General features: G+C 66.0%; 55 protein-coding genes (2 of these 55 cut by a window edge). 10 read left to right on the top strand and 45 right to left on the bottom strand.

What is annotated here, in order from left to right; translation table 11 throughout:
• From dapB to modA, 9 genes are all read right to left on the bottom strand, one after another.
• Window positions 1-758: the 5' portion of a 4-hydroxy-tetrahydrodipicolinate reductase gene (gene dapB / locus ABIB35_RS07985; protein WP_354180361.1), read on the bottom strand. Its footprint begins 10 nt before the window's first position; only the first 758 of its 768 coding nucleotides appear in the window; its start codon is at window positions 756-758; its stop codon lies beyond the left edge, outside the window.
• A gap of 46 nt (window positions 759-804) precedes the next feature.
• Window positions 805-1254 (bottom strand): molybdenum cofactor biosynthesis protein MoaE, encoded by a 450-nt coding sequence (locus ABIB35_RS07980; protein WP_354180359.1) that lies wholly within the window; start codon window positions 1252-1254, stop codon window positions 805-807.
• A complete protein-coding gene (locus ABIB35_RS07975) occupies window positions 1244-1747 on the bottom strand; it encodes a MogA/MoaB family molybdenum cofactor biosynthesis protein (RefSeq protein WP_502915754.1) in 504 nt (167 codons plus the stop codon). Before ABIB35_RS07975 ends, ABIB35_RS07980 begins: the two co-directional genes overlap by 11 nt.
• A gap of 2 nt (window positions 1748-1749) precedes the next feature.
• Complete coding sequence (gene moaC / locus ABIB35_RS07970) at window positions 1750-2238, bottom strand: cyclic pyranopterin monophosphate synthase MoaC (protein ID WP_354180355.1); 489 nt, start codon at window positions 2236-2238, stop codon at window positions 1750-1752.
• A 26-nt stretch (window positions 2239-2264) separates the two neighbouring features.
• Window positions 2265-3584 (bottom strand): molybdopterin molybdotransferase MoeA, encoded by a 1320-nt coding sequence (locus ABIB35_RS07965; RefSeq protein WP_354180353.1) that lies wholly within the window; start codon window positions 3582-3584, stop codon window positions 2265-2267.
• A gap of 30 nt (window positions 3585-3614) precedes the next feature.
• The gene (locus ABIB35_RS07960) at window positions 3615-4415 is read right to left on the bottom strand and encodes a tyrosine-protein phosphatase (protein WP_354180466.1); all 801 of its coding nucleotides are present in this window, start codon (window positions 4413-4415) and stop codon (window positions 3615-3617) included.
• A 64-nt stretch (window positions 4416-4479) separates the two neighbouring features.
• On the bottom strand, window positions 4480-6018 hold the full coding sequence (locus ABIB35_RS07955; protein WP_354180351.1) for a molybdopterin-dependent oxidoreductase: 1539 nt from the start codon (window positions 6016-6018) through the stop codon (window positions 4480-4482).
• A gap of 181 nt (window positions 6019-6199) precedes the next feature.
• Window positions 6200-7000 (bottom strand): molybdate ABC transporter permease subunit, encoded by an 801-nt coding sequence (locus tag ABIB35_RS07950; protein ID WP_354180349.1) that lies wholly within the window; start codon window positions 6998-7000, stop codon window positions 6200-6202.
• Window positions 7001-7100: 100 nt separating this feature from the next.
• The gene (gene modA / locus ABIB35_RS07945; RefSeq protein WP_354180347.1) at window positions 7101-7877 is read right to left on the bottom strand and encodes a molybdate ABC transporter substrate-binding protein; all 777 of its coding nucleotides are present in this window, start codon (window positions 7875-7877) and stop codon (window positions 7101-7103) included.
• Window positions 7878-7915: 38 nt separating this feature from the next.
• Here modA and moaA point away from each other — a divergent pair, with 38 nt between their 5' ends.
• Window positions 7916-9115, top strand: coding sequence for a GTP 3',8-cyclase MoaA (gene moaA / locus ABIB35_RS07940; RefSeq protein WP_354180345.1), 1200 nt, complete (start codon window positions 7916-7918; stop codon window positions 9113-9115).
• Window positions 9116-9415 carry a MoaD/ThiS family protein gene (locus tag ABIB35_RS07935; RefSeq protein WP_354180343.1) on the top strand — a complete coding sequence of 100 codons (300 nt, stop codon included), beginning with the start codon at window positions 9116-9118 and terminating at the stop codon, window positions 9413-9415.
• 152 nt (window positions 9416-9567) lie between these two features.
• Here the strand turns inward: ABIB35_RS07935 and ABIB35_RS07930 are convergent, their stop codons facing one another.
• The 8 genes from ABIB35_RS07930 to truB all read right to left on the bottom strand — a co-directional run bounded on the left by ABIB35_RS07930 (window position 9568) and on the right by truB (window position 17644).
• On the bottom strand, window positions 9568-10965 hold the full coding sequence (locus ABIB35_RS07930; protein WP_502915749.1) for a M16 family metallopeptidase: 1398 nt from the start codon (window positions 10963-10965) through the stop codon (window positions 9568-9570).
• Window positions 10966-13191: a polyribonucleotide nucleotidyltransferase gene (locus ABIB35_RS07925; RefSeq protein ID WP_354180342.1), complete on the bottom strand. Its 2226-nt coding sequence runs from the start codon at window positions 13189-13191 to the stop codon at window positions 10966-10968.
• A gap of 337 nt (window positions 13192-13528) precedes the next feature.
• On the bottom strand, window positions 13529-13798 hold the full coding sequence (gene rpsO, locus ABIB35_RS07920; protein ID WP_104055387.1) for a 30S ribosomal protein S15: 270 nt from the start codon (window positions 13796-13798) through the stop codon (window positions 13529-13531).
• Window positions 13799-13934: 136 nt separating this feature from the next.
• Window positions 13935-14924, bottom strand: a complete 990-nt coding sequence (locus ABIB35_RS07915; RefSeq protein WP_354180341.1) for a bifunctional riboflavin kinase/FAD synthetase — start codon at window positions 14922-14924, stop codon at window positions 13935-13937.
• 104 nt (window positions 14925-15028) lie between these two features.
• Window positions 15029-15769 carry a DUF4345 domain-containing protein gene (locus tag ABIB35_RS07910; RefSeq protein WP_354180340.1) on the bottom strand — a complete coding sequence of 247 codons (741 nt, stop codon included), beginning with the start codon at window positions 15767-15769 and terminating at the stop codon, window positions 15029-15031.
• Between the two features lie 103 nt (window positions 15770-15872).
• Window positions 15873-16331, bottom strand: coding sequence for a hypothetical protein (locus ABIB35_RS07905; protein ID WP_354180339.1), 459 nt, complete (start codon window positions 16329-16331; stop codon window positions 15873-15875).
• Window positions 16328-16702 carry a hypothetical protein gene (locus ABIB35_RS07900; protein WP_354180337.1) on the bottom strand — a complete coding sequence of 125 codons (375 nt, stop codon included), beginning with the start codon at window positions 16700-16702 and terminating at the stop codon, window positions 16328-16330. Before ABIB35_RS07900 ends, ABIB35_RS07905 begins: the two co-directional genes overlap by 4 nt.
• Window positions 16703-17644, bottom strand: coding sequence for a tRNA pseudouridine(55) synthase TruB (gene truB, locus ABIB35_RS07895; protein WP_354180335.1), 942 nt, complete (start codon window positions 17642-17644; stop codon window positions 16703-16705).
• Window positions 17645-17773: 129 nt separating this feature from the next.
• On the opposite strand from truB, the gene ABIB35_RS07890 reads away from it, so the two are divergent.
• From ABIB35_RS07890 to ABIB35_RS07880, 3 genes are all read left to right on the top strand, one after another.
• A complete protein-coding gene (locus tag ABIB35_RS07890) occupies window positions 17774-18949 on the top strand; it encodes a pyridoxal phosphate-dependent aminotransferase (RefSeq protein WP_354180334.1) in 1176 nt (391 codons plus the stop codon).
• Between the two features lie 623 nt (window positions 18950-19572).
• Window positions 19573-19758, top strand: a complete 186-nt coding sequence (locus ABIB35_RS07885; RefSeq protein ID WP_354180332.1) for a hypothetical protein — start codon at window positions 19573-19575, stop codon at window positions 19756-19758.
• A 184-nt stretch (window positions 19759-19942) separates the two neighbouring features.
• Window positions 19943-21232: a ScyD/ScyE family protein gene (locus ABIB35_RS07880; protein WP_354180330.1), complete on the top strand. Its 1290-nt coding sequence runs from the start codon at window positions 19943-19945 to the stop codon at window positions 21230-21232.
• 69 nt (window positions 21233-21301) lie between these two features.
• On the opposite strand, the gene rbfA is transcribed toward ABIB35_RS07880, so the two are convergent.
• From rbfA to rimP, 5 genes are all read right to left on the bottom strand, one after another.
• Window positions 21302-21781 carry a 30S ribosome-binding factor RbfA gene (gene rbfA / locus ABIB35_RS07875; RefSeq protein WP_354180329.1) on the bottom strand — a complete coding sequence of 160 codons (480 nt, stop codon included), beginning with the start codon at window positions 21779-21781 and terminating at the stop codon, window positions 21302-21304.
• Between the two features lie 200 nt (window positions 21782-21981).
• On the bottom strand, window positions 21982-24882 hold the full coding sequence (infB, locus tag ABIB35_RS07870) for a translation initiation factor IF-2 (protein ID WP_354180328.1): 2901 nt from the start codon (window positions 24880-24882) through the stop codon (window positions 21982-21984).
• A 132-nt stretch (window positions 24883-25014) separates the two neighbouring features.
• Window positions 25015-25395: a YlxR family protein gene (locus ABIB35_RS07865; RefSeq protein ID WP_354180326.1), complete on the bottom strand. Its 381-nt coding sequence runs from the start codon at window positions 25393-25395 to the stop codon at window positions 25015-25017.
• Window positions 25396-25445: 50 nt separating this feature from the next.
• Window positions 25446-26417 carry a transcription termination factor NusA gene (gene nusA, locus ABIB35_RS07860; RefSeq protein WP_354180324.1) on the bottom strand — a complete coding sequence of 324 codons (972 nt, stop codon included), beginning with the start codon at window positions 26415-26417 and terminating at the stop codon, window positions 25446-25448.
• The gene (gene rimP, locus ABIB35_RS07855) at window positions 26418-27047 is read right to left on the bottom strand and encodes a ribosome maturation factor RimP (protein ID WP_354180322.1); all 630 of its coding nucleotides are present in this window, start codon (window positions 27045-27047) and stop codon (window positions 26418-26420) included.
• An 88-nt stretch (window positions 27048-27135) separates the two neighbouring features.
• On the opposite strand from rimP, the gene ABIB35_RS07850 reads away from it, so the two are divergent.
• Both ABIB35_RS07850 and ABIB35_RS07845 read left to right on the top strand, forming a co-directional pair.
• Window positions 27136-28338: a DUF4439 domain-containing protein gene (locus tag ABIB35_RS07850; protein WP_354180320.1), complete on the top strand. Its 1203-nt coding sequence runs from the start codon at window positions 27136-27138 to the stop codon at window positions 28336-28338.
• 93 nt (window positions 28339-28431) lie between these two features.
• A complete protein-coding gene (locus ABIB35_RS07845) occupies window positions 28432-29376 on the top strand; it encodes an aminoglycoside phosphotransferase family protein (RefSeq protein ID WP_354180318.1) in 945 nt (314 codons plus the stop codon).
• Between the two features lie 27 nt (window positions 29377-29403).
• Here ABIB35_RS07845 and ABIB35_RS07840 read toward each other — a convergent pair whose 3' ends face one another.
• The 18 genes from ABIB35_RS07840 to ABIB35_RS07755 form a co-directional block, all read right to left on the bottom strand.
• On the bottom strand, window positions 29404-30201 hold the full coding sequence (locus ABIB35_RS07840; protein ID WP_354180316.1) for a sulfite exporter TauE/SafE family protein: 798 nt from the start codon (window positions 30199-30201) through the stop codon (window positions 29404-29406).
• Between the two features lie 9 nt (window positions 30202-30210).
• Window positions 30211-32010: a proline--tRNA ligase gene (locus tag ABIB35_RS07835; RefSeq protein WP_354180463.1), complete on the bottom strand. Its 1800-nt coding sequence runs from the start codon at window positions 32008-32010 to the stop codon at window positions 30211-30213.
• A 180-nt stretch (window positions 32011-32190) separates the two neighbouring features.
• Window positions 32191-32907 carry a hypothetical protein gene (locus ABIB35_RS07830; RefSeq protein WP_354180315.1) on the bottom strand — a complete coding sequence of 239 codons (717 nt, stop codon included), beginning with the start codon at window positions 32905-32907 and terminating at the stop codon, window positions 32191-32193.
• A gap of 144 nt (window positions 32908-33051) precedes the next feature.
• Window positions 33052-33960 carry a GNAT family N-acetyltransferase gene (locus ABIB35_RS07825; RefSeq protein WP_354180313.1) on the bottom strand — a complete coding sequence of 303 codons (909 nt, stop codon included), beginning with the start codon at window positions 33958-33960 and terminating at the stop codon, window positions 33052-33054.
• Window positions 33935-35101 (bottom strand): flavodoxin-dependent (E)-4-hydroxy-3-methylbut-2-enyl-diphosphate synthase, encoded by a 1167-nt coding sequence (gene ispG, locus ABIB35_RS07820; RefSeq protein WP_354180462.1) that lies wholly within the window; start codon window positions 35099-35101, stop codon window positions 33935-33937. Before ispG ends, ABIB35_RS07825 begins: the two co-directional genes overlap by 26 nt.
• Before the next feature lie 111 nt (window positions 35102-35212).
• Window positions 35213-35503, bottom strand: a complete 291-nt coding sequence (locus ABIB35_RS07815) for a YciI family protein (protein ID WP_354180311.1) — start codon at window positions 35501-35503, stop codon at window positions 35213-35215.
• A 25-nt stretch (window positions 35504-35528) separates the two neighbouring features.
• Window positions 35529-36029, bottom strand: a complete 501-nt coding sequence (locus tag ABIB35_RS07810) for a hypothetical protein (RefSeq protein ID WP_354180309.1) — start codon at window positions 36027-36029, stop codon at window positions 35529-35531.
• Complete coding sequence (locus ABIB35_RS07805) at window positions 36029-36688, bottom strand: MarR family transcriptional regulator (protein ID WP_354180308.1); 660 nt, start codon at window positions 36686-36688, stop codon at window positions 36029-36031. The genes ABIB35_RS07810 and ABIB35_RS07805 overlap by 1 nt, the downstream gene beginning before the upstream one ends.
• A gap of 73 nt (window positions 36689-36761) precedes the next feature.
• Window positions 36762-38108: a M50 family metallopeptidase gene (locus ABIB35_RS07800; protein WP_354180306.1), complete on the bottom strand. Its 1347-nt coding sequence runs from the start codon at window positions 38106-38108 to the stop codon at window positions 36762-36764.
• A 73-nt stretch (window positions 38109-38181) separates the two neighbouring features.
• Window positions 38182-39426: a 1-deoxy-D-xylulose-5-phosphate reductoisomerase gene (dxr, locus tag ABIB35_RS07795; RefSeq protein WP_354180305.1), complete on the bottom strand. Its 1245-nt coding sequence runs from the start codon at window positions 39424-39426 to the stop codon at window positions 38182-38184.
• 506 nt (window positions 39427-39932) lie between these two features.
• The gene (locus tag ABIB35_RS07790; protein WP_354180303.1) at window positions 39933-40607 is read right to left on the bottom strand and encodes an NAD(P)H-binding protein; all 675 of its coding nucleotides are present in this window, start codon (window positions 40605-40607) and stop codon (window positions 39933-39935) included.
• A gap of 151 nt (window positions 40608-40758) precedes the next feature.
• Window positions 40759-41556, bottom strand: a complete 798-nt coding sequence (locus ABIB35_RS07785) for an HpcH/HpaI aldolase/citrate lyase family protein (RefSeq protein ID WP_354180460.1) — start codon at window positions 41554-41556, stop codon at window positions 40759-40761.
• Window positions 41557-41672: 116 nt separating this feature from the next.
• The gene (locus ABIB35_RS07780) at window positions 41673-42158 is read right to left on the bottom strand and encodes a MaoC family dehydratase (protein ID WP_354180458.1); all 486 of its coding nucleotides are present in this window, start codon (window positions 42156-42158) and stop codon (window positions 41673-41675) included.
• A gap of 31 nt (window positions 42159-42189) precedes the next feature.
• On the bottom strand, window positions 42190-42831 hold the full coding sequence (locus tag ABIB35_RS07775; RefSeq protein WP_354180301.1) for a 3-oxoacid CoA-transferase subunit B: 642 nt from the start codon (window positions 42829-42831) through the stop codon (window positions 42190-42192).
• A 1-nt stretch (window position 42832) separates the two neighbouring features.
• Window positions 42833-43612, bottom strand: a complete 780-nt coding sequence (locus ABIB35_RS07770; RefSeq protein WP_354180299.1) for a CoA transferase subunit A — start codon at window positions 43610-43612, stop codon at window positions 42833-42835.
• Window positions 43613-43697: 85 nt separating this feature from the next.
• Window positions 43698-44873: an acyl-CoA dehydrogenase family protein gene (locus ABIB35_RS07765; protein WP_354180297.1), complete on the bottom strand. Its 1176-nt coding sequence runs from the start codon at window positions 44871-44873 to the stop codon at window positions 43698-43700.
• Complete coding sequence (locus ABIB35_RS07760) at window positions 44860-47085, bottom strand: acetyl/propionyl/methylcrotonyl-CoA carboxylase subunit alpha (protein ID WP_354180296.1); 2226 nt, start codon at window positions 47083-47085, stop codon at window positions 44860-44862. Before ABIB35_RS07760 ends, ABIB35_RS07765 begins: the two co-directional genes overlap by 14 nt.
• A gap of 7 nt (window positions 47086-47092) precedes the next feature.
• Window positions 47093-48697 (bottom strand): carboxyl transferase domain-containing protein, encoded by a 1605-nt coding sequence (locus tag ABIB35_RS07755; RefSeq protein WP_354180295.1) that lies wholly within the window; start codon window positions 48695-48697, stop codon window positions 47093-47095.
• A gap of 158 nt (window positions 48698-48855) precedes the next feature.
• Here ABIB35_RS07755 and ABIB35_RS07750 point away from each other — a divergent pair, with 158 nt between their 5' ends.
• Both ABIB35_RS07750 and ABIB35_RS07745 read left to right on the top strand, forming a co-directional pair.
• Window positions 48856-49512, top strand: a complete 657-nt coding sequence (locus ABIB35_RS07750) for a TetR/AcrR family transcriptional regulator (RefSeq protein ID WP_354180293.1) — start codon at window positions 48856-48858, stop codon at window positions 49510-49512.
• A gap of 37 nt (window positions 49513-49549) precedes the next feature.
• Window positions 49550-50017 carry a GNAT family N-acetyltransferase gene (locus ABIB35_RS07745; protein WP_354180291.1) on the top strand — a complete coding sequence of 156 codons (468 nt, stop codon included), beginning with the start codon at window positions 49550-49552 and terminating at the stop codon, window positions 50015-50017.
• A gap of 329 nt (window positions 50018-50346) precedes the next feature.
• On the opposite strand, the gene ABIB35_RS07740 is transcribed toward ABIB35_RS07745, so the two are convergent.
• Genes ABIB35_RS07740 through pdhA form a run of 3 tightly spaced genes read right to left on the bottom strand, consistent with a single transcriptional unit; the run spans window position 50347 to window position 54010 of the window.
• On the bottom strand, window positions 50347-51789 hold the full coding sequence (locus tag ABIB35_RS07740; RefSeq protein ID WP_354180289.1) for a dihydrolipoamide acetyltransferase family protein: 1443 nt from the start codon (window positions 51787-51789) through the stop codon (window positions 50347-50349).
• Window positions 51786-52829, bottom strand: coding sequence for an alpha-ketoacid dehydrogenase subunit beta (locus ABIB35_RS07735; RefSeq protein WP_354180287.1), 1044 nt, complete (start codon window positions 52827-52829; stop codon window positions 51786-51788). The genes ABIB35_RS07740 and ABIB35_RS07735 overlap by 4 nt, the downstream gene beginning before the upstream one ends.
• Window positions 52826-54010 carry a pyruvate dehydrogenase (acetyl-transferring) E1 component subunit alpha gene (pdhA, locus tag ABIB35_RS07730; protein WP_502915748.1) on the bottom strand — a complete coding sequence of 395 codons (1185 nt, stop codon included), beginning with the start codon at window positions 54008-54010 and terminating at the stop codon, window positions 52826-52828. The genes ABIB35_RS07735 and pdhA overlap by 4 nt, the downstream gene beginning before the upstream one ends.
• Before the next feature lie 166 nt (window positions 54011-54176).
• Here pdhA and ABIB35_RS07725 point away from each other — a divergent pair, with 166 nt between their 5' ends.
• On the top strand, window positions 54177-54668 hold the full coding sequence (locus ABIB35_RS07725) for an Lrp/AsnC family transcriptional regulator (RefSeq protein ID WP_354180285.1): 492 nt from the start codon (window positions 54177-54179) through the stop codon (window positions 54666-54668).
• Between the two features lie 82 nt (window positions 54669-54750).
• Here ABIB35_RS07725 and ABIB35_RS07720 read toward each other — a convergent pair whose 3' ends face one another.
• Window positions 54751-56376 (bottom strand): monocarboxylic acid transporter, encoded by a 1626-nt coding sequence (locus ABIB35_RS07720; RefSeq protein WP_354180284.1) that lies wholly within the window; start codon window positions 56374-56376, stop codon window positions 54751-54753.
• Window positions 56373-56445, bottom strand: partial view of a DUF485 domain-containing protein gene (locus ABIB35_RS07715; protein WP_354180283.1) — the 3' end only. 299 nt of this gene lie beyond the right edge of the window; 73 of the gene's 372 nt are visible here — the last part of the coding sequence; its start codon lies beyond the right edge, outside the window; its stop codon occupies window positions 56373-56375. Before ABIB35_RS07715 ends, ABIB35_RS07720 begins: the two co-directional genes overlap by 4 nt.

The raw sequence follows: 56445 nt of genomic DNA, 5'->3' as shown, positions 1-56445 counted from the left end.
GCAGCATTGAGGTTGAGGTAACCGTCAAGGCCAACGGTCAGGCCGGGGTGGGCTGCGGCTTCGCGCACGCCCAGCAGGACGCCGGGCATAAAGGATGCCCGGTCAAAGGAATCGTGCCGGATGGTCAGCTGCTCCCCCACTCCGCCGAAGAGGACTTCCTGATGGGCCACGAGGCCGCGCAGGCGAACAGAGTGGACGCGGACGCCGTCAACATCTGCGCCGCGGGCACCGGGAACTTCCTTGGTGGTGGCATCCGGCGACGGACCCGTGCCGGCATTGGCGCGGGCCTGGGCGATCAGCGCGGCGGTCCGCACGGCGGTTCCCGAGGGTGCATCGATCTTGTCCGGGTGGTGCAGCTCAATGATTTCCACCGATTCAAAATACTTGGCGGCCTGTGCCGCGAAGGCCGAGGCCAGCACGGAGCCCAGGGCAAAGTTCGGAGCAATCAGAACGGCGGTGCCGGGATGTTCCTCCAACAGGGCCGAAAGCCTCTCCAACCGGTCCGCGTCCCAACCGGTGGTGCCCACCACTGCGTGCATGCCGTGCTCCACGGCGAAGCGGACGTTGGCTTCGGTGCTGTCCGGAACGGTGAGGTCAATGACGTACTGCGCACCCGCGGAGACCAGGCTCTCGAGGGAATCCCCCCGGCCCAGGGCGGCCACCAGTTTTAGGTCGGGCGCTGCTTCAACGGCTTTCACGGCTTCGGATCCCATGCGGCCGCCGGCACCGAGGACGGCTACGGCTAGTTGCTCAGTCATACCCCAAGATTACCGGTCACAGCGGGGCGTCACTGACATCCCGGGCTCAGTCGCTGACGCCCACCCACTCGGTGGTCCCGTCGCTGAAGCCCTGTTCCTTCCAGATGGGTACCCGCGTCTTGACGGTGTCCACCAGTTCGGAGCAGGCGGCAAAGGCAACGCCGCGGTGCGCGGCGGCAACGGCGGCCACCAGCGCCGCATCACCAATCTGCAGCGGACCGGTGCGGTGCCCCACCCAGATCCGGACGCCGTCATACTTCGCCGCCATGTCAGCGGCCACCTCGGCAATGACCTCTTCAGCGCTTGGATGCGCACTGTAGGAGAGGCTGGCGACGCCGCGGCCGCCGTCGTGGTTGCGGACAATGCCGCTGAAGCCCACCACCGCGCCGCACTCGGGCGACCAGGCGGCATTGTGGGCATGCTCGGCGTTCAGCGGCACCTCCGACACGGTGGCCCGGACCACCTCGGAGGTGCTCATTGTGTTCTCAGTGCTCATTTCGTCCTTCCAGCTGCCCGCAGATGTGTCCGATCACCGGCTCCAGCACCGCCAGACCGTCCGCCACCGCACCGGGCGACCCCGGCAGGTTCACGATGAAAGTCCGTCCCGCAGTGCCGGCATGGCCGCGGCTGATGGCTGCCATTGGCGTCTTGGTACGCCCGTCCGCGCGCAGCGCCTCCATGATCCCCGGCACCTCCCGGTCCAGCAGCGGCAGCGTCTGTTCGGGGGTGAGGTCATCGGGGCTCAGCCCGGTGCCGCCGCTGGTGAGGATTACTGCCGGTTCCAGCGCAAGCATCCGGCGCAGCGCCTCACCCACTGCGGCGCCGTCCGGCACCACTTCGGCGAGCACCACGTCAAACCCCAGCGCATATAACCAGTCCGAGGCCAACGGCCCGCATTTGTCCTCATACTTACCCCGGGCTGCACGCGTGGAGGCGATAAGGACGGCTGCAGTGCGGCGTGGCTGCTGGTGCGGTGTTGACGGGTGGATGCTCACAGTGTCCAGTCTCCGCTCTTGCCGCCGGATTTGGCGAGCACCTGGATGTCGGTGATCGAGGCGTGCTTGTCCACGGCCTTGATCATGTCGTACAGCGTCAGGGCCGCCACGGAGGCCGCGGTCAGCGCTTCCATTTCGACGCCGGTGAGCGCCTTGGTCTTCACCGTGGCCAGGATGACGACGTCGGCTTCCCCGGCTTCAAAGTCCACGGTCACCTTGGTCAGGGGCAGCGGATGGCACAGCGGAATCAGGGTGGAGGTCTGCTTCGCGCCCATGATCCCGGCAATCCGCGACACGGCCAGAGCATCTCCCTTGGGGAGCCCGCCGTCGAACACCAGCTTGATCACCTCGGCGGTGGTGCGCAGCCGTGCGGTAGCCGTGGCCACGCGCGTGGTTTCGGTCTTAGCGGACACATCCACCATATGGGCGGAGCCGTCCTCGCGGACATGGGTGAGCCCCAGGGGCTGCTCGTCGCTGCCGGTCATGGAAAAACTCCTTTTAGCGGATGCAATTAGTCCAACAGCCATACTGTCACTTCTGCACCGGCCGGAACGGTGTCCATTTCGGCCGGGATGTGCACCAGGGCGTTCGATGAAGCCAAGGCATGCACCAGATGCGAACCGGGGCCGCCGATCAGCTCGACCCGGCCAACGGCTCCCGGTACGGCGGGCGGGCTGTAGCGGCCGCGCCGCACCTGGTACTTTCCGGCAGGGCTGTGCGCTTCTTCGGTCAGCACGGCAGGCAGCTGCGCACGTGGTGCGGGCCGGCCGGTGACGGCGCCGAGTGCCGGGCGCAGAAACATCTCAAAGGACACCAGGGAGCTCACCGGGTTGCCCGGGAAACCGAGAAACGGGATCCCGTCCAGGGAACCGATTCCCTGCGGGCCGCCGGGCTGCATGGCCACTGACAGAAACTGCACGCCGTCGGAGGCCAGGGCGAGGCGCACCACTTCGTAGGCTCCCTTGCTGATGCCGCCGGAGGTGAGGATCAGGTCCACGCGATGCCGCCCCAGATCGTCGCGGAGCCGGGCCAGGAACTCATCCGGTGAATCGGCCACGATACGGGCGAGGACCACTTCGGCGCCGGCTTCCTGCAGGCTCACGGCCAGCAGTGTGGTGTTGGCATCGTGGATTTGTCCCGGTTCCAGCGGCCGTCCGGGCTCCACCACCTCATCCCCGGTGCTCAGCAGCAGCACCTGAAACGGTGCGTGAACCAACACCTGCGGAATTCCGAGGGCGGCCAGCAGGCCCAGCTGGGAGGCGCCCAGAGGGGTTCCGTCGCTCAGGGCCACGGCGCCGGCACGGATATCGCTGCCCGCGGGCCGGACGTATTCTCCCGGGGACACTCCTGCGGGAAGGGCAACCGTGGCGCCGGGCAGTTCCCGCTCCGAGGGGAACCGGGCCGGTACCGCGCGTTCAATGGGCACGACGGCGTCGGCGCCCGCCGGCAGCATGGCCCCGGTCATGATCGGGGCGGCGCTTCCCGGCGGCAGCGGCGGAGCGGATATCCCGGCGGGTATGGGCGTGGTGACGGGCAGCTCGGCCCGGGTGCCGCCGGGGTTCGCCAGATCGGCTGTCCGGACGGCGTAGCCATCCATCTGGGAGTTATCGAAGGGGGGAAGGCTGCCCGGAGCCCGGACGTCCTCCGCCAGGACCCGCCCGGCAGCCCGGACGAGGTCAAGAACTTCGGTGGGTGATGCTGCGTCCGTGTACGCCGGAGCTGCCGGGCGCTCTGCCGGGCGCCGGGTTGTCAGCAGCAAGTTTTGCAGCAGCAGCTGTACGGCTTCCTGGTGCTCGGCCACAGTGCGCGGCTGGTTGCCTCGAGTATCCATGTTTTCCTCGGTTCCGGAAGGGGCGGGCCGCTAGGCCCGCAGCCGACGGCCCAGCACTTCCAGCTCGGCCCCAGAGAGTCCGCTGGCCAACAAATAGTTGGCCGCACCGCCGTGTTCGGCAGCCACCCACTCCATGGCCACGGTAAGTGCTTCCGCAGGTGCCCGGGTGACCAGCGTAATAATCTCTTCGCTCAGGGGCACACCCATACCGGCGATCATGCCGAGCATCCGGTCGGCCCAGGCCCCTGCAAGGTTTGATTCACTTCGCTCATAGTCGGCGGTCACGGCCTCCGGTTCAACGCCGACGGCACTCAAGATCAGGGCAATCGCCACGCCGGTGCGGTCCTTGCCTGCGGTGCAGTGAACCAGCGTGGCCGAGCCGTGGCGGGAGGCTGCCACCCGGCGGGCGGTAGCGGCGAACGCAGCGCCGCCGTCCTGCAGCATGCCTGTATAAAGCTCACCCAGGCTGGGCAGCTGAGCCACTGCGGCCTGCACTGCGCGGGCGGCCGCATCAGGGTCCCCCGAGCGGCTGGCCTGCTGCATCTTCTCCTGGGCCATTCCGGTGAAGGCACCTTCGAACAGGGACATCTCCACGGTTGTCAACGGGCGCCCCGCCGGGAGCCGGTCCGGCGCCATCTCCTGTTCTCCGGGAGTGCGGTAGTCCACGATCACGTCTATGGCCGAGCCGGCGAGGCATTCCAGACCGCGCGGCGTCAAGGAGTTGAGGGCGTCCGAACGGCAGAGGACACCGGAGGCGGTTTTGCCTCCTCCGGTCAACGGCAGACCGCCGATATCGCGAAAGTTGACGGTACCTTCCAGAGTGCTGATCATCACACACCGACCCTAACGCATTGAGGTGTTCCGGCCGGAGCCGGTTGTTGTTTGCCCATCGGGTTCAGCGGACGCTAAGCCGGATAGTGTGCAGGCCGGTGGCGCCGTCGGGCACAACCGGCCGCTCGGTTTCATCCTGCTCAACACCGTTGGCGTCGATGGCACGTACGGTGACCGTGTGATTGCCCGGGCTCAGGTCCAGGCCGGCGGACCACTGCACCCAGGTGTCCGCCGAGATGGCGGCGGCGAGCTCTGCGTCCTGCCAGTCGCCGTCGTCGACCCTGACCTGAACACCGCTGATACCGGTGTGCTGCGCCCAGGCCATGCCGGCCACGGTCACTGTCCCGGCGTCCACCGCCGCACCCGGGGAGGGCGTGTCAATGCGGGACGAGAGCTTGATCGGTCCGCGCTCGGTCCAGCCCCGCTGGGTCCAGTAGGCCACCTCGTCGGAGAACCGGGTGACCTTGAGTTCGGTGACCCATTTGGTTGCCGAAACGTAGCCGTACAGGCCCGGCACCACCAGGCGCACCGGGAAGCCGTGTTCCAGCGGCAACGGTTCCCCGTTCATTCCCACGGCCAGCAGCGCGTCGCGCTGATCGGTCAGGGCCTGAAGCGGGGTGGAGGCGGTCCAGCCGTCCTTGCCGGTGGAAAGCACCATGTCAGCGCCGTCCTGCACGCCGGCCTCCGCCAGCAGGTTACGCACCGGCCAGCCCAGCCACTTGGCGTTGCCGATCAGGCTGCCGCCCACCTCATTGGAGACGCAGGCCAGCGTGACGTAGCTTTCCTGCAGCGGTTTGGCCAGCAGCTCATCGAAACTGATCTCCACCTCGCGGTCCACCATCCCGGTGACCTTGAGGGTCCATTGCCGGGCATCCACCAGGGGCACGCTCAGGGCGGTATCGATGCGGTAAAAATCCGCGGCCGGTGTCAGCACCGAATCGAGGCCGGGCAGCCCCAGCTCCGTTCCGGCCGGCAGCGGGGCGGCCGGGGTGGCAGCGGCGGGCAGGACCACGCCGTCGCGCAGGGCCACCGCGTTGACCTGCCCCACCCGCGACCCGCTGGCCAGGGCACCGGCCACCACGCCGACGGCGGCTCCCCCGCCCACTGTTTTCAGCACGTCGCGCCGGCGGGGACCGGCGTCGTCTGGCGCTGCGTCCCGCCAGGAGCCAATGCGGGCCAGCAGCGCCCGGAGCACCAGTATCCCCACCGCCGCAGCCAGCAGCGGAGGTACCAGGGAAAGCACGCTCATCTGCGCCCGGGTGAGTACGGCGGCCAGACCGGCCGCACCGAAGAGCCCGATGACGACGGCGCCCGCGGGCGGGCGGCGCAGCTGCAGGACGCCGGCGGCTGCACCGCACACGGCGATGACCACGGCCATGGCCACCAGGAAAGCTGCCTTGTCGGCGGTTCCGAACAGGCCGATGGCCCAGTCCTTCACCGGCCCCGGCATGGCGTCGATCACCACGGAGCCCACTGCACTGACCGGAGAGAGCGACGGGCTCATCAGCGCTGCGGAAAGCTCTCCCGCAGCCACGCCCAGGCCCACGGCCACCACTCCCGCTGCGGCAGCCCACAGGGCAAAATTCGGGGCCTTGCGTGTCATGCCGCTCGCTTCCATTAATGCTGATGGTGCCGGTGAATCCGGCACCGCTCTGTTGTAGGCACCGCTCTGTTGCGGGTGCTGCCCCGTTATGGGTGCTGCTCTGTTCTACCGGTACCGGCTGGACAAATCCTGATAGGCCGGGCAACCCCGCCGGCCTATCAGGATCGGCAGGCTACGCCGGTCAGCGCGGCAGCAGCAGCGCCACTCCGAAGCGTGCCAGTGCCAGCAGCACCAAGTAGAGCGAAATCAGGATCAGGCAGATGCCCAGCGCAATTTCGGGCTGGTTGGAATTGAGGCTCAGTTCAATCTGCAGCGGCAGGGTGCGGGTGCGCCCCTCAATGCTGCCGGCGAAGGTGATGGTGGCACCGTATTCACCCAGGGACCGGGCGAAGGCCAGCAGTGCGCCCACAATGATGCCCGGCAGCGCCAGCGGCACGGTGATGTAGCGCAGGATCGCTGTGGGGCCGGCTCCCGAGGTGGCCGCCGCCATTTCCAGATCATGGTCCACCGCCCGCAGGCTGCTCAGGGACGCCACCACAAAGAACGGAAGAGAGACGAAGACCTGGACAATCAGCACTGCTGCCGGCGAATAGCCCACACCGAGACCCACAGATTCCAGCGCCCGGCCGGCGACCCCCTGCCGCCCCCAAAAGTAGAGCAGCGCGATTCCGGACACTACCGGAGACAGCACCAGGGGAATGAGCAGGATCCCACGCAGCAGCTGCATCCACGGCCCGGCCAGCTTGCTGAACAGCACCGCCAGCGGCAGGCCCAGCACCACACAGATCAGGGTTGAACCCACGGAGGTTGCCAGCGACAGCCCCAGCGCGGTGCGGGCTTCGGAAGCAGTCAGCAGCGAGCCCAAAGAAGTCCAGGGGACGTTCAACAGCAGCGCGGCCACCGGGCCGGCGCAGAATAACAGCGCCAGCGAGGCCGGGATCCAGAGCCAGGCCGGGGTGGTGGCACGTGCGCCCCGGTTCATCGCGCCGACTCTTTCCTGAGCCGCGCGCCGGTCCCTGCCCGCGGTGTCCGGCCGCCTTCCCGGCCGCTTTCCCGAAAGGGCACCCGGCGGCTTGCCGGGCTCACTGCCCCGGAGGCCGGAAGCCGGCGTCGGCGAAGATTCGGGCGGCGTCCTCCCCTGCAAGCCACTCGTAGAATCGGACAGCTGCCGCATGCTCTGCTCCCTCCGCGGTCAGGGCCGCGGGGTACTGGTTGGGGTCTGGATCACTCACTTCAAGATACGTCACCCCTTGGTTCGCAGCCGAGAGCGCGTCGGTTTGGTACACCAGCCCGGCATCCGCCTGACCCGTTGCCACTTTGGTCAGGACCGATCGGACGCTGTCTTCCCGGCTTTCCCCGTCCAAAGCCACCCCGGCGGTCTCCAGCACGCGCGCAGCGGCCCGGCCGCACGGCACCGACGCCGCACACACGGCCGACTGAATCTGAGGTGAAGCCAGATCAGCGAGCGACGCCACCTGGCCGGGGTTTCCCGGCGCCAGCGCCAGGACCGTCGTGTTCCCGGCGACCACCTGTTCAGCTGAGATCAGGCCTTCGTCGCGGACCGCGTCCAAGGACTCCAGGTCGGCAGTGATGACGACGTCCGCCGGCGCGCCGGACAAAAGCTGTCCGGCGAGCTGGGCGCTTGAGCCGAGGTTGATGCGAAGCCGGCCGCCGCCGTCGTAGGCTTCATTCATGGCTCCGATCACATCCGTGAGCGAAGCGGCTGCGAATACCGTGATGTCGGGTGCCTGCGAACCATTAGCCCCGCCGTCTGCAACCGGTGCTGAACAGCCTGCTGCAACCGCCAGCAGTGCGGCGGAGGCAGTCAGGATTCGCTGGTTTCGACGGATCAAACGCATTGATAGAGCCTAACCGTGAAAGGGCGTAACCTCGACCCATGGGTATCCAGCTGGGAATGCCGTCCATCGGCTCGCCGTCAACCGCGGGCGGCTCGGCCGCGTCCGCTTCCGCCGGTTGTGCCACCGGCTCTGATGAAGCTGACGCCGCAGGTTCACCGTCCCTCGGCTCCGCCACCAACGGTTCGGCCGCGGCCGCCGGCATCCGCGCCGCCGACGGGCTCTTGGACCGTTACGGGCGCCGGGCCTCCGACATGCGGCTGTCCCTGACGGACAAATGCAACCTGCGCTGCACCTACTGCATGCCTGCCGAGGGCCTGGACTGGCTGGCGAAGGACAAGGTGCTCTCCGGCGCGGAGATTATTCGCCTGGTGCGGATCGGCGTCGATGTTCTGGGAGTGCGGGAGCTGCGCCTCACCGGAGGCGAACCGCTGGTGCGCGCCGACCTGGTGGACATCGTGGCCGGCATCCGTGCCAACCATCCCGACCTCCCGATTTCGCTGACCACCAACGGGCTGGGCTTGGACAAAAAAGCACAGCCGCTCAAAGATGCCGGGCTGACCCGGATTAATGTCTCGCTGGACTCCCTGCATCCGGACACCTTTGCGCAGCTGACCCGTCGTCCGTTCCTGTCCCGGGTCCTGGCCGGGGTGGAGGAGGCCGCACGGGTAGGGCTGGGACTGATCAAGATCAACGCGGTCCTGATGCGCGGGATCAACGACGTCGAGTCCCCGGAGCTGCTTGAATGGGCGCTCAGCCACGGCTTTGAGCTGCGCTTCATTGAGCAGATGCCCCTGGATGCGGACCACGGCTGGACCCGGGACGGAATGATCACCGCGGCGGAGATCCGCGGCCGGCTGGAGCGGGATTTCATTCTCACTCCCGATCCGCGCCAGCGCGACGGCGCCCCCGCCGAACGCTGGGAAGTCCGGCGCCGCAGCGCCCCGGACACCGTTGCCGGGATCGTGGGTATCATCGCCTCGGTGACGGAGCCGTTCTGCGCGGACTGCCGCCGCACCCGGATCACGGCCGAAGGCAAGGTGCGCAGCTGCCTGTTTTCGCATGAGGAAACGGATCTGCTGGACCTGCTCCGTTCCCCCGACGCCGACGACGCCCTGGTGGCGGCACGCTGGCAGGACGCCATGTGGGGCAAGCCCAAGGCGCACGGCATGGACCATACGGGGCTCGGCGACGCTGACTATGTGCAGCCGGACCGGACCATGAGCGCGATAGGCGGCTAAGTGCTAGTTCGATACTTTGGTGCGGCCAAGGCCGCGTCCGGTGTGGAGGAGGAAACTCTGCCCTGCCTCGAGCCCGGCGTGGACGGCGTTGCCGAGGGCGCGCCGCTAAGTGAACTGCTGGAATTCCTGGCGACCCGGCATGCCCTGGCACCCGAGGGCGCTGCCCCGGGCGCTTTGCCGCTCAAAAGCGTGATTTCCCGCAGCACGTTCCTGGTGAACGGCTTCGCTGCGCGGGACCGGTCCCTGGCTCTGGCTGCCGGGGACACCGTGGACATCCTGCCGCCCTTTGCCGGCGGCTGAGCCGGGCCGCGCCCGTGCGGTGGGCCGCGCCCCCGTTGTCCCCCGCCGTCGTCGGTCCCCGAAAGCCCCTCCAACATACAGAAAGAGCACGTCCCAGCGCTGGGACGTGCACCTTCTGTATGTTCGATGGAACGGGAACGGGAACGGGAAGGCTAGAAGCCCAGCTCCGACGCCGATTCGAACGGGCCGACAATCGTGATGGTGCGCGGTGCCGCAGCCAGTTCAGCGGCCAGCGCCTGCACTTCCACCGCAGTCACTGAACCAATGCGGGCCAGCGATTCGTCAATGTCGATGAATTCACCGCTGACCAGTTCGGCCCGGCCCAGGCGGGACATGCGCGAACTGGAATCCTCCAGCGCCATGACCATGCCCCCGGCAATCTGGCCGCGGGCCTTCTTCAGCTCGGCCTCATCCACACCATCGGCCGCCAGACGCTCCAGCTCGGACCCCATCAGGTCAATGACCTGCCGGGTCTTGGCCGGGGAGCAGCCCGCGTACATGCCGAAGTATCCGGCATCGGCGTAGGACGCCGAGAAGGAGTACGTGGAGTACACCAGGCCGCGCTTTTCGCGGATTTCCTGGAACAGGCGCGAGGACATGCCGCCGCCGAGGATCGTGTTCAGCACGCTCATCGCAAACCGGCGGTCATCGGTGGCCGTCAGCGACGGGCAGCCCATGACCACATTGGCCTGTTCGACCGGCCGGTTGATGACCTGAACTCCGGCGGTGCCGGTGATGACTGCAGGCTCGGTGTTCCGGCGCGGCGCCGGCGTGGCGTCCTCGGACAGGTCCCAGCCCGCTTTTTTCAGGGCGTCGAGCACCAGCGCACAGACGTCGTCGTGCTCCAGGCCGCCGGCAGCGGTAACCACCAGTTCAGTGGGGCGGTAGTAGCGCCGGTAGTGCTCCAGCACGGCTTCGCGCGGAACGCTCATGATGGCTTCGGGAGTGCCGCCGATGGGGCGGCCCAGGGCGTGGTCGCCCAGGACGGCTTCGGCAAACTTTTCGTGGCACAGGTCAGCGGGATCATCGGCATCCATGGCGATTTCTTCCAGGATGACGTCGCGTTCCTGCTCCAGTTCCTCCGGGTCCAGGACCGCGGAGGTGATCATGTCCGTGATGACGTCAATGGCCATCGGCAGATCGGTATCCAGCACCCGGGCGTAATAGCAGGTGCTTTCCTTGGCCGTGGCCGCATTGGATTCCCCGCCAACCTCGTCAAAGGCCAGGGCGATGTCCAGCGCGGAACGGCGCGTGGTGCCCTTGAACAGCAGGTGTTCAAGGAAGTGGGTTGAGCCGTGCCGGCCCGCGGCTTCATCCCGCGAGCCGACACCAACCCAAAAACCGATGGTCGCGCTCCGCTGCCCGGGCATGGCCTCGGTCAGCACGCGCACCCCGCCCGGAAGGACGGAACGGTGCACGACGGCGCCTCCCGGAGTTCCCATCACAAGGGACGGTTCGCCGGGAAGAGTGGTCAGCGGAAGGCGGACAACCGTCCCGGATGCCGGAGCATGTCCGGCATCGGGACGGTTTCCATCAGCAATGTGTGACATTTACTCTGCGGACTCGGTTTCTGCTGCTTCTTCGCCTTCGGCGTCGTCAGCAACTACCGGAGACAGGGAGAGCTTTCCGCGGTCATCGATCTTGGTGATTTCCACCTGGATCTTCTGGCCGACGGAGACAACCTCGTCAACGTTGTCCACGCGCTTGCCGCCGGCGAGCTTGCGCAGCTCGGAGATGTGAAGCAGGCCGTCCTTGCCCGGGGTCAGGGAAACGAAAGCACCGAACGTGGTGGTCTTCACAACCGTACCCAGGTACCGCTCGCCGATCTCGGGGATCTGCGGGTTGGCGATGGCGTTGACCGCCGCACGGGCTGCCTCGGCGGATTCGCCGTTGGTTGCGCCGATGAGGACCGTGCCGTCATCTTCAATGGAGATGTCAGCGCCGGTGTCTTCCTGGATCTGGTTGATCATCTTGCCCTTGGGGCCAATGAGCTCGCCGATCTTGTCCACGGGGATCTTCACCGAGATGATGCGCGGGGCGTACTCGGAGAGCTCGTCCGGGGTGTCGATCGCAGCGTCCATGACGCCGAGGATGTGCAGGCGGGCTTCGCGGGCCTGCTTCAGTGCTGCTGCCAGCACGGATGCGGGGATGCCGTCGAGCTTCGTGTCCAGCTGGATGGCCGTGACGAACTCGGAGGTACCGGCAACCTTGAAGTCCATGTCGCCGAAGGCATCTTCGGCGCCGAGGATATCGGTCAGGGCGGCGTAGCGGGTTTCGCCGTCAACCTGGTCGGAGACCAGGCCCATGGCGATGCCGGCAACCGGAGCGCGCAGCGGAACACCGGCGTTGAGCATGGACAGCGTCGAGGCGCAGACCGAACCCATGGAGGTGGAACCGTTGGAGCTCAGGGCTTCGGAGACCTGGCGGATGGCGTACGGGAATTCTTCACGCGTGGGCAGCACCGGCATGAGCGCACGCTCGGCCAGGGCACCGTGGCCGATTTCGCGGCGCTTGGGCGAACCCACGCGGCCGGTTTCACCGGTGGAGTACGGCGGGAAGTTGTAGTTGTGCATGTAGCGCTTGCGCGTTACCGGCGACAGCGAGTCAATCTGCTGTTCCATCTTCAGCATGTTCAGCGTGGTGACACCCAGGATCTGGGTTTCGCCGCGCTCGAAGATAGCCGAACCGTGCACGCGGGGCAGAACCTCAACCTCGGCGGTCAGCTGGCGGATGTCCGTCAGGCCGCGGCCGTCGATGCGGATCTGGTCCTTGAGGATGCGCTGGCGCACAACCTGCTTGGTGACGGAGCGGAACGCTGCGGAGAGTTCCTTCTCGCGGCCTTCGAACTTCTCGGAGAGCGAAGTTACAACTTCGTCCTTGAGCTCGTCGGCGGCAATGTCGCGGTCCTGCTTGTCAGCGATCGAGAAGACCTTGGCCAGCTTGTCAGCGGCTGCGGCTTCCACGGCTTCGTAGACGTCGTCCTGGTAATCCAGGAAGATCGGGAACTCGACGGTGGGCTTGGCGGCGCGGGCAGCCAGGTCCGACTGTGCTTCGCACAGGACCTTGATGAACGGCTTGGCAGCTTCCAGGCCCTCGGCAACAACCTCTTCGGTCGGGGCGGTGGCGCCCTCTTCCTTGATGAGGTTCCAGGCGGCGTCGGTGGCTTCGGCTTCCACCATCATGATGGCGACGTCGTCACCGGCGATACGGCCGGCAACCACCATGGAGAAGACTGCGCGCTCCAGTTCGGAGTGCTTCGGGAAGGCAACCCACTGGTCGTCGATCAGGGCAACGCGGACGCCGCCGATCGGACCGGAGAACGGCAGGCCGCTCAGCTGGGTGGACATGGAGGACGCGTTGATGGCCACGACGTCGTAGAGCACGTCGGGGTTGATCGCCAGGACGGTGACCACAATCTGGACCTCGTTGCGCAGGCCCTTGACGAAGGCGGGGCGCAGCGGGCGGTCCATCAGGCGGCAGGCCAGGATGGCTTCGGTGGACGGGCGGCCTTCGCGGCGGAAGAACGAGCCCGGGATGCGGCCGGCGGCGTACATGCGCTCTTCGACATCCACGGTCAGCGGGAAGAAGTCAAAGCCTTCGCGCGGGGACTTGCCGGCGGACGTAGCCGACAGCAGGACGGTGTCATCGTCGATGTAGACAGTGGCTGCGCCTGCAGCCTGCTGGGCCAGACGGCCGGTTTCGAAGCGGATGACGCGCTGGCCGTACTTGCCGTTGTCAATGACGGCTTCTGAGAACTGAATTTCGGGACCCTCCATAGAGAGTCACCTCCGTTTCTTCATTGGCGGAGGCATCCAGCATCGTCCCAATGAACGCGTTGACCGCTGTGGAGCGGTTCGGTTCAACACCCGGTCTTCGATCGAGGTCCACGGGCGAAAAATCCCGGAGACCACTACCGAGGACCGCGAATGCTGCGATGCTGGCTGACTCCTGTTGATGTGTGCTGGTACTGCTTTACTACTGTGCTGCTGTTACCTGGTACTGCTGAGTGCTTGGATCATTCGAGGGCGGGTGCGCTTCCGGTCTACGCCGGTGTCCATGCCTGCCTGAAAAAGGGCGGCTCCCACGAAACGCAGGGGCCGCCCTCTCCAAAGACTACTTGCGCAGGCCGAGGCGCTCGATGAGCGCACGGTAGCGGGTGATGTCCGTATCCTTCAGGTACGAAAGCATACGACGACGGCGACCAACCATGGCCATCAGGCCGCGGCGGGTGTGGTGGTCGTGCTTGTGCGTCTTCAGGTGTTCAGTCAAGTCGAGGATGCGGCGCGACAGCACTGCAACCTGAACCTCGGGCGAACCGGTGTCGCCTTCAGCCCGAGCGTATTCCTTGATGATTTCCTGCTTGACTACGGGATCAAGTGCCAATGTAACTCTCCTAGAGTTGTGCCGTGAGGCCCGAGTCAGCACTGCGCTGCCGGGGATCTTGGCGCCGCTCAGGATAAATCCTGAAAGACACAAAGAAATTCAGCCGCCACGGACCGCAGCCGAATTTGAATCCAGTTTACCTGTCCCCGCTGCCATCTGTCGAAAGGACGCTCCTTGTGCGCGCCACGTCAAGGCGCATCTGCTCGATCAGGGCTTCGGGACCGGTATAGGCCACCATGCCGCGGAGCCGTTCTACGAATTCCACCACAACGTGCTGACCGTACAGGTCAAAATCGGTGATCTTCTCGTTTGGACGGTCAATCACGTGGGCTTCCACCTGCCGGCTCACGCCGTCGAACGTGGGGTTGGAGCCCACGGAGATGGCAGCGGGCCAGCGCGTGCCTGCTTCGTCAACGAGCCAGCCGGCGTAAATGCCGTCCGCGGGAATCAACCCGCTGGCTTCAGGGGCAAGATTGGCCGTGGGGAATCCGAGTTCCCGTCCCCGGGCAGCGCCGTGAATGACTTCGCCGCGCATCCGGTGGGTGCGGCCCAGCAGCCGGGCTGCGGTGCGCACGTCACCGCTGCGCAATGCCTCGCGGATCCAGGTGGAGGAACAGCGCCGGCCCTCGGATTCTGCCGGCCCGTCCGGCAGGGCGCCGAAGTCCTCCACCGCCTGCACTTCAAAGCCCAGTTTGGCGCCCAGCTCACGCATGGTCTGCAGGTCACCGGCATTGCCGCGGCCAAAGCGCACGTCATGGCCAATGACGACGGCGCGGACGTTCAGTCCGTCCACGAACACCCGGCGGACGAATTCCTCGGCGGTCAGGGACGCAAGCTGTAAGTCATAATGCATCATCAGCAGCCCGTCCAGGCCGGTGGCTGCCAGTGCCTCGCGCCGGTCCAGCGGTCCCATGATGAGTTCCGGGGCGGCCTCGGGGCGGTGCACCTGGGCCGGATGCGGATCAAAGGAAATGGCCACTGCCGCGGCATCCTTCTCACGGGCCACCTTCACCAGCCGGTCCAGGACGTGCTGGTGCCCCAGATGGACGCCGTCGAAGTTGCCGATCGTAACTACTGTCGGACCGATGCCGGCAGGAACCTCCGCCAGGTCATTCCAGTAGTACACACAAGCTCCTTAAAACGGGCGGTCCAAGTTCGCGGCGGCCGCGGAAAATAGGCCCGGTACTACGCGCGGCTGTACCGGACCTATCCATTATTGCTGAAAAAAGCTCAGCCCTGCGTACCGCCGGATTCAGCGGTGGCTCCCGGGGCGGCTGTACCCTCACTGAACTCACGCTTCAGCTCGCTCGTCTTGGCGATGAACCGGTGCCAGACCAGCAGGGCGGGCGGGAACGCCAGCTCCAGGATCATCAGGATGATCATCGTGTAATGCGGGGTGCCGCTGAAGGCCCAGGACAGGACGCGCCCAATGCCGCCGAGGAAGACCATCAGGCAGACCAGCCAGAGCATGTTAGCCCATTGGAACTTTACGGCGATGGCAATGAAGGCAGCGCCCACACCCACCATCATGGCCGAGAAGAAGCGGAACTGGGACTCCAGCGAGGCATTGATCTCACCGCCGCCGGTGTCCGCAACGCCCGCGGTTCCCGTAGCCAGGTAATAGCCGCCCACGCCGGCGATCAAGATGCCCACCCCAATCACTACGGCACGGAAGACGCCCCAGTCGTCACTGCTTTTGTACGGTTTGTTCTTGGACGGCGTGTTCTTGGATTTGGACGGCTTTCCGCCGTTCTCGCCGGCAGTGGTGCCGGTCCGCTTTCCGGCCGGAGGAAGGTGCAGCGGCTCGGTGGGCCGGGTAGGCTGGCTGGCCGCCGGAACATGCGGCTTCCTGCCCGCCGCCGCCTGTTGGGCCGCTTCGGAAGCCTGTGCGGGCTGGCTCGAAGGCTGGGCAGGCCGCACGGGCCCGGTCCCGCCCTGGCGATCGCTGGGTGTTGAAGCCGAGGTGCTCATTTTTCCCCCTGGAGGAATGGAAACCGTGCGGATGTGATGCGTTCTCTTGCCATCGTCTCACGCATCACAATGCCTCAGCGGGCAGGGCTGCCTGCGGGTTGAATCAGTGGCGGGCGGCCGCATCCGCGCGGTGCCGGTAAAGCCACCATAGTCCGAGCACGGGCAGGATCAGCGGAACGTATCCGTAACCGGCACCAAAACCTGACCAGACAGTGTCATCCGGCAGTGCTGCCGGATCCACCAGCCCAAAGATGCCCACGGCCAGCACGCCGAGCATTTCGATGCTCACCGCAATGACGGAAACCCGATAGGACCCGGGACCGGACTTCGCCAGTCCCACCGTGGCAACGATGTAGACCACAGCCGCGAAGGCGGACAGCACGTACGCCAGCGGAGCCTCGTCAAACTTGGTGGCGATCTGGAACAGCGCGCGGGCGGTGGAGGACAGGGCAAAGACGGCGTAGACGGCTACCAGCAGGCGGCCGGCGCCGGTGTTGCGGGCTGCGGGTGCGGCGGCGTCGTCACCGGAGGTACTGCTGTAGCCTGGCTTGTTGACGTTCACGAAAGTGGTGCTCCATCCCAGATCTGTTCCATCCGGAACAGCATGACAAATACGGTGATGCCTGCGGCACCAAGGACAAGATTGCTCCAGCGGCTGCGGTCCATGAGAGACCACCAGAGAGCACCCACCGGAATAAGCAGTGCGGTAAAGAGGTAGCCCCAGAACTCCCAGGGCTCCCCGGCGATGCCTTCCCCGCCAATCTGGCGGATCACGGCAGCCACGCCGTAGACCACCAGGAAGAGCTCCACGGCCGCCACCGAGAGGATGGTCAGGTCATTGGGCCCGTGTTTAAGGATGGCCGCGCCGAAGCACAGCACCAGCGAGACGGCGCACACGACGGTGCCCACAATAAACAGCGGATCAACAACCATCTAGACGGCCTCGTTCCCCGGCGCAAAGACCAGCAGGGCCTTGGCGTAGGCGGCCGGGAAGTCAGCATCCGCCGGTCCCCTGTTTTCCAGCAGGCCCACCAGCGTTCCGCCGGGTGCAAAGGCGGCCACCGGAGTTCCGGCATCAACCCCTTCAAGATCCGACGGCGGAATCCGTCGTCCGTGGGAAAGGTCCAGCGCTTCCGCGGCACTCAGCTCACGGACCGGGAATAAGGCCCGGGCGGCGTCGTCGAGCTCCAGGACCTGCAGGTCCGAGGCCAGCTGATCTAGTGTGGCGGCCTGCTCAAGACTGTACGGGCCCACGCAGGTGCGGCGCAGGGCGGTCAGGTGGCCGCCGACGCCGAGGTCGGCGCCCAGATCACGCGCCAGGGCGCGGATGTAAGTGCCGGAGGAGCAGTCAACGGTGACATCGACGTCGCGCAGTTTGCCGCCGTTCTCACGGCGGATGTCATGGACCTCGAAGCGGGAGACGGTGACCGGCCGGGCGGGGAGGTTCACTTCTCCCCCGGCCCGCACACGGGCGTAGGAGCGCTCGCCGTTTACTTTGATGGCGCTAACGCTGCTGGGGACCTGCGAAATGTCTCCGGTCAGGTTGGCAACTGCGGCCATGATGTCTTCGTCGGTGACCGCGGCGGCAATGGTCTCCGCGGTGATCTCACCCTCGGCGTCGTCCGTCACCGTGGATTGGCCCAGCCGGATGGTGGCTTCGTACGTTTTGGAGGTGCCCACAATGTAGGTCAGCAGCCGGGTGGCCTTGTTGATGCCCACCACCAGCACTCCAGTGGCCATGGGATCCAATGTCCCTGCATGCCCCACTTTTCGGGTTCCCGCTAGTTTCCGCAGGCGGCCAACCACATCGTGGCTGGTCCATCCCTGCGGCTTGTCCACAATAATCAGCCCTGAACGGACCTGCCCGGAATTCACGCCTTTCAGTATATGCGGCCCGGGCGTGCTCTTCCCGACGCCGGTGACGGCCCGCCGCCCGCGGGGCACCCTGTGACCGTCGGCTACGACCGGCTGCACGGAGGCCGGCAGTGGCGATACGATGCGCATATGCCTGAGCTCTCGCCCCACGTCCGCAACGCGCCCGCCAACCAGATTCGGGAAATCACACAGTCAGCCTGGGCGCAGCCGAACTCCATTGTGCTCAGCATCGGCGAGCCGGGGTTTCCCACTCCGCCGCACATTCTTGAAGCCGCCCGGGCCACCTTGGAACGGGATGAAACCGGCTACACGCCCAATGCCGGCATCATGCCGCTGCGCGCGGCTTTCGCGGAGCGTGCAAGCCGGCAGAACGGTGTCGATGTAGCTCCGGGCCGGGCTTTTGTGACCGCCGGCGCGCAGCAGGGCCTGCATCTGGCCATGAGCATGCTGTTGGACGCCGGTGATGAAATCCTCATTCCCAACCCCGGTTACCCGACGTTTGCCATGACGGCGCGGCTGTTGCATGCCGAGCCGGTCGAGTATCCGTTGTACCCCGAATTTGATTTCCAGCCGCGCATCGAAGACATCGAGGCGCTGATAACGCCGCGAACCCGGGTCCTGCTGCTGAACTCACCGTCCAACCCGCTGGGCGCCGTATTCAGCGCCGACTTGGTCCGGGAGCTGGTCCAGCTGGCCCGAAGGCGGGACCTGTGGATCATCTCCGACGAGTGCTACGAGGCCTTCACATACGACGTGCCCCACATCAGTCCGCTGGCCTACGACGGCGTCGGGTCCGGTTCCGCGTCCGGGACAGCTGCCGGCGGGGAACGTGTCATTGTTTCCGTGACGCTCTCCAAGACCTACGGCCTGACCGGGTTGAGAATTGGCGCGCTGATCACCCCCGCAGGTCTGGAAACGCAGATGAGCACTGTCATGGAGTCGATCGTGTCCTGTGTGGCCTCGCCGTCGCAATATGCTGCGCTCGCCGCGCTGACCGGACCGCAGGACTACGTCAGCGATGCCGCGGCCCACTACCGGGCCAACCGGGATGCCGCCGCGTTGGTGCTGGATGCCAAGGGGATCCCGTACCTCAAGGCCCAGGGTGCGTTCTATCTCTGGGCCGACGTCTCCCATGCCACGAACGGCAATGTCCGGTCCTGGACGCAGAAGTTCCTCTCCGAGGAGGGGGTGGCCGTGGCGCCGGGGACGGCCTTTGGATCCATCGGTGAGGGCTGGATCCGGATTGCCCTGTGCGGCGGGCGCGAGGAACTCGTGACCGGACTCAACCGGCTTCCGGCCCGTTAGAATCGTCGCGAGAAAGGGCTAGGTGACCGGACCCGGGCGGCGCGACTTGGGCGGCCGGACTTGGGCGGCCGGACTTGGGCGGCCGGACCCGGGCGGCCGGACCCGGGCGGCCGGACCGGGGGCATTCCTTAGCCCGAGGACCTCACCTCGGAGTAACGCCCGAGTGTCGGGAAAATGCCCCTTCCGCTCCCCGACTGTCGGAACGATGCCACTTCCGCCGCCTCAAAGCCGCATCGTCGGGACACTCGACGGGCCAAAGCCGCACCATCGCGACACTCGACGGTGAGTTTAGGGGTCGCGATCTAATCGCCGGTTCCCCGAGTGTCGGGATAGGCCACTCTCTCCGCCGCTTCCGCCGCCTGTTCGCCTCCCCGAGTGTCGGGAAAATACCCCTTCCGCTCCCCGACTGTCGGAACGATGCCACTTCCGCCGCCTCAAAGCCGCATCGTCGGGACACTCGACGGGCCAAAGCCGCACCATCGCGACACTCGACGGCGAGTTTAGGGTCGCCGTCGTTATCGAGGTGCCCTGGGACCGGACCGCCGCGCCCGATGTCAGGCGGTTGCGCCGCCGTCGTTTTCTGCCGGCTCGTGCCCGGGTTGGGGCTCCGGTCGGGTTTCCGGATGAACAGCCAGGAAAACGGAGTGCCGGGTACCTTCCTCTGCAGGCTCATCGATCCTGAGTTCTTCAAGCAGGTCCATGACCCGTTCAAGGAATCGATCAGGGTTGGCACTGAGCCTGTTGGCGATTTCCTTGTTGGTCAGTTGCTCCTTGAGGCAGAGACGGAGAATCAGAAAACGGGTAGATGAGGCGAGAGCCTTGGCCTCAGCCTCGCTGGGTGACAGTGGGAGTAAACAACCCGTAGTTCCTGACATTTACCTGCCATCTGGCTGAACGTAGGCTGTGAGTGCCTCGGCCGGGGGCGCGGCCGGGAACCGCGGGGGCCTCGGGGAAAGTCTCGCATTGCACTCCACCGATGCTGAGGAGATCACTGTGAAGAAAACATCACCCGCCCTTGCCGCCCTTGCCGCTGTCGCGGCTCTGGGCCTCGCCGCCTCGCCGGCTTACGCCGGAGGAGGACACCACCCCAAACCGCCGGATGCCGGCTCGGATACCCCCGTAGCCGGCAAAGCCACAACTGTCGCCGAAGGACTCCTCACCCCGTTGAGTTTTGCCGTCGGAAAGAGAGGCACACTGGATGTCGCCCAGGATTTCGCCGGGCTGCTCACCCGAATCACGGCTGACGGAACCACCGAAGTTATAGATTCCGTAGAACCCGGTTCCGGCTACTCTTTCGGGGCAGTATCGAAGTCGCGCGGCACCACGTACTACACCATGGTCATCGGCGCCGCCACGAACGATCCAGCACGGAACATGACCGTGCTGAAGTCGATAGACCGCAATGGCACCATGAGGACCATCGGAGACATCTCCGGCTATGAATTTTCTCAGAACCCGGACAGCGTCAACCACTACGGCTTCGACAGCATTGATGCCGCGTGCGCTGCACAGATACCCGCAGACGTTCCGGTCTCCTACACCGGGCTGAAGGATTCCAACCCTTATGCTTCTCTCCCGGTGCGCGGCGGAGTGATCGTTGCGGACGCCGGCATGAACTCCCTGATTCGGGTGGACCGCAACGGCGGCATCTCCACTGTTGCTGTGTTGCCTCCGATTCCCCTCACACTGACCGCTGAGATAGCGGCAGGTTTCGGCCTGCCGCAGTGCACCGCGGGCCTCACCTACAACTTGGAACCTGTACCGACCGACGTCGAACGAGGCCCCAACGGCTACCTGTATGTGACTTCGCTGCCTGGCGGCGGCGGGCTGAACAATGGATCAGTATTCAGGGTGAACGAACGCACCGGCGAATCAGAACTGGTAGCCACCGGATTCGCCGGGGCTACAGGTCTGGCAGTGAACAAAGCCGGCGATCTTTTCGTGGCAGAGCTGTTTGGCAACCGGATTTCGGTGGTGCCCGCCGGATCCGATACTCCGGAACTCTTCTACGAAGTGAACCAGCCCGCAGCCGTGGAGCTTCACGGCGGCGCCCTCTACACCTCGGCGGATTCACTTCCCCCGGGCGGAGTGCAGGAGCCGGGCACTGAGGCGCCGCCTGTCGTGGAGCCGCCCGATGACCCGGCTCCCCCGGCCGGGCGCATTATCCGCATTGAGTTTAAGGACACCGACAACTGCGGCGGCCGCGGCGGCCGCGGCGGCGGTGGCGGCCACCACGGATCCGTTGCAGACTCGCTGGACGAAGAGCAGGAAGACGCCCAGTAAACTCCGCAGATAGACACGAAGAGGGCGGCTCCCCCACAGGGGAACCGCCCTCTTCACTCATTGCAAAAACTACTTGGGGTCGGAGCCGGTCGGAGTTTCCTCGTCGTCGGTGTCCTCTTCCTCGTCGAAGTCCTCGTCCTTGCGGTACGGATCGGCGTCACCAGCATATGTGGCGCCCTTCTTGAGGGCTTCGAGCTCTGCGTCCCGCGCCTTGGCGGCACGGATCAACTCCTCGAGGTGGCTGGCGTTCACAGGAATTTCGTCGGGGACGAATTCCAGCGTGGGCGTCAGTCGAACCGTGATGTTCTTGCCGACCTCGGCGCGCAGAACGCCGCGGGCGGACTCCAGGGCTGCCTTGGTGTCAGCCTGCTGCGCTTCGTCACCGAAGACCGTGTAGTACACGGTGGCGTGCTGCAGGTCATTGGTGACGCGGGCGTCGGTGAGGGTCACAAACCCCAGCCGGGGATCCTTGATCCGCCGTTCCAGCGCCTGGGCAACTACAACCTTGATTCGGTCAGCGAGCTTTGCAGCGCGTGCTGGATCTGCCATTACCTCTCCTTAACTAAGATTCTTGGGATCGTACTACGACGACGGCGAGGGCCGGCACATCGTGTACGTCATGTGTCAGGCGCGGGCGTCTCCGGAGGAATCCGGGGCCGGGGCCGACCTCGGCGGGGGCCGGCACCATGGTGCCGGCTCGCCCGCCGGGGATGGGGCCGCCGGAATACCGACGACCCCACCGGGTACTGCTAGACGCGCGGCTTCTCCCGCATTTCGAAGGTTTCGATGATGTCTCCTTCATTGACGTCGTTGAACGAGCCCAGGCCGATACCGCACTCGAAGTCCGTACGGACCTCGGTGGCGTCGTCCTTGAACCGCTTGAGCGATTCAACGGTGAGGTTGTCACCGATGATCTTGCCGTCGCGGGTGACCCGTGCCTTGGCGTTGCGCCGGATGACACCGGAGCGAACGATCGAGCCGGCGATGTTTCCGAACTTGGAGGAACGGAAGACTTCGCGGACCTCGGCGGTGCCGAGCTGGACCTCTTCGTACTCGGGCTTGAGCATGCCCTTGAGTGCAAGCTCAATGTCATCGATTGCTGCGTAGATGACGGAGTAGAAGCGCATGTCCACGCCTTCACGCTCTGCCAGGTCGGCAACGCGCTCGGCCGGCTTGACGTTGAAGCCAATGATGACGGCGTTGTCCACCGTCGCCAGGTTGACGTCATTCTGCGTGATGGCACCGACGCCGCGGTGGATGACGCGCAGCTGCACGCCTTCGCCAACGTCGATCTTGAGCAGCGAGTCTTCCAGGGCTTCCACGGCACCGGAAACGTCACCCTTGAGGATGAGGTTGAGGGTGTCAACCTTGCCGTCAGCAACGGCCTGGTCGAAGTCCTCGAGGCTGATGCGCTTGCGGCGCTTGGCCAGGGCCGCGTTACGGTCCGCTGCTTCACGCTTCTCAGCGATCTGGCGGGCCGTGCGCTCGTCGTCGGTCACGAAGAACGTGTCGCCGGCGCGGGGAACGTTGGACAGACCCAGCACCTGGACCGGACGGGAAGGTCCGGCCTCGACGACGTTGTCGCCGTTCTCGTTGAACATTGCGCGGACGCGGCCGTGGGCCGTACCGGCAACGATCGTGTCGCCGACCTTCAGCGTTCCGGACTGGACCAGAACGGTTGCAACTGCACCGCGGCCCTTGTCCAGGTTGGCTTCGATCGCGATACCGCGGGCGTCCTTGTTCGGGTTGGCGCGCATGTCCAGGGCAGCGTCTGCGGTGAGCAGCACGGCCTCAAGCAGGGCGTCAATGTTGAGGTTCTGACGGGCAGAGACCTCTACGAACATGGTGTCGCCACCGTATTCTTCGGGAACCAGTCCATATTCGGTCAGCTGACCGCGGACCTTCTCCGGGTTGGCGCCTTCCTTGTCGATCTTGTTCACTGCAACCACGATCGGCACATTTGCTGCCTGTGCGTGGTTGAGTGCTTCAACCGTCTGCGGCATGACGCCGTCATCGGCTGCGACAACCAGGACCGCGATGTCCGTCACCTTGGCACCACGTGCACGCATGGCGGTGAACGCCTCGTGACCCGGGGTGTCAATGAAGGTGATCGGGCGCATCGTGCCCTCGTGGTCGAACTGGATCTGGTAGGCACCGATGTGCTGGGTGATGCCGCCGGCTTCACCTTCAACAACCTTGGTGTTCCGGATGGCATCCAGCAGGCGGGTCTTACCGTGGTCAACGTGACCCATCACGGTGACTACCGGAGGACGTGCCTCCAGCTGGTCATCGCCTTCTGCTTCCAGTTCGGCTTCGAAGTCGATGTCGAACGTGCTCAGCAGTTCGCGCTCTTCGTCTTCCGGCGAGACAACCTGGATCTTGTAGCCCAGTTCCGAACCCAGGACGCCGAAGGTCTCTTCGTCCAGGGACTGCGTGGCCGTTGCCATTTCACCGAGGTGGAACAGTACGGTCACCAGTGCTGCCGGGTTTGCCTCAATCTTGTCGGCGAAGTCCGTGATGGACGCGCCGCGGCGCAGACGGACAACTGTGTTGCCGTCGCCGCGGGGTACCGAAACGCCACCCAGCGACGGAGCTGACATCTGCTCCAGTTCCTGCCGCTTTGCCCGCTTCGACTTGCGCTGCTTGCCGCGTCCTGCGCCGCCCTTACCGAAAGCACCGGCAGTGCCGCCGCGTCCGCGGCCGCCCTTGCCGAAGCCGCCGCCAACGGGTGCGCCGCCGCCTGCACCGGGCGCTCCGCCCGGTCCGCCACGGCGGGGAGCTGCTCCACCGGCACCGCCGCGTGCCGGGGCTGCCGGACGCTCGGTGCGGTTGGGCATCATGCCCGGAGTGGGGCGGGGACCGCCGGGACCGGCGGGACGTGCCGATGCCGGACGCGGAGCGCCCGGACGGGGTGCACCCGGACGCGGAGCACCCGGACGGGGACCACCGGAACCGGCTGCCGGACGGGGACCACCGGCGCCCGCTGCTGCGGGACGCTCAGTGTTCTCATCACGGCGGCCCGGACGGGGCATGCCCTGGGACGGAGCGAACGGGTTGTTGCCCGGACGCGGTGCGCCGGTTCCCCGCTCGTTCTCGCCGCGGCCACGGGGGCGCGGCATGCCCTGGGAAGTTGCAAAGGGGTTGTTGCCCGGACGGGCGGCCGGGCGGGGAGCACCCGGACGCGGCGCACTGCTGCGGCTGCCGCTTTCGGCGGACGCAGCAGGCTTTTCGGCCTCAGGTGCCTTGGGTGCCGGACGTGCACCGGGCTTGGCGCCCGATGTCGGAGCGGCAGCAGGCTTCTGGGCAGCGGGTGCCGGAGCCTCCTGAGCTGCCGGAGCGGGTGCTGCCGGAGCCGGAGCCGCCGGAGCAGCTTCTGCAGCCGGAGCGGGTGCTGCCGGAGCCGGAGCAGCAGGTGCTGCTGACGGCCGCGGGCCTGGGGTGCCGGCAGATGCGGCGGGCTTGGAGTCGGCCTGTGCGGCCGGCTTGGATTCTGACGCCGGGAAGGCGCCCCGAAGCTTCTTGACTACGGGTGCCTCAATTGTTGAGGAGGCTGAACGGACGAATTCGCCCAGTTCCTGCAGTTTTGCAACTGCATCCTTCGAGGTGATGCCGAGCTCTTTGGCGAGCTCGTGTACGCGGACCTTGGCCACATTTCTCCTGTCTCGGTCCGCACCGAGCCAGGTACGAACCGTCTATTTCCTGCGGGCTTCCACTGCAGTCGCAGCAAAGCCCATCACAGAGCACAACAAAGCACTCATCGCTGGGTACTCATCGGGTTTCCATCAGATTTCTGACCCGCTTTCAGGTTGGACGGTTTCGAGTCCGCTCCCGGTCGGAGCGTCCTCAAGAGCCTTGAACCAAGCTTCCGCGTCTGCGGTGTCAATCGAACCCCGAAAGGCCCGGTTGAACGCACGTCGCCGAAGCGCTGCTGCAAAGCATGCTGATCCACGGTGCACCCAGGCCCCGCGGCCAGACATACGGCGGTGTTCATCAACGCGGACGGCAATCCTGCCGCCGTCCGTGTTCACGGCCACCAGCCGCATCAATACGGCCTGATCATCCGTTTTCCTGCACCCGATGCACGTCCTCTGCGGGACATGCGCTGCAGCGCCTGAGGCTGCAGGGGACAAAAGGAAAGCGGACGGTGACCCGGCCTCGTCCATTCTAACGCGTTTCTCTCCCTGTGCCGCATCCACGCGCAAGACCTGCCTGCTTAGGCGGTCTTGGCGTCGGAAACGATGTCGATGCGCCAGCCGGTCAGCTTGGCTGCCAGCCGGGCGTTCTGCCCTTCCTTGCCGATGGCCAGCGAGAGCTGGTAATCGGGAACCACCACCTGCGCGGAGCGGGTGTCCTCGTCGATGATGGTCACGGAATTGACGCGCGACGGCGACAGCGAGTTGGCAATGAAGGTTGCCGGATCCTCGCTGAAGTCAACGATGTCAATCTTTTCGTCATGCAGTTCGGTCATGACCGCACGGACACGCGAACCCATTTCGCCGATGCAGGCACCCTTGGCGTTGATGCCCGGAACGTGGCCCTTCACGGCGATCTTGGTGCGGTGCCCGGCTTCACGGGCCAGGGCAACAATCTCCACGCTGCCGTCTGCGATCTCCGGAACCTCCAGCTCAAAGAGCTTGCGCACCAGACCGGGATGGGAGCGGGAGAGTGTGATGGACGGGCCCTTGAAGCCGCGGCGCACGTCAACCACGAAGGCGCGCAGCCGGGTACCGTGCGTGTACTTCTCGCCCGGAACCTGCTCGGTGGGAGGCAGCAGTGCCTCCACGGCGCCCAGGTTGACCTGGATCATGTGCGGGTTGTTGCCCTGCTGGATCTGGCCGGACACGATTTCACCTTCGCGGCCCTTGAACTCACCCACAATGGCGTCATCCTCGACGTCGCGCAGCCGCTGCAGGATGATCTGCCGGGCGGTGCTTGCGGCGATGCGGCCAAAGCCGGTGGGGGTGTCGTCAAACTCGCCTACGGCCTCGCCGTCGTCGTCCACTTCCGTGGCCCAGATGGTGACGTGCCCGTTCTTGCGGTCCAGCTCGGCGCGGGCCTTATCCTGCGCCCCGGACGTCTTATGGTAAGCCACCAAAAGCGCCTGCTCGATGGTCGGAATCAGCAGATCCAGGGGGATCTCCCGTTCGCGTTCCAGCAGCCTCAGCGCACTCATATCAATATCCATCTAGGCCTCCTCAGCTGTGGTTTCTTCATCGCTGTCGGCAGCGCCGTCCAGCGGTACGTCGTCAATATGCGCGAATTCGACTTCGACGCGTCCCTTGCGGATGTTGCTGAACGGCAGCGTGGTCTGCGCGCCCTGCTTGGGCTTCATGCCCTTTTTTACGGTCAGTTCCGGTATGAGGCTGATGCCGTCCTCTTCCACGGAGACCAGGCGGCCCATGACATCGTCGCCGTCCACAATGTTGACACTGACCATGCGTCCAACGTTGCGGCGCCAGTGGCGCGGCTGCGTGAGCGGCCGCGAAACACCGGGCGAGGAAACCTCCAGATGGTACGGGCGTCCGTCGTCGTTGGGGTCGGCGTCCATGGCTTCAGAGATCGCGTGCGCGACGTCGGAGATCCGGTCCAGGCTGACGCCTCCGGCCTCTCCCTCGGGAAGGTCCACAATGACGTGCACGGTGCGGGCGGCACCGGCCATTTTGATCTCGATGTCCTCGAGGAAAAGCTGCTGCTGTTCAACCGTGGGAGCAAGGAAGTTCTTGAGGCGCTGGGTTTCAGCGGTGATTTCTGCGTGCATGGCCTTCTTGCGGTAATCCGATGACGTGTCTTTTTTGGGGCTGGGCCGAACCGCCATAGGTGCCTCCCACTAGATGATGTTGTACCTACTAGCGTACCGACTTTCCTGAGTCCCCACGGCATCGCTGCAGACGGGGGCCCGTTTCATGGCATCATCAGTTGTAGTGAATAAGCCCCCGTCCCGCACAGCGCCCGCGGCCGGCCGCGCCGGACGGGCGACGGCGGTCCTGGGCGGAGTGAGGCGTACCACTGTGCTGCTGGTGCTGGCCGCCGTAGTCCTGAGCCTGAATCTGGTGGCCGGAAACGGTGCCGCCGAAGAGCGGACAGCCAGCTTTTCGGAGATTGCCCAGACTGATGCCCGCGCTGCCGCCGACGAGTTGGCCCGGATGGCGAGTGAACTCTCCGTGGCCCCCGGCACTGCCCGGAAGCTGACCGCCGAGTTCAAGGGCCACGCGGACATCCTCACGGAGCAGTCCGCTCTGCTGACCCGGCCCGGCAGCCTCCGGCATGGAACGCCGCCGTTCGTTGTCCCGGCGTCCGGCTCCGGCTCCGGCTCCGGCTCCGGCTCCGGCTCCGGCTCCGGAGTAACTGCCGCGGAATACGTTCAAGCCCTAGGCGCTTCTGCCCGCAGCAGTTTCAATGCCGCGGTGCGCGCCGACGGCGGCACCGCGAGGCTGCTTGCCTCGACCGGTGCCGCGCAGCAGGTCCTGGCCATCCGTGCCGCCCAAACGGCGGGGCTGGATGCCCCCGCGGACTGGAAGCCCGCGGCCGCTTCAGGCGCGGCAAACCGCTGCCCCGAGCCCGAGGTCGCCGGGAGCAACGGGCGGACCGGTTCGACGTCGTCGTCCGCTGCCTCCGGATCGGCGTCCACAGCCGCGGATTCATCACAGGGGCCGCAGGACACTCCCGACGCTGCCGACGCACTCACGGGTGCGATCGATGCCGAATACGGCGCCGCCTACGCGTACGAGGTCGCCATGGCTCGCTCCTTCTCCGCAGCCACCCGCACCGAGTTCGCCGAGGCCAGGGAAGATCATCTGGCGGCCGGTGTCCGCAGCGTTCAGCTGCTGCCGGAACTCTGCCGCCCGGCGCTGACACCCGCCCCTGCCTTCTCGCTGCCGCCGTCGTTTGCCGATGACGCAGCCGAGGATCTGATGGAGCTGGAGTCCGCTCTGCCCGCCGTGTACGCCGATCTGGCGGCCTTCGGCGAGGGCGCCGTCCGCACCTGGGCCATCGAGCGGCTGGCTGAGCTGAGCGCGGATCTGTATGCGGAGGCGGACCCGGTCCCGGCAGCCCCCGGCCTCGATGCAGAGCCGGCGGGACTGCCGTGGACCGCGGACACCGCCTAGCCTGTAGTCATGTCCCCTTGCCGCAGCGTCTCACCTCACCGTAATTTCCCCGGGATTGCCGGGGCATCGACTCACCGCAGGGCGGCCTGAAGGGTGTCTGTTCCTATTCCGCAGGAATTGCAGCGGCACTACGCCCGCACCCGCGCGGGTCGCGACTGGCTGGCGGGGCTTCCCCTGATCGTCTCCGAGGCCCTGGAGCGCTGGGAGCTCGCTCCGAACCTGCCGCACGGGACAGATCCGTGGCACGGCCACGGAGCTCTGGTACTTCCGGTCGCCTCACCGCGCGGGCCCGCCGTCCTGAAAGCCGCCTATCCGCATGACGAGGCACTGACGGAGCCAGCCGCGCTGGGCTTGTGGTCAGGGCACGGCGCGGTGCGGCTGTACGCCAGCCATTCCGACAGCGGCACCCTGCTGCTGGAACGGCTGGACCACCGCCGGAACCTGACTGAAACGGATATGGAGACCGCCCTTGAGGTCTGGGGCGGATTGGTGCGAAAACTCTCCCTGCCCGTGGCTGATACCCCCGACTGGGCCGGTGTCCCGTCCCTGGCGGAACGGGTGGAGCAGCTCTCCGATGAGCTGCCTGCGGACTGGGAAGACCTGGGCCGGCCGTTTCAGCGGACCCTGCTGGAGGCAGCGTTGGAGGTGTGCCAGACCCGAGGAATCGTAGGCCGGCGCAGCAGTAATGATGTCCTGGTCCACACCGATCTGCACTTTGGGAACATCCTGTATCGGGACGTCGGGTCCCCCCAGGATCGGGGCTTCGTGGCGATCGATCCGCAGGCCATGGTGGGCGAGCCTGAATTTGCTGCGGCCCCGATGCTGTGGAACCGGATGGATGAGCTGGACGCGGACCGGCCCAAGGCAGCGCTGCGCCGGCGGCTGGCACGGTTGTGCAGCTCGGCCGGGCTGGACCATGAGGTTGCCAGGCAGTGGAGCGTGCTGCGGGAAGTGGCCAACGCCCTGGAATACACCCGGACGGGCCAGCGAAGAGACGCCGAACGGTCGGTGTGGGTTGCCGCGGCCATCGCGGAGTGATCGCTGCCTTCACGGAGTGATCCGGGCCTAGCCGCGGATGTTCTCCACCCAGACGTCGTAGCCGAGCTTGCAGATCAGCACGCTGACCACCACGAGGAAAACAATACGGATGAACTTGCTGCCCTGCTTCACCGCCATCCGCGCACCGATGTAGCCGCCCACCATGTTGGCCACGCCCAGGATCAGGCCCACTCCCCAGAGCAGGGCACCGTTGGGCAGGAAGAAGGCCAGCGCCCCGAGGTTGGTTGCCATGTTCACGATCTTCGCCTTGGCGCTGGCTGCCAGGAAGTTGTAGCCCAGGAATGTGACCATGGCGATGATCAGGAAGGAACCGGTCCCCGGCCCAATCAGGCCGTCATAGAACCCGATCGCCAGGCCAATCCCGGCCGCGGTTCCGTAGTGCCTGCGGCCGGTGTGCCGGAGCTTGGTCAGCTCCCCCACCGTGGGCCGCAGCGCCGTAAACACGGCCACGGCAATCAGCGCAACGACAATGATTGGCTTGAAGACCGAGGACGGCAGCGAGACGGCCAAAGCCGCTCCCCCGAAGCTTCCGACCAGCGCGACGGCGGCCATGGGCAGGGCCGTCTTCAGGTCCGGATGGGCGCGGCGGTAGTACGTGAGCGCGCTGGTGGTGGTGCCGAAGATGGAACCCATCTTGTTGGTGGCCAGCGCCTGCACCGGTGTGATCCCCGGAATCAGCAGCAGGGCGGGAAGCTGCAGCAGCCCCCCGCCGCCCACTACGGCGTCAATCCAGCCCGCAGCAAGGCCCGCCACCACCACAAGGAGGATGGTGGCGAGCTGGATCTCCTCGAGACCGGAGACCACGCGGGGTGCTTACTGGGCAGCTGCGCGGCGCACGTACTCCACCGCTTCAGCCACCGGCACGTTTTCGGCAATGCCGGTGGCGCGGTCCTTGATCTCCACGACGCCGTCGGCCAGACCGCGGCCAACCACCAGGATGGTGGGAACACCGATCAGCTCGGCGTCGCCGAACTTTACGCCCGGGGACACCTTGGGACGGTCGTCGTAGATGACTTCCAGTCCCGCGGCTTCGAGCTCATCGGATAGCTTGGCTGCCGCTTCGAAGATCTCCTCGCCGCGGCCGGTGGCCACCACGTGGACATCCGCCGGAGCGACGGAGCGCGGCCAGATGATGCCCTTGTCGTCGTGGTTGGACTCGGCCAGGGCGGCGACGGCGCGGGTGACGCCCACACCGTAGGAGCCCATGGTCACGGTGACCAGCTTGCCGTTCTTGTCCAGCACCTTCACACCCAGCGCCTCAGCGTACTTGCGGCCGAGCTGGAAAATGTGGCCCATCTCAATGCCGCGGGCGGCTTCCAGGGGACCGGTTCCGTCCGGAGCCTCGTCACCCTCGCGGACCTCAACGGCCTCAATGACGCCGTCCCAGGTGAAGTCGCGGCCGGCCACCAGGCCGATGACATGCCGGCCCGCCGAGTTGGCGCCGGTAATCCAGCTGGTTCCGGAGACCACGCGCGGGTCCACCAGGTACAGCAGGCCGGTAGCCGACTCTGTGCCAAGGACCGGCTCATCGAGTGACAGGCCCGGACCGATGTAGCCCTTGACCAGGCCCGGATGCTTCTTGATGTCCTCGTCGGTTGCGGCTTGCACCTCCAGCTCCCCGCCGATCTCTACGTGCGCCGCGATGTTGGCTTCGATGCGCTTGAGGTCCACGGCGCGGTCGCCGGGTACGCCGACGACGACGATCCGGCGTTCGCCGGTGGGCAACGTCACGGCCAGGACCACGTTTTTCAGGGTGTCAGCGGCAGTCCACTCGCCGGATTCACGGCCGAACCGCTCGTTGGCCACAGCAACCAGGGTGTCAATGGTGGGCGTGTCCGGAGTATCCACCACCTGCGCGGCAGGGGCGCCGGTGTAATCGATCTCGGCCGGCGGGACGGTGGTGACGGCTTCGACATTGGCTGCATAGCCGCCGGCGGAACGCACATATGTGTCCTCGCCGACCGGCGTCGGGTACAGGAATTCTTCGCTCTTGGAGCCGCCCATGGCGCCGGAGACTGCAGATACCACCACAATTTCCAGGCCGAGGCGCTCGAAGATGCGCAGGTAGGCACCGCGGTGCGCCTGGTAGCTGGCCTCGAGGCCGTCGTCGTCAATATCGAAGGAGTAGGAATCCTTCATGATGAATTCACGGCCGCGCAGCAGGCCGGCGCGCGGCCGGGCCTCGTCGCGGTACTTGTTCTGGATCTGGAACAGGGAGACCGGCAGGTCCTTGTAGGAGCTGTAGAGGTCCTTGACCAGCAGCGCGAACATTTCCTCGTGCGTGGGGGCCAGCAGGTAGTCGTTGCCCTTGCGGTCCTGCAGGCGGAACAGGTTCTCGCCGTATTCGGTCCAGCGGTTGGTGGCCTCGTACGGTTCGCGCGGCAGCAGCGCCGGGAAGTGGACTTCCTGCGCGCCGATGGCGGCCATTTCCTCACGGATGATGGTCTCGACCTTGCCCAGGACGCGAAGTCCCAGCGGCAGCCAAGAGTAGATGCCGGGGGCGGCGCGGCGGATGTAGCCGGCCCGCACCAGCAAGCGGTGGCTGGCAACCTCGGCATCAGAGGGATCGTCACGCAGAGTGCGCAGGAAAAGAGTGGAGAGTCGAAGGACCACGCTGGGTATCCGTTTCTGCAGCCGGTGGCTGCATTCATGCTGGGACAAATGAGGGAAATACTGCTCCCCTCTAATCTAGCGCCTGCCGCCCCCGCTCCCGGACAAGCGGACGACGACGGCGGGGCCGGACCCGCAGCGCAGGTCCGGCCCCGGCTCGCACAGGTTTATTGTTGGCGCCCGTTACTTCTTTTCGAGTTCGCTGAGCGCCGCGTTGATGATTTCCTCGGCCGTCGACACCGCAGCGTCTGCGTCAACGGGATCAAACAGGGTGACGCTGAGATTGAGCGTGCCCGAGAGTCCGCTGACCGCGATGATTGACGCTTCCTCGTTGCCTGCCCTATTGATCACCGTCCGGTAGGCCTGCGTGGACGGTGCCTCGGTGGAAGCTTCCAAGCTTTCCACCGAGGCGGTAATGACTTTCCCGTCGAGCTCCATCTCAAAGTCAGTGCAGTCCTTGATGAGCTGCTCGCCGCTATCGGCCTGCTCCTCAAGGACTGACGCATCGTCGTAGCTGATCAACATCAGCGCGTCGCTGTCATCAAGCCCCACGGTTGCCAGGTTTCCGTCAGCAATCGTTTCGTCAAGGACGGACGACACAAGGGTGTTGCACTGTTCGGGCGTGGTCTTGATGTCTGCAAGGCTGAATTCTTCCAGCTGGGGACGCAGGGTGGCGTCATTCTCCACCTCGCCGGTCAGACTCTGGGAGGCCTTGACCGCGGTGAGCGCTGCTTCAAGTTCATCCGCTGTGTACTGCTCCTGCCCAACTGCCAGGGTGGGCGTGGGTGTTGGGGTGGCGGACGGCGAGGATTCGGATGCGGATTCGTCGGAGCCGCCGCAGCCCGAGAGCGCAAAGATCCCGGCTACGAGCAGCGCGCCGGCTTTCATGGTGTTCTTCATTGTTCCCCCAGTGATGTGCTGCTGCAGGCAGAACCCGCAGCGGCCGTAATAGTCAACACACTTTCCCTCGTATGAGGAAGTGCGCTGACAAGCTTAGGGCGGTGACGTGTCTCACGCGAAATTGCGGCGGCCGGCCGGAGTCCGTTAGAAGAGGATGGTGGCGAAGGTGCCCACCTGCTCAAACCCGACGGCTTCGTAGGTGGCGCGCGCGGGGGTGTTGTAGGAATTGACGTACAGGCTGACCAGTGGTGCCACCTGCCGGGCGGCCTCGACCACGGCGGACATATAGGGTGCACTGAGCCCGCGGCCGCGGTAGGCAGGATTCATCCACACACCCTGGATCTGGACGGCGCTGCTGGAGACGGTGCCCAGCTCCGCCTTGAACACCACCTGCCCGGAGGCGTCAAAGTCCACGAGCGACTGCTGGCGTGCAATCAGGGATTTGACCCGCTGGCGGTAGTGGTGGCTTCCGCCGGACATGGGCGAATACCCGACTTCCTCTTCAAACATGGCTGCGCACGCCGGCAACAGGACATCGAGTTCGGAGGGCTGGGCGTAGCGGAGCCCGGGTGCCGGCGCCACCCTGGTGCCTGCGGTCATCTGCAGCAGCGGCTGGTCGCTGCGGACGTCAAAAGGCCGGGGACTGGAGTGCTGCAGTTCGGACCAGATGGACAGCACTGCTTCTGCGGGTCCGAAGAGGGAGGAATAGCGGTGTCCCGAGCGGGCCAGATACTGTCCGATCTCGGGTCCGTTCTCAGCGGTGACTCCCACCGGCACCACATTCACTCCGGCCCAGCAGGCGGCGGTCAGCCCGCCGTCGTCGTCGAATACGCCGACAACCCGCCCGCCGGCCGCAGTGGGCGCGGCGGTGCGGGTTGATTCAAGGTGGGACAGCACAAAGATATTCGCCACCGGATCCTGCTCAGCGAGGGACCGGAGCGCGTCGGTGTCGTCCCTGCCCAGGATGCGCAGCGTCCCGGCACTGCCGCCGCGGATCTGCTCTCCGCTGCGGTCGGCAATCCCGGTCTTAGCCGACAGTAACCATGGGGCCACCCGTGCCAGCATTTTCGCCATCGGACTCCCCCATGCTCTCTGCGATCTTCATAGCCTCTTCAATGAGGGTCTCAACGATCTGGTCCTCGGGGACAGTCTTGATGACTTCCCCCTTCACGAAGATCTGGCCCTTGCCGTTGCCGGAGGCCACGCCGAGGTCTGCTTCACGGGCCTCGCCCGGTCCGTTGACCACGCAGCCCATGACGGCAACGCGCAGCGGAACCTCCATGCCTTCCAGCCCAGCGGTCACCTGCTCTGCGAGAGTGTACACGTCCACCTGGGCGCGGCCGCAGGACGGGCAGGACACAATCTCCAGCTTCCGCGGACGGAGGTTCAGAGACTGCAGGATCTGGTTGCCCACCTTGATTTCCTCAACCGGCGGAGCGGAGAGGGAAACCCGGATGGTGTCGCCGATGCCCTTGGACAACAGCGCACCGAAAGCGGTGGCGGACTTGATGGTGCCCTGGAACGAGGGACCGGCTTCGGTCACGCCCAGGTGCAGCGGCCAGTCGCCGCGTTCGGCCAACAGTTCGTAGGCGCGCACCATAACCACGGGGTCATTGTGCTTGACGGAAATCTTGAAGTCGTGGAAGTCATGCTCCTCGAAGAGGGACGCTTCCCAGACGGCGGACTCCACCAGTGCCTCGGGGGTTGCCTTGCCGTATTTGGCCAGCAGCCGCGGATCCAGCGACCCGGCGTTGACGCCAATGCGGATGGATGTCCCGTGGTCCTTGGCGGCCTGCGCGATTTCCTTGATCTGGTCATCGAACTTGCGGATGTTGCCCGGGTTGACCCGAACGGCCGCACAGCCGGCCTCGATGGCCGCGAAGACATACTTCGGCTGGAAGTGGATGTCCGCGATCACCGGGATCTGCGACTTTTTGGCGATGATCGGCAGGGCTGCCGCATCGTCGGCGCTGGGGCAGGCCACGCGCACAATGTCACAACCGGACGCCGTCAACTCCGCAATCTGCTGCAGAGTTGCGTTGATGTCCGTGGTGGGCGTTGTGGTCATGGACTGGACGCTGATGGGGAAATCGGATCCGACCCCCACCGACCCCACTTTGATTTGGCGGGTTTTGCGCCGCGGTGCAAGGGTGGGCGGCGGTGCTGCTGGCATTCCAAGGTTGACCGAGGTCAAAACGTCCTCCATGTGCCTTATCGGCAATTATTCGACAAAAGCACGGTGCAAATCCGCGCTAGTCCATTATCCACCCCGCACGGGTGCGGGCGTGCGAATATCGTTTAGGGCTTAGACAAGGTGGGCAAATGCGCCCATGGCGGGTGACCACTGCGTGGTCTTCATCCCGGAGATGGCGCCGACGGCGGCAAAGGGGTCCTGCTTGAGCAGGGAGTGAAGATCGTTTTCGTCTTCTGCCGTAAGAATCAGCAGCGCACCGGCTCCGTCCAGGAACGGACCCGATGCCAGCACACGGCCTTCCTTGACCAGATCCGCCAGCCACTGGCGGTGGCTGGGACGGTGCTCATCCCGGATAGAGGCGGAGTCGGCGTCATACACGTATTCAACTGCGAAAATGCTCATTGCTCCAGCCTACGGGATGACCGCTTCACAGCAGGAAGGCACGGGCTGCGGCCGCCACGCCCACGGCCCACAGCATGGAAGCCAGCGTGCCGATGATGAACCGTTCAGCTGCCGCCGGAGTTTCCTTCAACTCGGCGTAACGGCCCAGGCCCTTGATCGCCACCACGTAGGCGATGGCCACCGGTTCGGACGCGAGCACGGCCGCAGCGACGGCCAGCCGTTCGAGAACTCCGATCACCAGCCCGCCACGGAGGACGGATCCCGGCGCCGGGTGCCTGGTGCCGATGCGGACGGAGGGCGCCGCCGTCGCGCGCCCGGCCGCAAGACCCGGAGCAGCGAGTCCTCCGGCCGCGCGGTGTCCGGCAGCGAGTTCGGCGTCCCGATCCTGATCGGCGGCGGGATCGGCCTCGGAGAACGGCGGACCTGAAGCCTCCACTGCGCGTGCCAGCCGGAGTACCCCCGAGGTAACCGGCCAGCCCAGGGCGGCCGCAGCCAGCAGGGTGAGGACTATCCAGATGAAGTCCATCACTGGCGCTCCCTTCCGTTGGCGGAACCCGAACCCGCCGGACCGTCCGCTGACGGCTTGCCGGCCCGGGCCAGGCTGTCGGCCCGAGTCAGGAGCACGGCCGCCGCTGGACGGGCAGCCCACTCCTCCTGCCACCCGGCGCGGGCTGTGGTCTTACCCACTGACTGCGGGCTGATCCCGAGCTTACGGGCAGCGGCACTCTGGGAGCCCCAGGTTCCGGGTTCGACATGCTCCAGGATTCTCCACTGTTCAGCGCTCCGGTCCCTGATCAACCGTCCGATCAGCACCAGTACCGCCTCAGCCTCAGCAGCACCGGGCGCCCCCGCCACAGCCACCGGCGGGCGGTCACCGGTTTTCTTGGCCCGGTCCACGGCTTCGCGCGCCGCCACAAAAGCCGGGCCCGATGCCTCCCGGGTGCTAGCGGGCAAGGGGGTATCCACCGCTCCAATGCCTATGCCCACCGACCAGTTTCCGTCCCGGAGGGCGAGAAGTGCCGCCTCCACCGCCACGGCAGCATCGCCGGTAACGCCCTGGACTTCGTCACCCACCGACCGTTCGAAGGGTCGCTCCAGCGGCAGGTTCCCAAGCAGCTTGAGTAGATCCGGAACACGGTCCCGGCCACGGCGGCTGCCCTTTTGGTCAATCGTTAAGACGAACATGTTGAAACCGTATGCGGTTGTAATTGAAATTACAACCGTTTATGGCTTCAATCTGGAGCGAGGGTGCCGCGGCCTAGTTGAACAGGCTCACCGGTTTCACGATGTCCGCGTAGATCAGCAGCACGCTCATTCCCATGAGAAGCGCAAACACCACATAGGTCACCGGCAGCATTTTGGCCAGGTCAAAGTGCCCGGGGTCAGGCCGCTTGAAGAGTCTGGCGGTGCGCCGGCGCAGTCCTTCCCAGAGCGCTCCGGCCACGTGGCCGCCGTCCAGCGGCAGCAGCGGAATCAGGTTGAACACAAACAGCGCCAGGTTAACGCTGGCTACGAGGCCAATCAGGGTTGCCACCTTGCTGGCAACCGGCACCTCTTCGAGGGCGGAGATTTCGCCGGCAATGCGGCCCACCCCCACCACGCTGATGGGTCCGTTCGGATCCCGTTCTTCGGAGGAGAAGGCCGCCTTGCCCACGTCCACCACGCGCTGCGGCAGGTTGACGATAACACCGGCAATGCTTTGCAGGTTCTCTCCGACCGCAGGCAGGACTTCGGTGCCCGGCTGCCGGACCAGTTCCGTGGCGGCGGCCACGCCGATGAAGCCGACCTCCTTGGTCACCGGGTTACCGTTGTCGTCCGTCTGGGGGGCGCCGTCGTCGTCGGCCACGGGACGTTCGGTCAGCAGCGGGGTGATCAGGGTGCTCTGTTCCACACCGTCGCGTTCATAGGTGACGGGCACTGAGCGGCCGGCGGCTTCCTTGATCCGGGCCGAAAGATCGTCCCAGCCGGCCACCGGCTGCCCGTCAAAGGAGGTGATGGTGTCACCGGGCAGCAGCCCTGCCTCGTACGCCGGGGCGGCCGGATCAGCCTCGGTGCATTCCGTCTGGCCCTGTGCCGCCTGGTCCGAGGTGATCACGCACTGGTTGACTTCGGCGAGCCGGGTGGTGCTCTGAGCGGTGCCGAAGCCCATGAGCAGCACGGCGAAAAGCACAACACCGATCAGCAGGTTCATGAAGGGCCCGCCGAGCATCACGATGATGCGCTTCCAGATCGGCAGGTTGTAGAACATCCGGTTCTCGTCGCCGGGCTGCAGCTGCTCCGCTGCGGCGGCACGTGCGTCCGTAGCCAGCTGCTGGAACATTCCGGTGCTGGAGGCACGCACGGTGCCGTCGGCGTCGTCGGCCTTGTTGGGTGGATACATGCCCACCATGGACACGTAACCGCCCAGCGGCAGCGCCTTGACGCCGTATTCGGTTTCGCCGCGACGCCGGGAAAACACGGTGGGACCGAACCCGATCATGTACTGCGTCACCCGGACCTTGAAGGCCTTGGCCGGCACCAGGTGGCCCACTTCGTGCAGGGCAATGGACACGGCGATTCCCACCGCCACGAACAGGACGCCCAAGATGAAGAGCAGAACGTTCAACGAATTTCCTTCGGGTCAGGGGGACAACGGATCGGTGCGGATCAGTGCGCGGCGGGTACGCCGGGGCGGAGACCTACCTCCCGCAGCGTTTGCGTGCCGCGGTACGGGCCCACTGTTCCGCAGCCAGCACCGACTCCAGCGTCAGGGGCGCGGAGTCAGAGTGTTCAGCCAGTACGGCGGAGATCGTATCAACGATGTCTGTGAAACCAATGAGACCGTCGTGGAAGGCGTCCACGGCCTCCTCATTGGCTGCGTTGTACACCGCCATGCCGGTGCCACCGGCTGCAGCGGTGCGCTTAGCCAGCTCGACGGCGGGGAAGGCTTCCACGTCCAGCGGCTCAAACGTCCACTCGGTGGCCTTGGTCCAGTCGCACGGCTTGGCGGCTCCCGGAACGCGGTGCGGCCAGCCCATGCCCAGGGCGATGGGCAGGCGCATGTCCGGGGGTGAAGCCTGGGCAATGGTGGAGCCGTCCACAAACTGGACCATGGAATGCACTATCGACTGGGGATGCACCACCACGTCGATCTGCTCCAGCGGAACGTCGAAGAGCAGATGGGCCTCAATGACCTCCAGGGCCTTGTTGACCATGGAGGCGGAGTTGGTGGTGATCACGCGGCCCATCTTCCAGGTGGGGTGGGCCAGCGCCTGGTCGGGAGTGACGTTCTTCAGCTCTGACCGTTTCATGCCACGGAACGGCCCCCCGGAGGCCGTGACTATCAGCCGGTCCACTTCCTGTGCGGTGCCGGACCGCAGCGCCTGGGCCAGCGCGGAGTGTTCTGAGTCCACGGGCACCAGCTGCCCGGGAGCGGCGGCGCGCTTGACCAGTTCCCCACCCACAATCAGGGATTCCTTGTTGGCCAGTGCCAGCAGATGTCCGGCGGCAAGCGCTGCCAGGGTGGGTTCCAGGCCTATAGAGCCGGTGATGCCGTTGAGGACCACTTCCGCTTCGGGCCAGGCGGCAATAGCGGTGGCGGCGGACGGTCCGGTGAACAGCTCCGGATCGTAGTCCGTAACACCGGCGTCGCGGGCGGCGTCCTGCACCGCTTTGTGCAGGGTGGCGGTGTCCACCAGCGCGCAGCCCACTGCGGCAGCCCGGGTGTGCACGGCTTGCCGGGCCAACAGCTCAAGGTTGGACCCGCCGGCGGCGAGGGCAACAATGGTGAAGAGTTCAGGGGCGTCGTCTGCCACGTCAATGGCCTGGGTACCGATGGACCCGGTGGAGCCCAGAAGCACCACGCGGCGGGGCACGCCGTCGGTGCTGCCGAAGGGGCGGCCGGTGGCTGCGGACGGGGTGCCGGGAATTCCTGAAAGCTGCATCCTTCCAGTATCGCGCACCGGCAAGGTCCGCGACGGTTGGGAAGCCTCCAAAGGGACCGGAACTGCCTGGGAGCGCCTGGAAGACTTCACAGGCCATGCGTCAAAGACCCGGTCGGAGGGAGCGGCATCCACCCCCTGGACTTCGACGGCCTTGTCAGTGCAGCAGGACCCGGTGGGGCGAGGATGCTCGCCTGCCCCGGATCCCTTGTGCAGATAACGGGACCAAACGGACAGCCCGCCAATCGCTCGTGCAGATATTCGTGCAGCTAACGGGGGCAAACGGACCTATTCGGACCGAACAAGACCCTGATCAGCACGAAGGATTCCGACAGGACCATCCAGTGTGCAGCTCTGGCGGCTTCGCGCCCCCACCGTCTCATCCGGTGTGCAGCTCTGGCGGCTTCGCCTCACTCCGAGTCGCCATATCTGCACACACGTTGGTGGAAGGGCCCAGACCTCCCGCCATATCTGCCCACACGGGGACCTGACGGCATAGGAACGGGCGGCTAAAGCGTGATGGGCAGGGCCGCCACGGCATCGGGGATGCTCTCGGAGCCGGAGACGACTTCCAGGATCTGCCGGCTGCCCCGGCCAGTGTTCATCAGCTCCGCGAGGACGGCGGCCACGTCATGCCGGGGAATGCTGCCAGCCTCCACGCTCGGAGCCAGATTCACCAGCCCCACCGCGGGATCATCCGTCAGCCGACCCGGTCGAAGGATGGTCCAGTCCAGGTCCCGGGTGACCAGATCCTCCTCAGCGGCGAGCTTCGCTATGAGATAGGCGTACATGGCATCTGCGAGGCCGTCGGGACGGGCTCCGTCCCTCACCGCGTCCAGCCCGACGGAGGAAATCTGGACAAACCGGGCCACGCCGGCCTGCTCAGCGCCCTCGGCCAGCAGCACTGCGGCGCCACGGTCAACGCTGTCCTTGCGTTCCACACTGCTGCCCGGTCCCGCGCCCGCAGCGAAGACCGCCGCATCGGCGCCGGTCAGGACCTGGATGACGTCGTCGGTGGTGCTGTTCTCCAGGTCCATAATCACCGGGGCGACGCCGTCGGCCTCGAGATCCGCCACGTGGTCCGGGTTCCGGATCAGGCCGGCCACATCATGGTCATGGGCGGCGAGCAGCCTGCCCAGTTCGCGGGCAATCTGTCCATGGGCTCCTGCTATGACTATGCGCATCTTTCGAAGGTAGCGCAGCCCGCGCCCGGTGTCCCGGGCTGCCGGCGAAACCCGCCCCGGCAGCCCGGAGACGGCGGCCCCGGACAGGCCCCGGATCGGCGCACGGCCATCAGATCAGCGGACCAGCGGACTCACCGTCAACAGGCGAGCGTCAGCGGCCCGCCCGGCGCAGGATCAGCTGTGCCTGCTTCAGCAGCGGGCCGTCGATCATTTCGCCGCGGAAACTGAACACCCCGCCGTGGTTGACCGCTTCGGCAATCACATCCGCTGCGTAGGAAACTTCATCCTCGGACGGCGCATACGCCGCCCGGACCGCTGCCACCTGTCCCGGATGAATGCAGGCCTTGGCGGCGAATCCGGAGGCCACGGCGTCGCGCGCCTCGACCTCCAGGCCCGGGGTGTCCGCAATGTTGGAGTAGATCGAGTCAATGGCGCCCTTGCCGAATGCTCCGGCGGCCAGCAGCACCGTGGCACGTGCCTGCTGCGCCACGCCGCGGTAGGTGCCGTCCGGGCCGCGGCTGGAGTCCCCGCCCAGGGACGCCATCAGATCCTCGGCGCCCCACATGAGGGCGGCAACACAGGAGAGCTGGGCAATCTCCGACGCGCGGACCACGCCCAGAGCAGTTTCCAGCAGCGCGACGACGGTGAAGTCGGCGAGCGCCTCCCCCATGGCCGAGGCGTCTTCGGACTTGGCCACCATCAGCGTCCGGTACGGGGTCTGCCGCAGAGCCTCGAGGTCTTTCTTGAAGTCGTCGGTCCCCACGGGATTCACGCGCACCATAGTGGTGGCCGGATCGAGGCTGGAGGCAATGAGGTTTCGGCGGGCCGTGTCCTTGTCGCCGGGCGCGACGGCGTCTTCCAGGTCCAGGATCACCGCATCTGCCCGGTCGGCTGCCTTGGCGAACCGTTCAGGCCGGTCGCCCGGGCAGAAGAGCAGTGCAGGTCCCATAGGGAATGTGGTCACGCGGGTCTCCTCTAAACGTGAATTGTTTCTGTATGAATCGTTGCCTTCAACCTATCCTTCCGCCCCGACATGCCCACAAAACCGACGCCGGATCGGCCCCGTCAGCCGGCACTGCCGGCGGCCCGGGTCCAGACCAGCGCGGTGCGGGTGCACCGTCCCACCACCTCGCCGTCCTGGTTCCTGCCGGTATGGGCCAGAGTGACGATTCCTTGCCCCGGCCGGGAACCGGAGAGCCGCTTATCCAGCACTTCGGTCTCCGTAGACAGGGTGTCCCCGTGGAAGAGCGGGTGTGGAAAGCTGATCTCACCCAGTCCCAGCTGCGCCACCAGGGTGCCCTGGGTCAGCTGGCCCACGGATTGACCCACCATGGTGGCCAGCGTGAACATGGAATTAACCAGCCGCTGCCCAAATGGCTGCTCAGCGCTGTAGGCCGCATCCAGGTGCAGTCCCTGCGTGTTCATGGTCAGGGTGGTGAACAAGACGTTGTCCGCCTCGGTAACCGTGCGGCCCGGACGGTGCCGGTAGATCACCCCGGGTTCGAACTCCTCGAACCAGAGACCACGCTGCTCCACCACCCGGGGTGCCATGGCCAGCTCTTCGGTGCCGGCGTCCGGCTCCTCATACGTCAAGGTCCACCTCCAGGGGTGCGCCGGTGGCGGCAAGTACCTCGTCCACGCTGACGCCGGGCGCGGTTTCGCGCAGGATCAGCCCCTCCGGACCCACTTCGATGACGGCAAGGTCAGTGATGATCAGGTCCACGCAGGCGCGCCCGGTGAGCGGCAGCGAGCATTCGGTGACGATTTTCGGATTGCCGTTGCGGTCTGTGTGGTCCATCATCACGATCAGCTGTTTGGCGCCGAACACCAGATCCATGGCTCCGCCCATCCCCTTGACCATCTTGCCCGGGATCATCCAGTTGGCCAGATCACCGTTGGCGGCCACCTCCATGGCGCCCAGCACGGCCACGTCCACGTGCCCGCCGCGGACCATGCCAAAGGAGGCGGCGGAGTCAAAGAACGAGGCCCCGGCATTCACGGTGACGGTTTCCTTGCCCGCGTTGATCAGGTCCGCGTTCAGGTCCTCTTCCAGCGGATAGGGCCCGACGCCGAGTACCCCGTTTTCGGAGTGCAGCACCACTTCCACTCCCTCGGGAATGTAGTTGGGGATGAGGGTGGGCATGCCGATGCCGAGATTGACGTACTGCCCGTTCTCCAGTTCGCTGGCCACCCGGGCGGCCAGCTCTTCACGTGTCAGGGCCATGTCAGGCCTCCTTCTGGGAAGGTGCAGCTGCCGCGGAAGTCACTGTGCGTTTTTCGATTCGTTTCTCCCCCGGTCCCGTTGCGACTACGCGCTGAACGAAGATGCCGGGAACGTGAACCTGCGCAGGGTCAAGCTCCCCGGGTTCCACCAGTTCCTCCACCTCGGCGATGGTGATCTTTCCGGCCATCGCGCAGAGCGGGTTGAAGTTCATGGCGGTGGCGGCGAACACCAGATTTCCGTGCCGGTCCCCTTTCCAGGCATGCACCAGTGCGAAATCCGGGGTCAGGGACTCCTCCAGCACAAAGGGTGCGTTCCCGAAGGTGCGCACCTCCTTGGGGTCCGAGGCCTGCACCACCTCGCCCACGGCGTCGTACTTCTGCGGCAGCCCACCCTCGCTGACCTGTGTGCCCACCCCGGCGCTGGTATAGAAGGCGGGAATCCCGGCTCCGCCGGCCCGCAGTTTCTCGGCCAGCGTCCCCTGCGGAGTCAGGATGACCTCCAGCTCTCCGGACAGGAACTGGCGGGCAAACTCCTTGTTCTCCCCCACATAGGAGCTCACGGTGCGGCGGATGCGGTGATCGGCCAGCAGCCGGCCCAGCCCCCAGTCGTCCACCCCGCAGTTGTTGCTGACGGTCTCCAGATCGGTGGCGCCCTGCTCATGCAGGGCATCGATCAGTGCCACCGGAATTCCGCAGAGCCCAAAGCCGCCCACCGCCAGGGATGCGCCGTCGGGGATGTCGGCCACCGCTTCGGCAGCCGTGCCTACCACCTTGTCAATCATGAATCCGTCCGTTCGTTAATCGTCCTTGACCAACCCGCCGCACGCTTGATTTGCCGCACGCTCCAACCGGAGTGTTCCGCCTATCCTAGAGCCCCAGCTCCCGGGCGATGAGCATCAGCTGAACCTCGGTGGTGCCCTCGCCCACCTCCAGGATTTTGGAGTCGCGGTAGTGCCGGGCCACCCGGAATTCGTTGATAAAGCCGTAGCCGCCAAAGATCTGGGTGGCGTCCCGCGCGTTATCCATGGCGGCCTCGCCCGCCACCAGCTTGGCCATGGCGGCCTGTGTCTTGAACGGCTTGCCGGCCAGCATTCTGGCGGCGGCGTCGTAGTAGGCCAGCCGGGCGGTGTGGGCGCGGGTCTGCATCCGGGCAATTTTGAAGGAGATGGCCTGGTTGGTGCCTATGGCCGCGCCGAACGCCTGCCGCTCTTTGGCGTACCGCAGCGCCTCCTCCACGCAGCCCTGTGCCGCCCCCGTGGCGAGGGCGGCAATCGCGATGCGCCCCTCGTCCAGGATCTGCAGGAAGTTGGCGAAACCCCGGCCCTCGGCACCAAGCAGGTTGGCTTCCGGAACGCGGACGTTGTCCAGGGTCAGCGGATGGGTGTCGGAGGCGTTCCAGCCCACCTTGTTGTACGCCTTTTCCGCGGTGAAACCGGGGGTGTCGGTGGGCACCAGGATCGTGGAAATCTGCTTTTTGACCGTGGTTCCGCCCTGGCCGTCCGGCACCTCGGAGGTTCCGGTGACAGCGGTGACGGTGACCAGGCGGGTGATGTCGGTGCCGGAGTTGGTGATGAACTGCTTGGTTCCGTTGATCACCCACTGCCCGTTCTCGCGGTGCGCCTTGGTACGGGTGCCGCCGGCGTCGGATCCGGCCTCCGACTCGGTGAGCCCAAAACCGGCGAGCGCCTCTCCGGAGGCCAGCAGGGGCAGCCACTGCTGCTTCTGCTCCTCAGTGCCGAAGCGGTAGACCGGCATCGCGCCCAGGGACACGCCGGCTTCCAGGGTGATGGCCACCGACTGGTCCACCCGGGCCAGCTGCTCCAGCGCCAGCGCCAGCGCAAAATAGTCGCCGCCCATACCGCCAAACTCCTCCGGGAACGGCAGCCCGAACAGGCCCATCTCCCCCATCTGCGCCACCAGCTTGTACGGGAAGCTGTGCTCCTCGTCGTGCTGGGCGGAAACGGGAGCCACCACTGTGTCCGCGAAGTCACGGACCATGTCCACCAGGTCCTGGTAATCCTGGCTCAATTCAAAGTCCGGCATGTCCTGCTCCTTCTAGCGGTTCGGCTGTCCCTGCGGCGGAAGTGGCCGCCGAGCGTGGTGCGGGTTCCTTGGATGACTCTTCTTCTGCGGGTTCCGGATCGGGTGTCACCACGGCCAGCACCTGGTCGGCCCTGACCAGGTCACCGGGGCGCAGGTTCACCGAGACGACGCCGGCCGCCGGGGCAACAAGCTGGTGCTCCATTTTCATGGCCTCCACGCGCAGCAGCGGCTGCCCGGCGGTGACCCGGTCGCCGTCGGCCACGGCCACGGCCACCACGGTTCCGGGCATCGGCGAGCGCAGCACCGGATCTGCGGCACCCTCGGCCCGTCCGGCTGCGGCGCGCTCGGCGGCCAGCAGCTCGGTCCGGGTCCTGCGCCGCAGCGGTGCGGCATAGCCGGCGTCGGCGATCCACAGGACGCCCGGCCCGCCGCCCTGCCCCGGAACGGAAACCAGGGTGAGCGGGTGCACGACGCCGTCGACGGTCACCAGGGTGCGGGGGCCGTCCCGCAGCAGCGACGCGCGCCGCTCCGGTCCTCCGTTGACGCTGACGCTGACGCTGACCGCGGAGTCGGCGGCGGCAGCATCGGCGGCGCTGTCTGCGGCACCGGAGCGGACTGTGACGACGTCGTCGGGCAGTTGGGGGTCAGCCGCCGCGAAGACCAGGCTCAGTGGAGCCCGCACACCCAGCCGCCAGCCGTCGCCGCGGCGCCAGGGGGAACTCGCCGTTGATGCTACGCCGGACGACGCCGGGGAGGTGTCGGAACTCCCCCGGGTTCCCGGGGCCGCCAGATCCGACACTGTCGCCAGGGCTGCGGCGATCAGCTCCGGTTCGGCGGGCCGGCGGAAGGCCAGATCCGGCAGTTTCCGCTCGATCATGGTGGTGTCCAGCCGCCCGGCCCGAACATCCGGGTCATTGATCAGCAGGCGCAGGTATTCGATGTTGGTGCCGATGCCCAGAATCACCGTCTGCGCCAGCGCCGCATCCAGCCGGTGCAGCGCGGTGTCCCGGTCCGGACCCCAGGCGATGATCTTCGCCAGCATTGGATCGTAGGAAGAGGAGACCGCCAGGCCCGGCAGCAGGGAGGAGTCCACGCGGATCCCCTCCCCGGACGGCTCCTGCAGGAAATGGACGGTGCCGGAGGTGGGCAGAAAGTCCCTGGCGGGATTTTCCGCATACACCCGGGCTTCCACGGCGTGTCCGTCCAGCCGGATGTCGCCCTGGTCCAGGTCCAGCTTTTCTCCGGCGGCGATGCGCACCTGCTCCTGAACCAGGTCCAGGCCGGTGACCATTTCCGTCACCGGGTGCTCCACCTGCAGCCGGGTGTTCATTTCCATGAAGAAGAACTCACCCGGTGCGGCGTCCGAGACCAGGAACTCGACGGTTCCCGCGCCGGTGTAGTCCACGGACCGGGCGGCCTCGCACGCGGCCTCGCCGATCCGGGCACGCGTGGCCTCATCCAGCAGCACGGACGGCGCTTCCTCAATGACTTTCTGGTGCCGGCGCTGCAGCGAGCACTCCCGCTCCCCCAGATGGATGACGTTGCCGTGTGTGTCCGCCAGGATCTGGACTTCGATGTGCCGGGGCACCGCGATGAGCCGTTCCAGGAACAGGGTGTCATCGCCGAAGGCCGAAGCCGCCACCCGGCGTGCAGTGGGCAGGACGTCCGGCAGCTGATCCGCCCGCTCCACCACGTGCATGCCCTTGCCGCCGCCGCCGGCGGAGGGCTTGATCAGCAGCGGGAACCCCACCCCGGCCGCGGCAGCAATGAGTTGCTCATCGCTCAGGTTCGGTTCGGCGATGCCGGGAACCACGGGCACGCCGTGGGAGGAGACATGGTTCTTGGACCGGATCTTGTCCCCCATCAGTTCCAGCGCCTTCATCCCGGGGCCAATGAACACGATCCCCGCCGCGTCCAGGGCACGGGCAAAATCCAGGCTCTCGCTGAGGAAGCCGTAGCCGGGGTGGACGGCCTGCGCGCCGACGCTCCGGCAGGCGGCCAGGACGGCATCCACCTTCAGGTAGCTTTCCCGGGGTGCGGCCGGACCCAGCCGCACCGCAACATCGGCCTCCCGCACGTGGCGGGCCCCGGCGTCGTCGTCGCTGTAGACCGCGGCGGAGCGGATGCCCATCCGGCGCAGCGTGGCGATGATGCGGCAGGCAATTTCGCCCCGGTTGGCCACCAGGACCGTGTCAAAAAGTTTCTCGGTCATTTCTGCCTCACATCCGGAAGAGGCCGAAGGAGGTCTCCGGCAGCGGGGCGTTAGCGCACACATCCAGGGCCAGGCCCAGGACCGTGCGGGTGTCCGCCGGGTCAATGACGCCGTCGTCCCACAGCCGCGCCGTGGAGTAATACGGGCTGCCCTGAGTTTCGTAGGTGTCGAGGATGGGTGCTTTGAAGGCTTCTTCGGCGTCGGCGGGCCAGTCCTCGCCGCGGGCTTCGAGCTGGTCCCGCTTGACGGTGGCCAGCACCGAGGAGGCCTGGGCGCCGCCCATGACCGAGATCCGCGCAGCCGGCCACATCCACAAAAAGCGCGGACTGTAGGCGCGGCCGCACATCGAGTAGTTCCCGGCACCGAAGGAGCCGCCCACAATCACTGTCAGCTTGGGCACCCGGGCCGTGGCCACGGCGGTGACCATTTTGGCGCCGTTCTTGGCGATCCCGCCGGCCTCGTAGTCCCGGCCCACCATGAACCCGGAAATGTTCTGCAAAAAGATCAGGGGAATACCGCGCTGGTCGCAAAGTTCAATAAAGTGGGCGCCTTTGAGCGCTGATTCGGAGAACAGGACCCCGTTGTTGGCCACGATGCCCACGCGGTGTCCGTGCAGGCGGGCGAAACCGGTGACCAGGGTGGCGCCGTATTCCTTCTTGAATTCAGCAAACTCGCTGCCGTCCACCAGCCGGGCAATCAGTTCGCGCACGTCGTAGGGGGTCTGCAGGTCCGCGGGCACCGCCCCGTAAATTTCCTCCTCGGAGTACGACGGCGGCCGGGTGGGCAGGATCTCCCACGCCGGGGTGTGTTCGGGCAGGGTTTCCACGATGGTGCGTACGATCTCCAGGGCGTGGGCGTCATTGTCGGCCAGATGGTCGGTGACGCCACTGACGCGCGAGTGCAGGTCACCCCCGCCGAGCTCCTCGGCCGTGACGATTTCCCCGATGGCGGCCTTCACCAGCGGGGGGCCGCCCAGGAAGATGGTGCCCTGGTTGCGCACAATGACGGTTTCGTCGCTCATCGCCGGTACGTAGGCGCCGCCGGCGGTGCAGGAGCCCAGCACAGCGGAAATCTGCGGGATCTTCCGTGCGGACATCTGTGCCTGGTTGTAGAAGATCCGGCCAAAGTGTTCCCGGTCCGGAAAAACGTCATCCTGTTTGGGCAGGAACGCTCCGCCGGAATCCACCAGATAAATGCACGGCAGGCGGTTTTCCAGCGCAATTTCCTGGGCCCGAAGATGTTTTTTCACCGTCATCGGATAGTAGGTGCCGCCCTTGACGGTGGCGTCGTTGGACAGCACCATGACGTGCCGTCCCTGCACCAGGCCGATGCCCGCGATCAGGCCCGCCCCGGGGCACTCGTCGTTGTACATGCCGTCCGCGGCCAGCGGGGAGATCTCCAGGAACGGGCTTCCCTCATCAAGCAGCCGGTCCACGCGGTCACGCGGGAGCAGCTTGCCCCGGGCGGAGTGGCGTTCACGGGACCGTTCGGGCCCGCCCAGTGCGGCCTGGGCCAGCCGTTTGCGCAGGTCCTGCACAAGCTCGCCCTGTTCGGCGGTATTCCGGGAATACTCGGGTGAAGCGGGATCCAGCCGGGTTGCAAGGGTCTCCATTGACGTCTCTCTGCTTAGCGCGGAGGGCGGTTCCCCTGCTCCGGAACTGCCAACCACCAGTTAATGACGGCTAACTCAAATCAGGTTATTGGTTATTAACTCACCTGTCCACCACAATAGAAGTTGCTCTTGGAATCTAATCTGCCGGAAAGGTTGGCATGGACGCAGCCAAAGAAGAAGCATCCACAGCAACCCAGCCCAAACAGGGGGCACCCCTCCCCGGCCCCCGAACCACCGGGCGCAGCCTGGCAAAGGCTTCCCGCCGGGCAGCGATGCTTGATGCCGCCGCAGCGCTCTTCGCCGAGCGCGGCTATAACGGGGTGTCCATTGAAGAGCTCGGTGCGGCCGCAGGCGTCAGCGGCCCCGCCGTCTATCGTCATTTCAGCGGCAAACCGGCGGTGCTTTCGGCACTGCTGGTCGGCGTGAGCGAGGACCTGCTGTACGGCGGAAAGGCCGTGGTGGCCGAGTCCTCCACAGCAGAAGCTGCCCTGCGCGGACTGGTGGAATTCCAGGTGGACTTTGCCCTGCGCCAGGCCAACGTGATCAGGGTTCAGGACCGGGACCTCAACAGCCTGCCCGCCGAGGACGAACGCACTGTGCGGTTGCTTCAGCGCCAGTATGTGGAGGTCTGGGTTGATGCGCTTGCCGCGTTGCATCCCGACTGCGGACTTCCGCTGCTACGGCACCGGGCGCAGGCAGTCTTCGGACTGATCAACTCCACCTCGCACACGCTGCACGGAAAAATGAATCCCCGGGAAACGGCACGGCTGAGGTCGCTGCTTGAAACCATGGCATGGGCCGCCCTGAATGCCTAGTAGTCTGGACCAAACCCCTCGAGCAGAAAGACCTGCTGTGATTGAGCTTCGTGCCGTAGTTCCCGCCGATTTGGATGAATTCTTCTCCCACCAGCTGGATCCAAGTGCCAACCATATGGCGGCGTTTGCCGCCAAGAATCCTTCTGACCGCGGTGTGTTTGATCATCACTGGCAGAACATCCTCAACGATCCCACCATCACGGTTCGCACGATCGTGGCCGACGGCGTGGTGGTAGGCAGCATCCTCGCCTACCGTGAAGGCGGCGTGCCGGAGATCAGCTATTGGATTGACACCGCGCGCTGGGGCCAGGGAATCACCACGGCCGCTGTCGGCCAGTTCCTGGAGGAATTTGCCGAGCGCCCCATCCGGGCCCGGGCCGTGGCGGACAACGCCAGCTCCATTGCCATTCTGGAAAAGTACGGCTTCAAAGTGGTCGGCGAGGCGCAGGGCTTCGCCAACGCGCGCGGCGCCGTGGTGCGGGAACTTGAGCTCGAGCTGAGCTAGCGCAGCCCCGTGGTGTGACATGCCACCCGGATGCTCCGCCGACACCACCGCATCCTGCGCCAGAACCCGCCGCCCCGAACAGGGCCGGCGGGTTTTCTGTGTTCGGAGGGGTTCCGGGACGCTTCCCCGGCGTCGAGTGTAGAGACAACGCCACCCCGCCCCGCCGAGTGTAGAGACAACGCCACCCCCACGCGCGGAGAACAGCATTAACGCGACACTCGAGCGGGGTAAGGGACAAAACCGCGACACTCGATCCTCACGCACGGCTCCGGCGCCGAGCGCAGAGACAACGCCACTCCGCCCCCCCCCAAAAAAAACGCCCAGAGCGGCTACATAAGCGCCAGCGCCATCGAGGGATCCGACAGCACCGTTCCCACCTCGCTGAGGAAGCGGGCGCCCTGCTCTCCGTCCACCACCCGGTGGTCAAAGGACAGGCTCAGGGTCATGACCCGGCGCACTGCGAGAGAGCCTTGGTAGACCCAGGGCTGTTCCCGAACTGCGCCAAGCGCCAGGATGGCCGCTTCCCCCGGATTGAGGATGGGCGTACCGGCATCCACACCGAAAACCCCCACATTGGAAATTGAAAATGTGCCGCCGGAGAGGTCGGCCGGCGTAGTTTTCCCCGCCCGAGCGGTCTGCGTCAGGCGACCTACGGCGGCCCCCAGCTCGCGTAGCCCCAGGCCCTGCGCATCCTTGATATTCGGGACCATCAGGCCGCGAGGCGTAGCGGCAGCAATGCCCAGGTTCACGTAGCGGTACTGCACGATTTCCCGGGCGCCCTCGTCCCAGCGGGAGTTCAGCGCCGGGTGCCGCGCCAGCGCCAGGCACACTGCTTTGGCCGCCAGTGTCAGCGGTGTCAGCTTCACGCCCTCGTACGCCTTCTGCCCGCGAAGCCGCGCCAGCAGCTCCATGGATTCGCTCACATCCACGGTCAGGAAGACGGTGGCGTGCGGTGCAGTGAAGGCGCTGTCCACCATTGCCGCTGCGATGTGCTTGCGCATCCCGGCTATCGGAATCCGCTCCTCCCGGACGGCATCGCCACCGGATGGCCGGGCATCCTCCGCTGCCGAGGCCGCAGACGGCGAGGATTCAGACGACGACGGCGGCTGCAGCCCCTGGCCGACGTCCGACGAGGGATCTTCAACCGTGCCGGACACCTCTCCTGATTGATCCGCAGCCCGGGTGACGTCGGATCGGACGATCAGCCCGTCCCGGCCCGTTCCCACCACCTGTTCCAGGGCCACCCCAAGATCACGTGCCAGTTTGCGCACCGGAGGGGTGGACCGCGGCCGCTCAACGGCTTCAGCGGGCGGAACCTGTGCAGGAGGCTCCGATACCGCAGACACAGCAGCAGGGACGGAAACCGCGGCAGTATCCGCGGAAGCCGCCACCGGCTGCGCTTCGGTAAGCCAACGACGCCGGGCAGGACGGCCGGACTTCTCCGGCACCGCCCCGTAGCCCACAAGGTTGGGTGTGCGTTTCGGCGTTTCGGCTGCGGAGAAGCCAACCGGCGCAATACCCTGCGCGGTGCCGCCGCCCACGTCAAAGGACACAATGGGGGCACCGACTTCCACTACCGTTCCGGCCTGCTCGTGGAGCTGTGTCACGGTGCCCGCGTAGGGAGAGGGCAGCTCCACCACTGCCTTGGCGGTTTCGACGTCGGCGATGACCTGGTTCAGGGTGACTTTGTCCCCCACTGCCACGTGCCAACTGACGATCTCGGACTCGGTGAGACCTTCGCCCAGGTCCGGCAGCCGGAATTCCTTAATCACAGACCCGCTCCTTCCAGCGCCGGCGCCGCAGCGCCCGCGGCCGAAGCGCCGCTCAGGGAATTGGGCCGGCGCAGCGCCCGGTCCACACCGTCGAGGATCCGGTCAAGATCCGGTAGATGGTGGTGTTCCAGTTTGGAGGACGGGTACGGAACGTCAAACCCGGTGACGCGCACGGGGGCGTGTTCCAGGAAGTCGAAGCAGCGCTCGGTGATGCTGGCAGAGATCTCAGCCCCCACACCGCCGGATTTCCCGGCCTCATGGGTGATGACGAGCCGGCCGGTCTTGCGCACGGAGGCTTCCACCGTGGCGAAGTCCACCGGTGACAGCGAGCGCAGGTCAATGACCTCCACGGAGACGCCCTCATCGGAAGCGGCCACGGCGGCGTCAACGGCCGTCATCACCAGCGGACCGTACGTCACCAGGGTGATGTCGGTGCCCTGGGTGACCACGCGCGCCGAACCCAGCGGCAGCGCGCCGTCGAGCGTTTCATTGACCTCGCCCTTGACGTGGTACCGGCGCTTGGGCTCGAAGTACAGCACCGGATCATTCGATGCGATGGCCTGCTGAATCATCGTGTAGGCGTCCTGCGGATTGGAGACGCTGACCACGCGCAGCCCGGAGGTGTGAGTGAAATACGCCTCCGGAGACTCCGAGTGGTGCTCGGGCGAACCGATGCCGCCGCCAAACGGCACCCGGATGGTCAGCGGCATCTTGACCGCACCGCGGGTGCGGTAGTGCATCTTGGCCACCTGGCAGACAATCTGGTCAAAGGCCGGGTAGATGAACCCGTCAAATTGGATCTCCACCACCGGGCGGTAGCCACGGAAGGCCAGCCCCACGGCGGTGCCCATGATCCCGGATTCGGCCAGCGGCGTATCGATGACCCGCGAGCCGCCGAAGTCCTTCTTGAGCCCGTCGGTGATGCGGAATACTCCGCCAAGGGTGCCGATGTCCTCACCCATCAGGACCACTTTGGGATCGTTGTCCATGGCGGCGCGCAGCCCGGCGTTGATGGCCCGGCCAAAAGTCATGCTGCTCATGCGGGTTCTCCGTTCGCTCCGGCGCCGTCCGCGGAGACTGATCCGCCGTCGCCTTCAGTGCCGTAGACGGCCAGGTACCGGGCGTATTCTTCCTGCTGGTTTTCCAGCCAGGAGTTGGGCTCGGCGTACACATGTGCAAAGACGTCCAGCGCCGGCGGCGGAGGCATGTTGACGCACGATTCGCGCAGCTCGGCAGCTACCGCATCGGCGTGGGCGGTGACCGAGGCGGCGAAGTCGTCGGTGAAGAGCCCTTCGGACCGCAGCAGGGCTTGAACCCGGCTGATCGGATCCTTGGCCCGCCATTGCTCCAGTTCCGCGGCGTCGCGGTACCGGGTGGGATCGTCCGCCGTGGTGTGCGGGCCCATCCGGTAGGTCACGGCTTCAATGAAACTGGGGCCTCCCCCGCTGCGCGCCCGGTCAAGAGCTTCTCGGGTCACCGCCATGACGGCGAGGACGTCGTTGCCGTCCACCCGGACGGACGGGATGCCAAAACCCGGAGCCCGGTTGGCGATCGGCACCTGTGCCTGCAGCCCCACGGGCTCGGAAATGGCCCAGTGATTGTTGGAGCAGAAGAAGACGACGGGCGTGTGGAAGCTGGCTGCGAAGACCATCGCCTCGTTTACGTCACCCTGGCTGGTAGCGCCGTCGCCGAAGTAGGTGATGACGGCGTCGTCGGTTCCGTCGGCCACCACACCCATGCCGTAGCCGGCTGCGTGCAGCGCCTGCGCGCCGATGATGACCTGGGTGGGAGCCATGTTGACGCTGAACGGATCCCAGCCGGCTGCGGCATTGCCGCGCCACACCCGCATGAGGGATTCCGGATCAACGCCGCGGCACCAGGCGACGCCGTTTTCGCGGTAGCTGCCGAACACAAAGTCACTGGGGCGGAGGGTGCGGACGGAGCCGATCTGGGCGGCTTCCTGTCCCAGCAGCGGAGGCCAGAGGCCCAGTTCGCCCTGGCGCTGGAGTGCTGTGGCCTCCGTGTCGATCCGGCGGATGACCACCATGTCTTCGTAAAGGCTGCGCAGCTGATCGGCGTCCACATCGCAGACCCAGTGGTCGTAGGAAGAAGATGCCCGGGACCCGTCGGGGCGGATCAGCTGGACGTAGGAGCCGGCAGCTGTGTTGCCGGCGTCGTGGGGCGGTCGAACAGGAGTATGCAGAGACACGTCGGTACGCATCCTTCCGTGTTGGGCCCCAGGGGTGGCGGGGCCGAACCGATGCCCGGGCGACGTTGCCCGGATATATGTGACACTACTCACACTCATCAGGTGGCACAACCGCCGGCACTTTCGCTGAGCACTATGCCCTACGAGCCGCCGTCGGGCCGTGCTAATCTTTCGCACTATGCCCCTGCTGGACAGTACCGACACCCGACTGCTCCTTGCCATGGCCCGGGATCCCCGACGCACCGTGGTTGCTTTGGCTTCGGCTCTCGGGATTTCCCGCAACACCGTCCAGGCCAGGCTCGCCCAGCTGGAAAAGAGGTCGGTGTTCCTTTCCTTCGAGCGCCGGATCAACCCGGCGGCACTGGGCTATCCGCTGATGGCTTTTGTGCACGTGCATGTGCAGCAGCAACGGCTGACCGCCATCACCGAACAGCTGGCCTGCATCCCCGAGGTGGTGGAGGCCCACGGCCTGACCGGCGACGCCGATATCCTGCTGCGCGTAGTGGCTGAAGACGCCGAAGACCTATTCCGGGTCAACAAGGCCATCCTGGCCGTATCCGGTGTGGAACGCTGTGACACCAACCTGGCCATGGGCGAACTCATTCCCTTCCGGGTGACACCGCTGCTGGAACGCGGGAATGCGGGGCAAGCCATGCCTGATCCGGGCTGACCGGAGCAGCACACGCAAACGCCCGGCCCCGTACCAAAGTACGAAGCCGGGCGTCTTTAGAGAGCTGCGGGGCGAAAAGACGCTAGTGGTCCACTGCCTTTTCCGCACCCACGCCGGTCAGGGACCGGACTTCCATCTCTGCCTGCTTCTGCGGCGACTCGTCGTCCTTGCCCAGGACCGTTCCCAGCCAGCCGAGGAAGAAGGCCAGCGGAATGGACACCAGGCCCGGGTTGTTCAGCGGGAAGATGGAGATGTCGATGCCCGAAACCATCGACGTAGGCGCGCCGGAGAACACCGGGGAGAGGATGATCAGCACAATGGCTGAGATCAGCCCGCCGTACATGCTCCAGATGGCGCCCTGGGTGTTGAAGCGGCGCCAGTAGAGCGAATACAGGATGGTGGGCAGGTTGGCGCTGGCCGCCACCGCGAAGGCGAGGGCCACCAGGAAGGCAACGTTCTGCCCCTGGGCACCGATGCCGCCGAGGATGGAAACAACGCCGATCACCAGCACCGTGCGGCGGGCAACCTTGACCTCGCCGTCGGCGTCCACCTTGCCCTTGCGGATCACGTTGGCGTAGATGTCATGCGCAAAGGAGGCCGCCGCCGTGATGGTCAGTCCGGCCACCACAGCCAGGATGGTCGCGAACGCGACGGCGGAGATCAAGCCCAGCAGCACCGGCCCGCCCAGGGCGAAGGCAAGCAGCGGAGCAGCTGAGTTCACGCCGCCGGGAGCGGACTTGATGGTCTCGGCAGGGATCAGAGCAGCAGCGCCGTAGCCCAGGATCAGGGTGAACAGGTAGAAGATGCCGATCAGCCAGATAGCCCACACCACTGAACGTCGGGCTTCCTTAGCCGTGGGCACAGTGTAGAAGCGCATCAGCACGTGCGGCAGGGCGGCGGTGCCCAGCACCAGCGCCATGCCCAGCGACACGAAGTCCAAACGGGTGGTGCCGCTCTTGCCATACTGCAGACCCGGGTTAAGGAGCTCAGGATTGCCGGACATTTCCACCGCGGAACCCAGCAGTGCGGAGAGGTTGAAGCCATGCATGGCCAGCACCCAGATGGTCATGATGGCAGCACCGGCAATGAGCAGGCAGGCCTTGATGATCTGCACCCAGGTGGTGCCCTTCATGCCGCCGATCAGTACGTAGATGATCATCAGCGCGCCAACCACGGTGATGACCACGGACTGGCCGATCTTGGAATCGATGCCCATCAGCAGGGACACCAGACCGCCGGCGCCGGCCATCTGGGCCAGCAGGTAGAAGAAGCAGACCGCCAGTGTGGTGATGGCGGCAGCGATCCGGACCGGGCGCTGCTTCAGCCGGAAGGAGAGCACATCGGCCATGGTGAATTTGCCGGTGTTGCGCAGCATTTCAGCTACCAGGAGCAGAGCCACCAGCCAGGCGACCAGGAAGCCGATGGAGTACAGGAAGCCGTCATAGCCGTTGATGGCAATGGCACCCACAATGCCCAGGAAGGACGCCGCTGACAGGTAGTCACCGGCAATGGCCGTGCCGTTCTGCGGTCCCGTGAAGGACCGGCCTGCGGCATAGTAATCCGCCGCAGTTTTGTTGTTGCGGCTGGCCCGCAGCACGACGATGAGCGTCACTGCCACGAACAGGCCGAAGATCAGCATGTTCAGCCAGCCGGTTTCCCGGACAGCTTCAGCGGACACCTCGGCCGCCGTGATGTTCACCGTACTCATTTGGTCTCCTCCGGACGCCGGACGCCCTTGGCCTCAAGTTTTTCCCGCAGGTCCGCGGCAATGGGATCC

The organism is Arthrobacter sp. UYP6, assembly GCF_040547315.1.
Taxonomy (GTDB): domain Bacteria; phylum Actinomycetota; class Actinomycetes; order Actinomycetales; family Micrococcaceae; genus Arthrobacter_B.
Note: the sequence above shows the minus strand (reverse complement) of the source record. Positions and strands in the feature narration are given on the sequence as shown.

Excerpts from the sequence above, each read along its gene's own strand:
- ABIB35_RS07885 (WP_354180332.1), top strand. The coding sequence starts at position 19,573 with ATGAACAGCCAGGAAAACGGAGTGCCGGGTACCTTCCTCTGCAGGCTC.
- ABIB35_RS07890 (WP_354180334.1), top strand. The coding sequence starts at position 17,774 with ATGCCTGAGCTCTCGCCCCACGTCCGCAACGCGCCCGCCAACCAGATT.
- pdhA (WP_502915748.1), bottom strand. The coding sequence starts at position 54,010 with ATGCGTACCGACGTGTCTCTGCATACTCCTGTTCGACCGCCCCACGAC.
- ABIB35_RS07965 (WP_354180353.1), bottom strand. The coding sequence starts at position 3,584 with ATGGATACTCGAGGCAACCAGCCGCGCACTGTGGCCGAGCACCAGGAA.
- ABIB35_RS07790 (WP_354180303.1), bottom strand. The coding sequence starts at position 40,607 with ATGCGCATAGTCATAGCAGGAGCCCATGGACAGATTGCCCGCGAACTG.
- ABIB35_RS07725 (WP_354180285.1), top strand. The coding sequence starts at position 54,177 with ATGCCCCTGCTGGACAGTACCGACACCCGACTGCTCCTTGCCATGGCC.
- ABIB35_RS07810 (WP_354180309.1), bottom strand. The coding sequence starts at position 36,029 with ATGGACTTCATCTGGATAGTCCTCACCCTGCTGGCTGCGGCCGCCCTG.
- ABIB35_RS07770 (WP_354180299.1), bottom strand. The coding sequence starts at position 43,612 with ATGATTGACAAGGTGGTAGGCACGGCTGCCGAAGCGGTGGCCGACATC.
- ABIB35_RS07960 (WP_354180466.1), bottom strand. The coding sequence starts at position 4,415 with ATGATCAGCACTCTGGAAGGTACCGTCAACTTTCGCGATATCGGCGGT.
- ABIB35_RS07750 (WP_354180293.1), top strand. The coding sequence starts at position 48,856 with ATGGACGCAGCCAAAGAAGAAGCATCCACAGCAACCCAGCCCAAACAG.
- ABIB35_RS07780 (WP_354180458.1), bottom strand. The coding sequence starts at position 42,158 with ATGGCACCCCGGGTGGTGGAGCAGCGTGGTCTCTGGTTCGAGGAGTTC.
- ABIB35_RS07765 (WP_354180297.1), bottom strand. The coding sequence starts at position 44,873 with ATGCCGGACTTTGAATTGAGCCAGGATTACCAGGACCTGGTGGACATG.
- ABIB35_RS07720 (WP_354180284.1), bottom strand. The coding sequence starts at position 56,376 with ATGAGTACGGTGAACATCACGGCGGCCGAGGTGTCCGCTGAAGCTGTC.
- ABIB35_RS07930 (WP_502915749.1), bottom strand. The coding sequence starts at position 10,965 with ATGTCACACATTGCTGATGGAAACCGTCCCGATGCCGGACATGCTCCG.
- ABIB35_RS07925 (WP_354180342.1), bottom strand. The coding sequence starts at position 13,191 with ATGGAGGGTCCCGAAATTCAGTTCTCAGAAGCCGTCATTGACAACGGC.
- dxr (WP_354180305.1), bottom strand. The coding sequence starts at position 39,426 with ATGCAGCTTTCAGGAATTCCCGGCACCCCGTCCGCAGCCACCGGCCGC.
- ABIB35_RS07980 (WP_354180359.1), bottom strand. The coding sequence starts at position 1,254 with ATGAGCACTGAGAACACAATGAGCACCTCCGAGGTGGTCCGGGCCACC.
- ABIB35_RS07900 (WP_354180337.1), bottom strand. The coding sequence starts at position 16,702 with ATGGTTGTTGATCCGCTGTTTATTGTGGGCACCGTCGTGTGCGCCGTC.
- nusA (WP_354180324.1), bottom strand. The coding sequence starts at position 26,417 with ATGGATATTGATATGAGTGCGCTGAGGCTGCTGGAACGCGAACGGGAG.
- ABIB35_RS07755 (WP_354180295.1), bottom strand. The coding sequence starts at position 48,697 with ATGGAGACCCTTGCAACCCGGCTGGATCCCGCTTCACCCGAGTATTCC.
- rimP (WP_354180322.1), bottom strand. The coding sequence starts at position 27,047 with ATGGCGGTTCGGCCCAGCCCCAAAAAAGACACGTCATCGGATTACCGC.
- moaA (WP_354180345.1), top strand. The coding sequence starts at position 7,916 with ATGGGTATCCAGCTGGGAATGCCGTCCATCGGCTCGCCGTCAACCGCG.
- ABIB35_RS07785 (WP_354180460.1), bottom strand. The coding sequence starts at position 41,556 with ATGGGACCTGCACTGCTCTTCTGCCCGGGCGACCGGCCTGAACGGTTC.
- ABIB35_RS07910 (WP_354180340.1), bottom strand. The coding sequence starts at position 15,769 with ATGAGCACCTCGGCTTCAACACCCAGCGATCGCCAGGGCGGGACCGGG.
- ABIB35_RS07850 (WP_354180320.1), top strand. The coding sequence starts at position 27,136 with ATGGCATCATCAGTTGTAGTGAATAAGCCCCCGTCCCGCACAGCGCCC.
- ABIB35_RS07775 (WP_354180301.1), bottom strand. The coding sequence starts at position 42,831 with ATGGCCCTGACACGTGAAGAGCTGGCCGCCCGGGTGGCCAGCGAACTG.
- ABIB35_RS07735 (WP_354180287.1), bottom strand. The coding sequence starts at position 52,829 with ATGAGCAGCATGACTTTTGGCCGGGCCATCAACGCCGGGCTGCGCGCC.
- ABIB35_RS07950 (WP_354180349.1), bottom strand. The coding sequence starts at position 7,000 with ATGAACCGGGGCGCACGTGCCACCACCCCGGCCTGGCTCTGGATCCCG.
- ABIB35_RS07805 (WP_354180308.1), bottom strand. The coding sequence starts at position 36,688 with ATGTTCGTCTTAACGATTGACCAAAAGGGCAGCCGCCGTGGCCGGGAC.
- rbfA (WP_354180329.1), bottom strand. The coding sequence starts at position 21,781 with ATGGCAGATCCAGCACGCGCTGCAAAGCTCGCTGACCGAATCAAGGTT.
- modA (WP_354180347.1), bottom strand. The coding sequence starts at position 7,877 with ATGCGTTTGATCCGTCGAAACCAGCGAATCCTGACTGCCTCCGCCGCA.
- ABIB35_RS07955 (WP_354180351.1), bottom strand. The coding sequence starts at position 6,018 with ATGACACGCAAGGCCCCGAATTTTGCCCTGTGGGCTGCCGCAGCGGGA.
- ABIB35_RS07865 (WP_354180326.1), bottom strand. The coding sequence starts at position 25,395 with ATGGACGAGGCCGGGTCACCGTCCGCTTTCCTTTTGTCCCCTGCAGCC.
- ABIB35_RS07760 (WP_354180296.1), bottom strand. The coding sequence starts at position 47,085 with ATGACCGAGAAACTTTTTGACACGGTCCTGGTGGCCAACCGGGGCGAA.
- moaC (WP_354180355.1), bottom strand. The coding sequence starts at position 2,238 with ATGACCGGCAGCGACGAGCAGCCCCTGGGGCTCACCCATGTCCGCGAG.
- ABIB35_RS07830 (WP_354180315.1), bottom strand. The coding sequence starts at position 32,907 with ATGAAGAACACCATGAAAGCCGGCGCGCTGCTCGTAGCCGGGATCTTT.
- ABIB35_RS07815 (WP_354180311.1), bottom strand. The coding sequence starts at position 35,503 with ATGAGCATTTTCGCAGTTGAATACGTGTATGACGCCGACTCCGCCTCT.